Genomic DNA, 53,063 nt, shown 5'->3' on the forward strand with positions numbered 1-53,063 from the left:
CGAAGCCTACATCCTGACCAAGGAAGAAGGCGGCCGTCACACCCCGTTCTTCACCAACTACCGCCCGCAGTTCTACTTCCGCACCACGGACGTGACCGGGATCATCAAGCTGCGCGAAGGCGTGGAAATGATCATGCCGGGCGACAACGCCGAGCTGGACGTCGAGCTGATCACCCCGATCGCCATGGAAGAGAAGCTGCGCTTCGCCATCCGTGAAGGCGGCCGCACCGTCGGCGCCGGCGTCGTGGCCAAGATCGTCGAGTAATCGATCCGATCTCAGCGACTAGCTGACTAAGCGAAGGCCCCGGAGAGCGATCTCCGGGGCCTTTTGCTTTGGTGGCTCACTGACTTGCCCCCACCTGACCGCTTCGCGGTCTGTCCGCCCCATAGGGGGCGGAGGCGCACGAAAAAGGGCCGGAGGCTTCCCCTCCGGCCCCTCGTCTGTCGGTGATCAGGCGCCTAGAACCGCGCCTTCACCCCCACATAGAACCGCCGTCCCAACACGTCGTAGGTCGACGGGTCGGTGTTGGCCTGGACGTACGAGCTGAAGTACGGCGGGGCCTTGTCGGTGACGTTGGTCACCCCGCCCCGGAACTCGTAGGTCTGGTTCACCCGCCAGGTCCCGCTGAGGTCGAAATAGTCGATGTTCGGCGTGGCGCTGTCCTCGTCGGCATAGTCCTGCATGCCGTCGATGTGGCGCCAGGCCACGCCCAGGTCGACCGGACCCAGGGTGTAGGTCAGCGAGGTGTTGACCTTCCACTCGGGGTGGGCGACGGCCGTGTTGCTGACCTGGTCGTTGCCGATGGTGCCCTTCAGCTCGACGAAGTCCTCGCCCGGCAGGCTCTGGATCTGGAAGCTGTCGAGCCAGCTGCCGATCACGTTGACGCGCAGCGAGCCGTACTTGTCGTCCAGCCCGACGGCGCCCAGACCGAACGCCCAGTCGACCTGGAAGTCGACGCCCCGGGTCTTGTACTCCGAGAGGTTCAGGTTGATCAGGCTCATCGACGACACCTCGCCGGTGGCGGCGCTGCGCGTGAACAGGCTGCAGTAGTAGTTGCTGGTGCTGGCGGTCGGGTTGGCCGTGGCCGAGTAGCAGTTCTGCAGGGCGTCCTCGGCCGAGATGGTGCCGATCGCGTCCTTGATGTCGATCGAGTAGTAGTCGGCCGACAGCGACAGGCGCCGGAACAGCGGATTTTCGAACACGGGCGTCCAGACGAAGCCCACGCTGTAGGTGTCGGCGGTCTCCTCGTGCAGGTCGCTGTTGCCCCCGACCGTCGCGTCGACCTGGGTGTTGGCGTAGGTGTAGGTGTCGATGATCGCCGCCGGCACGCCCTGGGCCAGGCAGAGGGCGCGGGCCGCCGTGGCGTTGGAGCCGGTGCGGACCGAGCTGTCGATCGCGCAGGGGTCCTCGGTGATCGTCTCGTAGCTCTGGTTCTGCGGCGAATAGAGCTCGCCCAGGCTGGGGGCCCGAACGGCGCGCTGATAGCCGCCGCGCAGGCGGAAGCCCTCGACGATCTCCCAGTCGCCGTCGACCTTGTAGGCCGAGACGCCGCCGATCGTCTGGTAGTCGGAATAGCGGTAGCCGAGGTCGAGGTTCAACGCCTTGACGAAGGGCAGGTCCTTCAGGACCGGGACCAGCAGCTCGCCGTAGATCTCCTTGACGTCGGTGGAGGCGTCGATGGCGTCGGCGGCGTTGAAGCCGACCACGTCGCCGGTCGAGAGCAGGCTGTCGGGCACGTACTTGAAGCTGTCGTACTTGTAGTCGGCTCCGAAGGCGCCGCGGACCTCGCCGGCCGGCAGGTCGAACAGGCCGCCCTGCAGGTTGGCCTCGACCACCCGCTGCTCGGCGGCCGTCCAGTTCTTGGTCGTGCGCGAGATGTAGCTGCGGCAGGCCGAGGACAGCGCGTTCAGGCCGAACGGGTCGTAGCCGCCGCTGCAGAGGCTGTCGCCGCCGTCGGCCGCGTTCAGCAGGGTCTGGACGGCCGAGTGGCTGATGTTGCCCGACTGGATCTCGTTCTGCTCGGACCGGCCGAACGAGCCGTAGAGGTCGTAGGTCCAGTCCTTGAAGCCGGTTTCGCCGCGCACGCCGGTGGCCAGTTGGAAGACGTTGAAGGTGGTGTCCGACACCCGCGGGCCGACGTCGGTGAAGCGCTTGCGCAGCAGGAAGTCGGCCGTGGGATCGGCGCGGCTGGCCAGCAGGGTGGACAGGTCGTCCGGGATGAACGGGTTGGTCACCGGCACGGTGAAGCCCGTGGTGCTGGCGGCCGGGGCGGGGGCCAGGACGGTGCGGGAGTCGTAGTGGGTGAAGTTGAACGAGCCGTAGGCCTCGGCGTGCGAATTGATCTCGTACTGGGCCTCGCCATAGGCCGAGTAGCGGGTCAGGGGCAGCTGCAGCAGGTTCAGGGCGCCGGTGTTGTAGGTGCCGTTCACCGGGATGGTGGCGTAGTCGATGGCCGTCGAGCCGCCGTAGTTGACGCCGTTGTAGAACAGCGTGCCGTCGTCGTTGAAGCCGAGGTTGGCGCCGGCCTTCACCGTGCTGGCCGCGATCCCGTACTTGGCGAAGACGGCGTCCATGGCCGCCTGGGTCGGCAGGTTGGTGCCCGTGGCGTCATAGCGGCCGTAGGGCGTGGTCGACGAGGCGCCGGAGACGGCGGCGAAGTCGCGGGCCGAGTTGAACACCTCGCCGCGCTGGGAATAGGCCAGCGAAACGGCGGCGTGGCCGCGATCGTCGGCGAACTTGCCGCCGGCGGTGACGCTGACCGCGGTCTCCTTGCCGTCGCCGTGCTGGCTGATGCCGTACTGGGCGTCGACCGCGAGGCCGGTGAAGTTGTGGTCCAGCTTGAAATTGACGACCCCGGCGACGGCGTCGGACCCGTAGGTGGCCGAGGCGCCGCCGCTGATGACCTCGATGTTCTGGATCAGGGCGGTGGGCAGGATGTTGATGTCGACGCTGCCGTCGGAGTTGGAGGCGACCACGCGGTGGCCGTCCAGCAACACCAGGGTGCGGGCGGTCCCCAGGCCGCGCAGCTCGATATTGGCCTGGCCCCCGTTCGACGGGTTGTTCGAGGTCGACGACACCGACGGCACGAACTGCGGCATCTGGTTCAGCAGGGTGTCGACCGTGACCGAGCCGGTCTTCTGGATGGCGTCCTGGCCCACGGTGACGATCGGGCTGTTGGAGACGTAGTCGCGGCGGGCGATGCGCGAACCGGTGACGACGATCTCCTCGACGGCGCTGACCGAGGTGTCGGCCGAAGCGGTCTGGGCGTGGGCCGCCAGAGGCGCGCCCGCGATCAGGCAGGCGAGCGCGGACGCGCCCGCGAGGTAGTGCGTTCTCGACATGAAGTATCCCCAAATGGTCCATCGTGAGAGCGACGATGGCCGGTACCGGCGAAAGGAAATTCGCTTGGGGCCTTGGGTATGGGGCGGCTTTTTCTCGAATGTGTGCGGCCGTACGCGCTGGAGTCCCGATGTTTCAGACTCGCAGGGACGATTGTGCCCCATCTGTGGATTGTCGCCGAAACGTCATATAGGCGCGCGGCGGCCCGAAACGGATCACGGGGCAAGACATAGCGGCGGGCGGGACGCGGTTTGTTGCGGAGCCGACGCGAAGACGGCCGTGGCCGGCCCGCCACAGTGCGTCATGGTTCTGTCTTCAGGGCAGGCGTCAGGCCGTGGTGACGGGCTCGGCCAGATAGGCGTGGATCGCCGCCACCACCTGGGCGCCTTCGCCGACGGCCGCCGCCACGCGCTTGACCGAGCCCGCCCGCACGTCGCCGATCGCGAACACGCCGTGGCGGCTGGTCTGCAGCGACGGGTGGCCGGGGGCCAGGTCCTGGCCGGTGCGCACGAAGCCGTGGTTGTCCAGCTCGACCCGGCACTCGGTCAGCCAGGCGGTGTTGGGCGCGGCGCCGATGAACAGGAACAGGTGGCTGATCTCGCAGCGGTCTTCCTCGCCGGTGTCGAGGTCGCGATGGCGGATGGCGCGCAGCTGGCCGTCCTCGCCCTCCAGCTCGACGATCTCGTTGCGGGTGACGACCTCGATATTGGGCAGGCTCTCGATGCGCTCGATCAGGTAGCGCGACATGCTGGCGTCCAGGCTCTTGCCGCGGATCACCAGCCACACCTTCTTGACGTGGGCCGCCAGATAGACCGCCGCCTGGCCCGCCGAATTTCCGGCCCCGACCAGGGCCACTTCCTGGCCGGCGCACAGCTTGGCCTCCAGCGGCGAGGCCCAGTAGTGGACGCTGCTGCCTTCGAAGGCGTCCAGGTTGGAGACGTCCAGCCGCCGGTAGCGGGCGCCGCTGGCGATCACCACGGTCTTGGCCTGGGTGGTCTCGCCGCTGACCAGTTTCAGGTGATAGCCGTCCAGGGCGCTGTCGCCGGTGGCGTCAGCGGTGCATTCCAGGCTGGCGACCTCGTCGGGGATGGCCAGGTTGGCGCCGAACTTCTGGGCCTGGTTGTAGGCGCGGGCCATCAGGGCCATGCCCGAGACACCGGTGGGAAAGCCCAGATAGTTCTCGATCCGGGCCGAGGCGCCGGCCTGGCCGCCGAACGCCCGGGTGTCGAGCACCAGCACGGACAGGCCCTCGGAGGCGGCGTAGACGGCGGTGGCCAGGCCCGCGGGACCGGCCCCGACCACGGCGACGTCGTAGATGTGGGTCGGGTCCAGGTCGCCGACCATGCCGATGCAGCGCGCCAGCTCGGCGTTGGACGGATGGCGCAGGATCTGGCCGCCGGGGCAGAGCACGATCGGCAGCTCGGCCTCGTCCAGCGAGAAGCGCTCGATCAGCACCTTGGCGCAGTCGACCGTGTCCGGGTCCAGCTGCTTGTAGGGGTGGCCGTTGCGGGCCAGGAAGCCGGACAGGCGGATGACGTCGCCGTCGTTCGCCCGGCCCAGGATGATCGGACCGGCGCCCAGCTCCAGCAGGCCGACGCGGCGCAGGATCAGGGCCCGCATGATCCGCTCGCCCAGCTCGGCCTCGGCGATCAGCACCGCGCGCAGGCGATCGGGCTTGATGCGCAGCACCTCCACGTCGGTGATGGCCTGCACGTCGACCAGGGACGGGCGGTTCGACAGCTGGGCCAGTTCGCCGATGAAATGGCCGGGCTCGTGCTCGACGATCACGTGGCTCTCGTCGTGGGCGTCGCGCCGGCTGACGCGGGCGCGCCCCTCGAGCACGACCATGAGCCCGGGCGAGACCTCGCCGGCCTGGGCCAGCATAGCGCCGGCCTTGGCGTGGGCGATGTCGCCGAACCGGCGGATGCGATCGATCTCCTCCGGCAGGAGGAGGGGGAACATTTGATCGCGGCGGGTATCCATGATGGCCATGACGCTAGAGTGCGTCAGGATCGCCGTTCGGTCATCTACATCCGCATCGGATTTGAACGTTCGCGCCGTGAAGAGCGGCCTTGGACGCGGAGGCGGCCAGGCGGTAGAGTCCGCCCATGTCGAAAGCCGCCGCTAAACGCCGTTCCGCCACCCAGTGGCGGGTCGGGGCCGGGTCCGAGACCATCGCCCGTGACACCCCCCAGGAAGTCGCCGTGGGCCTGTCGTTCGACGGCCGGCCGCACACCGTGTTGATGGCCACGCCCGACGACGTCGAGGACCTGGCCCTGGGCTTCACCGTCACCGAGGCCGTGGCCAAGGCGGCTGACGTGCTGGCCGTCGAGGTCACGCGGACCGACCTGGGCCTCCTGGCCGACGTGAAGCTCCAGCCCGGCGCAATCCAGCGCAAGGCCCGGCCGCGCACCCTGGAGGGGCGCTCCAGCTGCGGGCTGTGCGGGGTGCAGCGCCTGGCCGACGCCGTGCGGCCGCTGCCGCGCCTGGAAGACGGGGCCAGCGTCTCGCACCAGGCCGTCCAGCGCGCCGTCGACGCCCTGGGCGACGCCCAGGCCCTGGGCCGGCTGACCCGGGCCACCCACGCCGCGGCGTTCGCGGACGGGGAGGGGGCGCTGGTCGTGGTCCGCGAGGACGTCGGCCGCCACAACGCCCTGGACAAGCTGGCCGGGGCGATGGCCCGCGAAGGTCGCGACGCCTCGACGGGCTTCGTGGTGGTCACCAGCCGCTGCTCGTTCGAGATGGTCGAGAAGACCGTGCGGATGGGCTGCTCGATCCTGGTGGCGGTCTCGGCGCCGACCGACCTGGCGATCCGCCGGGCCGAGGAGTCCGGCCTGACCCTGGTCGCCCTGGCCCGCGCCGACGGGCACACCGTGTTCACCTATGCCGAGCGCCTGCTCGACGCCGTACCGGAGTATGCGTGATGGCCCACGACAAACCCAATGCGGGCGTCCGCGGCATCCATCGCTACGACAACGCCGCCGGCGGCTGGGGCGCGCTCAAGGCGGTGGCCGGGGCCCTGACCGACCAGGAGACGGTGATCGAGGGCGGCAAGACCCTGCTGCGCGCCAACCAGCCCGAGGGCTTCGACTGTCCCGGCTGCGCCTGGCCCGATCCCAAGCACACCAGCTCGTTCGAGTTCTGCGAGAACGGGGCCAAGGCCGTGGCCTGGGAGGCGACGACCAAGCGCGCCACGCCCGAGACGTTCGCGGCCCATACCGTGACCGAGCTCCTGACCTGGAGCGACCACGCCCTGGAGGACCTGGGCCGGCTGACCCATCCGATGGCCTATGACAAGGCGACGGATCGCTATCTGCCGATCAGCTGGGAGGACGCCTTCGCGCGCACCGCCGACGCCCTGAGGGCGCTGGACCATCCGAACCAGGCCGAGTTCTACGCCTCGGGCCGGGCCTCGAACGAGGCGGCGTTCCTGTTCCAGCTGCTGGGCCGGCGGGTGGGGACCAACAATTTCCCCGACTGCTCGAACATGTGCCACGAGCCGACCAGCGTGGGCCTGCCGGACTCCATCGGCATGGGCAAGGGCTCGGTGACGCTGGAGGACTTCGACCACGCCGACCTGATCCTCAGCTTCGGCCACAATCCCGGCACCAACCATCCCAGGATGATGACCACCCTGCGCGACGCGTCGAAGCGTGGCGCGACAATCCTGGCCTTCAATCCGCTGAAGGAGCGGGCGCTGGAGCGGTTCGCCGCGCCGCAGGACCCGGTCGAGATGGCGACCCTGACCTCGACTCCCATCGCCTCGGCCTACTACCAGGTCGCCATCGGCGGCGACGCCCTGGCGGTGCAGGGGATCATGAAGGCGGTGCTGCAGCTGGACGCCGAGAGCCAGGGTACGGTGCTGGATCGCGGCTTTATCGCCGAGCACACCGAGGGCTTCGAGACGGTGAAGGCCGTCGTCGAGGACCTGGGCTGGGACGAGATCGAGGCGGGCTCGGGCCTGACCCGCGGCCAGATCGAGGAGGCGGCTCGGGCCTACGCGAACGCCAAGGCGACGATCCTCTGTTACGGCATGGGCCTGACCCAGCATCGGTCGTCGTCCAGCACCGTGCAGCAGCTGGTCAACCTGCTGCTGCTGAAGGGCAATATCGGCCGGCCGGGGGCGGGGATCTGTCCGCTGCGGGGCCATTCCAACGTCCAGGGCGACCGGACGGTGGGGATCTGGGAGAAGCCCTCGGCGGCGTTCCTGGACTCGATGGACCGGGTGTTCGCCTTCAAGTCGCCGCGCGAGCACGGCCACACCGTGGTCGAGACCATCGCGGCCATGGAGGCGGGGCAGACCAGGGTGTTCGTCGGTCTGGGCGGCAATTTCGCCGTCGCCGCGCCCGATCCGACCCGCACCCACGCGGCGATCAGGAAGGCGGGGTTGACGGTCCACGTCGCCACCAAGCTGAACCGCACCCACCTGCTGCACGGCGATGAAAGCCTGCTGCTGCCCTGCCTGGGCCGCACCGAGATCGACCTGCAGGCCGGCGGCCGCCAGGCGGTGACGGTCGAGGACTCGATGTCGATGGTCCACGCCTCGCGCGGGTTGAACCCACCGGCCTCGGACCAGCTGAAGTCCGAGCCGGCGATCGTCGCCGGGATCGGGGCGGCGCTGTTCGGGCCGGACGACATCGTCGACTGGCAAGGCCTGGCCGGCGACTACGACAAGATCCGCGACCTGATCGAAGCGGTCTTCCCCGAGGCCTTCGCCAATTATAATGAGCGCGTCCGTCAGCCGGGCGGCTTCCGCCTGCCGGTGCCGCCGTCCGACCGCGTCTGGAAGACCCCCAGCGGCAAGGCCCAGTTCCTGGCCCATCGTCATGACGGCCAAGACGCCCGGCGGGGCGACGCCGACGTCCTGCTGCTGACCACCCTGCGCAGCCACGACCAGTACAACACCACCATCTACGGCCAGAACGACCGCTATCGCGGCGTGTTCGGCCGTCGCGACGTGGTCTTCGCCCATCCGGACGATATCGCCGCGCGCGGACTGAAGGCCGGCGACCGCATCGACCTGACCGCCGCCTTCGACGACACGGGTCGACGGGCGGTGCGCGGCTTCACCCTGGTGGAGCGCGACATCCCGCGCGGCTGCCTGGCCGCCTACTATCCGGAGACCAACATGCTGGTGGCGCTGGAGGATCACGATCGCCGCAGCGGCACGCCGGCCTACAAGTCGGTTCCCGTGCGGCTGGCCGCCAGCGCCAATTGAGGCCCAATCATGACAAGGGGGTCATGACCTCGAATTAAGTCGTCTCCCGGCAGGGGCGCGGCTAGCCTTCCCTCAACAACGCTTTTGTTTCGAGGGAACAACCGATGCGCGCTCTTCTTCTCCTGGCCACCGCCGCCACGGCCCTGGGCTTCGCCGGGGCCGCCGCCGCCGATCCGTCGGTGAAGATCAAGGACGCCGTGGCCCGGGTCGAGGTGATCCCGGAAGCCCGCGGCGACGTGAAGGTCGAATTCCTGACCACCAACCAGAGCCTGCCGCTGAAGATCCATCAGAACGGCTCGGACGTGACGGTCGACGGCGGCCTGCGGATGAACCGGATCAACGGCTGCAACACGGTGATGGGCAAGCGCGTGATCCACGTGCGCGGCGTCGGCGACGTGAAGTGGGAGGACATCCCGCAGATCGTGATCCGCGTGCCGATGAAGGCCGAGGTCGCCGCCGGCGGCGCGGTGTTCGGCAACGTCGGCCGCACCGAGCACCTGGAGCTGTCCAACGCCGGCTGCGGCGATTGGACGGTCGCCAACGTGCGCGGCAAGCTGGACCTGAACCAGGCCGGTTCGGGCGACACCCGGGTCGGCAGCGTCGGTTCGGCCGAAATCAACATCGCCGGCTCCGGCGACGTGAAGATGCAGGACGTCGGCAGTGATCTGGAGATCAGCATCGCCGGCTCGGGCGGGGTGGTCGCCGCCAGCGTCAACGGCGGCCTGGAGGCCAATATCGCGGGTTCGGGCGGCGTGACCGTCAACGGCGGCCGCGCGCGCTCGGTCGAGGTCAACATCATGGGCTCCGGCGACGTCGACTTCGGCGGCGAGGCCGGTAACGTCGAGGCCTCCATCGCCGGTTCGGGCGACGTGCGCATCGCCAGGGCCACGGGGCCCGTGAGCAAGCACGTGGCGGGCTCGGGCAATGTGATCATCGGCCAGTAGCCGGCGGCACTTTATATATAGATCGCTGTCATCCCGGCCCCGCGCTCCGCGGTGGTCGGGATTTCATTATGCGGGACTATGTCCCACTTTGTGATTTCTCCTGAACCGGCTACGCTGGCGCGGTTCATGGGAGGAAACGGCATGAAGCTGCGGACGCTGATCCTGGCCCTGTCGTCTGTCTGGGCGCTGGCCTTGCCGGGCGTCTGCGGCGCGGCGGCGCCCAAGCCGCTGTATCGCGATCCGATCACCGACGGGGCGGCCGACGTGTCGATCGTGTTCGACAAGGCTCATCGCCAATGGGTGATGTTCTACACCAACCGTCGCGCCACCCTGAAGGACCCCGACCCCAAGGACGTCGCCTGGGTCCACGCCACGCCGATCGGCATGGCGACCTCCAAGGACGGCTTGGCCTGGACCTACAAGGGCGTGGCCGCCATCCCGGCCCAATGCACGGGCCCCACCCTGTGGGCGCCCGAGCTCTACGCCGAGGGCGGCGTCTATCACATGTGGCTGACGGTGGTGCCCGGCGTCTTCCACCGCTGGGGCGACAAGGCGGCGACGGCGCGGATCGTCCACCTGACCAGCGAGGACCTGGCGACCTGGACCTGCGGCGACACGCCGGACCTGGGTTCGGACCGGGTGATCGACGCCAGCGTGGCCAAGATCGGCGACCGTTATCGCCTCTGGTACAAGGACGAGCGCAAGGGCAGCCGGATTCTGGCGGTGGAGAGCACCAACCTGGTCCACTGGACGCCGACGGGCGACGGGCCGGTGGTCGACATGGCCGCCGAGGGCCCCAAGGTGTTCCGCTTCAAGGGCGCCTGGTGGATGATCGCCGACGCCTGGAAGGGGCTGATCGTCCTGCGTTCGGACGACGCCCGGACCTGGAGCCTGCAGCCGCGGCGTCTCCTGGAGCAGCCGGGGCTTCAGCCGACCGACACCGCCAAGGGCCAGCATCCGGACGTGGTGGTCAGCGGGGGCAGGGCGTTCCTCTACTACTTCGTCCACCAGTCAAACGAACCAGAGGCCAAGGCCGACCCCTATTACGGCCAGCGCACGGTGGTGCAGGTGGCCGAGTTGAAGGAGGAGGGCGGGGCGCTGACGGTCGACCGGGAGGCGCCGGTCGAAGGCGGGCTGGTCCCGCCGAGGTGACGGCGGTTCGCGGAACCGTGCTTACGCGACACATATATATAAAGTGAAACGCCCCGGAGCCTGAGCTCCGGGGCGTTCCTTTAGTCCGCTGATCGCGAATGGCGCCCGGAGCCTGCCGAGGCAGGCTCCTTCTTGACGCGACGCGCGATGGCCGCCGAAACCGGCGACCACTTTCGGCTATCGCGCGTGTTAGCGAACGCCGAAGCCGAACAGGGTGTCGGCGTCGATCAGGTCGGCGCCCGAACGGTCGCGGGTCTTCAGGCTGCCGCCGAAGGTGTAGCGGAAGCCGACCTTCACGGCCTCGGCGTTCAGGTCCGCCAGGTCCTTGGCTTCGGTGTGGGTGTACTTGCCGAAGGTCGACCAGCCGCTGTTGGCGAACTTGTATTCGCCGCCGACGTTGAAGTCCCAGAGGTCAGCGCTCTGGAAGCCCTTCGGGTCGATGTTCGAGTAGCCGACGCCGGCGTCCAGACGGAAGTCGTCCGAGACGAAGTAGCGGGCGTCAGCGCGGACGGCCACCAGGTCGGCGTCCAGGTCGTTCGACTGGCCGTAGGCGACCAGGCCGGTGACGGTGGCCTTGTCGAAGTACTTGCTGGCTTCGGCGCCGACGGCCCACAGGGTGTCGTTCGACGGACGCGACAGGGCGGCGAAGCCGCCGACGCGCACGGTGTCGCCGGCGACCAGGGTCGTGGCGTGGGCGGCGGTCGAGGCGACGGTCTCGTCGCTCAGGTCGTTGTCGTTGACCGAGACGTTGCCGTTCACGGTGACGGTCCAGGCGCCCGTCGGGATGGCGACGTTGCCGTCGACCTTGAACGAGGTGCCGTCGGCGTCGATGCCGGTGGCCTTGACGTCGGTGTAGTTCACGGCGGCGCCGACCGAGCCGACGTTCTGGGCGAAGGCGGGAGCCGAGACGGCCACGGCCAGGACGGCGGCGGCGGCAAAGAGTTGGGTCTTCATAGTGGGTAATCCCCTTACTGTGTGGCCTCGATCGGCCGGCGGTCGTTTGGGGAGGGCCGCCGGTCCGTCGAGGAGCGGCGGATTTATGGAGCTTCGCCCTGGGCGGCAAGGCCGGCGGAAGCGGTCGGCGGCGAATTGATGCAGTTTTATGACACTTGCAGCGACGGGTTAACGTCCCTATCACGTGCGCCTGCACGTTCATGCTCATCTGCGGCTTGATTTGAGCATGTTTCGTGCGACGAGGTTCTTTATCGGAGGAGGGCTTGGTCGTTTGCGCCCTCCGCAGGGCGTCACGGTCGGGATCGGAAGACCCTCGATACGCTCAAGCTTCATTTCGGAGCTTGGCCGGGCCCGCGGATCGGGGAGGGGAGGATCGTCCTGTCCGGCCTTCGAAAACGGTCCCGGGAACCGCTTGACGAAACCGATTCACACACGTAAAAGCCCCCCTCTGTTGGACCGGCTGTGAGCTTTCGAGCTCAGACGCGGTTCGCGAACGACTGCTGATCGCGCCTTCTGGGGCGCAGTTTTCAGTCACAGGCCCTCTCGGGAGACCGGGCGGGCCAATTTGTTTTGCGGACGCTGCGTTCGGATGTCTCGAAAGAGGGGTCCGGGTTGGTCTTTGAAATGGTTCGAGACGCGGGCGCAGCCCACTAGGAAACCGAGCGATATGGATCGTCAGAACATCCGCATCCGGCTCAAGGCCTTCGATCACCGCGTGTTGGATCATTCCACGCGCGAGATCGTGAACACGGCCAAGCGCACGGGTGCGACGGTACGGGGCCCGATCCCCCTGCCCACGCTTATCGAGAAATTCACCGTCAACCGCTCGCCGCACGTCGACAAGAAGTCGCGCGAGCAGTTCGAGATCCGTACGCACAAGCGCGTCCTCGACATCGTTGATCCGACTCCGCAGACCGTGGACGCGCTGATGAAGCTCGACCTGTCGGCCGGCGTCGACGTCGAAATCAAGCTGTAAGGAGGGCCGAACAGATGACTCTCCCCGCTAATCGTACTGGCGTGATCGCCAAGAAGCTGGGCATGACCCGCTTCTTCGATGAAACCGGACAGCACGTGCCGGTCACCGTCCTGTCGCTGGACGGTTGCCAGGTCACCGGCCACCGCACCGTGGAAAAGGACGGTTACACCGCCCTGCAACTCGGCGCCGGCGCCAAGAAGCCCAAGAACACCTCCAAGGCCCTGCGCGGTCACTTCGCCAAGAACTCGGTCGAGCCCAAGCGCATCGTCGCCGAATTCCGCGTCGATGAAGCCGCTCTGATCGATGTGGGCGCGGAATTCACCGCCGACCACTACGTTCCCGGCCAGAAGGTGGACATCCAAGGCATCACCGTCGGTAAGGGTTTCGCCGGCGCCATGAAGCGCTGGAACTTCGGCGGTCTGCGCGCCACCCACGGCGTCTCGGTCTCGCACCGTTCGCACGGCTCGACCGGTAACCGCCAGGACCCGGGCCGTACGTTCCCGGGCAAGAAGATGGCTGGTCACCTGGGTCAGGAAACCGTCACCACCCTGAACGTCACGGTCTGGAAGGTCGACGTCGAACGCGGCCTGATCCTGGTCAAGGGCGCTGTCCCCGGCCACGAAGGCTCGTACGTCAAGGTTCGCGACGCGATCAAGAAGGCCGCTCCGGCCGACGTGAAGCGTCCGGGCGCCTTCCGCAAGGCTGGCGAGGCTCCGGCCGCCGCTGCTGAAACCCCCGCTGAGGAAGCCCCCGCGGCGACGACCGAAGAGGGCGAAGGCTAATGAAACTCGACGTCATCAAACTGGACGGCGGCAAGGCCGGCTCCGTTGATCTCGACGACGCCATCTTTGGCATCGCCGACATCCGCGGCGACATCCTGCAGCGCGTCGTGACCTGGCAGCTGGCCAAGCGCCGCTCGGGCAACCACAAGATTCAAGTCCGCAACGAGGTCTCTCGTACGGGCAAGAAGATGTACAAGCAAAAGGGCACCGGCTCGGCCCGTCACGGTTCGCGCCGTGCGGCCCAGTTCGTCGGCGGCGCCAAGGCCCACGGCCCTGTCGTCCGCAGCCACGCTTTCGACCTGCCGAAGAAGATCCGGGCCATGGCTCTGCGCCACGCCCTGTCCTCGAAGGCCAAGGCCGGCGCGCTGGTCGTGCTGGACAGCGCCGTTCTGACCGACCCGAAGACGGCCGCCCTGCGCGCCAACTTCGACAAGATCGGCCTGAAGAACGCCCTGGTCATCGCCGGTCCGGAAGTGGACGCGAACTTCAAGCTCGCCGCCCGCAACATTCCGAACGTGGACGTGCTGCCGAACGCCGGCCTGAACGTCTACGACGTGCTGCGTCGCCAAACGCTCGTCCTGACCAAGGACGCGATTGAGGCGATCTCGGCGCGTTTCGCTGAGAAGGAAGCCGCGTAATGGCCGCTACCGCCCGCCACTACGACACGATCCTGTCGCCGGTGATCACCGAGAAGGCCACCCTGCTCAGCGAGCAGAACAAGGTCGTCTTCCGCGTGGCCGCCGATGCGTCGAAGGACGAAATCGCCGCCGCAGTCGAAGAGCTGTTCAAGGTCAAGGTCACCAAGGTCAACACCCTGGTCACCAAGGGCAAGACCAAGCGCTTCCGTGGCATCGTCGGACGCCGTTCCGACGTCAAAAAAGCCATCGTGACCCTGGCCGACGGCCAGTCGATCGACATCACGACGGGGCTCTAAGACATGGCCTTGAAGCACTTTAACCCGACCAGCCCCGGCCAGCGCGGCCTGGTGCTGATCGACCGCAGCGAGCTCCACAAGGGCCGCCCGGAAAAGAAGCTGGTCGAAGGTCTGACCAAGTCGGGCGGTCGCGGCGGCAACGGCCGTATCGCGGTCCGTTTCCGCGGCGGCGGCGCCAAGCGCCTGTACCGTCTGGTCGACTTCAAGCGTCGTAAGCAAGGCACGGCCACGGTCGTCCGCCTCGAGTACGACCCGAACCGCACCGCCTTCATCGCCCTGATCAAGTATCAGGACGGCGAGCTGGCCTACATCCTGGCCCCGCAACGCCTGAAGGCCGGCGACGAAGTCGTCACCGCCGACAAGGTCGACGTGAAGCCCGGCAACGCCTCGCCGCTGCGCACCCTGCCGATCGGTACGATCATCCACAACGTCGAGCTGAAGCCCGCCAAGGGCGGTCAGATCGCGCGTTCGGCTGGCGCTTACGCCCAGCTGGTGGGTCGTGACGCCGGCTACGCCCAGATCCGCCTGAACTCGGGCGAACTGCGCATGGTGCTGGACACCTGCATGGCCACCGTCGGCGCCGTGTCGAACCCGGACCACATGAACGAAAACCTCGGCAAGGCCGGGCGCGTTCGTCACATGGGCCGTCGTCCGCACGTCCGCGGCGTCGCCATGAACCCGGTCGACCACCCCCACGGCGGTGGTGAAGGCCGCACCTCGGGCGGTCGCCACCCGGTGACCCCGGCTGGTAAGCCGACCAAGGGCGCCAAGACCCGTGTCAACAAGGCCACGGACAAGTTCATCATCCGTTCGCGCCACAAAGCGAAGAAGGGCCGCTAAGCCATGACCCGCTCCGTCTGGAAAGGCCCGTTCGTCGACGGGTATCTCCTGAAGAAGGCCGACGCCGCTCTGTCGTCGGGCCGCAAGGACGTCATCAAGACCTGGTCGCGCCGTTCGACCATCATGCCGCAATTCGTCGGCCTGACCTTCGGCGTGCACAACGGCCAGAAGCACGTTCCCGTCTCCGTGTCGGAAGACATGGTCGGCATGAAGTTCGGTGAGTTCGCTCCCACCCGCAACTTCCCCGGCCACGCCGCCGACAAGAAGGCGAAGAGGAAGTAGGCCATGAGCCAAGCTAAACAACCTCGCCGCCTGCCGGCCAATGAAGCGATGTGCAAGGTTCGCACCCTGCGCACCAGCGCCCGCAAGCTGAACCTGGTCGCTCAGTCCATCCGTGGCCTGAACGTCCAGCGCGCTCTGAACGAGCTCGAGTTCAGCCACAAGCGTATCGCTCAGGACGTCCGCAAGGCGCTGTATTCGGCGATCTCCAACGCCGAAAACAACCACAACCTCGACATCGACTCGCTGGTCGTCGCCGAGGCCTATGTGGGCAAGAACCTGGTGATGAAGCGCTTCTCGCCGCGTGCTCGCGGTCGGGCCACGCGCGTTGAAAAGCCGTTCTCCGAGATCACCATCGTGGTCCGCGAACTGGGTGAGGCCGCCTGATGGGTCAGAAAGTCAATCCGGTCGGGCTGCGGCTCGGCGTCAACCGTACCTGGGACAGCCGCTGGTTCGCCGACGGCGAGCAGTACGGCAAGCTCCTGCACCAAGACCTCGCGGTCCGTGCGATGCTCAAGAAGCGCCTGTATCAAGCCGGCGTCTCGCGCATCATCATCGAGCGTCCCCACAAGAAGTGCCGCGTGACCATCTACGCGGCGCGTCCGGGCGTGATCATCGGCAAGAAGGGCGCCGACATCGACAAGCTCCGCAAGGACCTGTCGGTGATGACCGAAGGCGAAGTTCACCTGAACATCGTCGAGATCCGCAAGCCGGAAACCGACGCCCAGCTGGTGGCCGAGTCCATCGCCCAGCAGCTCGAGCGCCGGATCGCCTTCCGTCGCGCCATGAAGCGGTCGATCCAATCGGCCGTCCGTCTCGGCGCCAAGGGCATCCGCATCAACGTGTCGGGCCGCCTCGGCGGCGCGGAAATCGCTCGTATGGAATGGTACCGCGAAGGTCGCGTGCCGCTCCACACGCTGCGCGCCGACATCGACTACGGCTTCGCGGAAGCCAAGACCACCTACGGCATCATCGGCGTGAAGACCTGGATCTTCAAAGGCGAAGTGCTGGAGCATGACCCGATGGCGCTCGACAAGCGTCTCGCCACTGAATCCGGCCCGGCCGGCGAAGGTGGTGGACGCGAGCGCGGCGATCGTCCCGACCGGGGCGACCGCGGCCGTCGCGATCGGGGCTAAGGATAGAGCGCTATGCTGTCACCGAAAAAAACCAAGTATCGCAAGCAGTTCAAGGGCCGCATCCACGGCACCTCGAAGGGCGGCACCCTGCTGAACTTCGGTTCGTACGGCCTGAAGGCCGTCGAGCCGGAGCGCATCACGGCTCGCCAGATCGAAGCTGCTCGTCGCGCCATCACCCGCCAGATGAAGCGTCAAGGCCGCGTCTGGATCCGTATCTTCCCGGACGTGCCGGTCACCGGCAAGCCGGCTGAAGTCCGGATGGGTAAGGGCAAGGGCGCCGTGGACCACTGGGCCGCTCGCGTGGCTCCGGGCCGCATCATGTTCGAAATCGACGGCGTGCCGGACGATATCGCGCGCGAAGCCCTGCGCCTCGGCGCGGCCAAGCTGCCGATCCGCACCCGCGTCGTCACCCGCATCGACGCCGGTGCGGCTCTGGAGGCCGAAGCGGCATGACCAAGATTGCTGACATCCGGGGCATGACCCCCGACCAGCTCGCCGAGCAGCTGCTCAACCTGAAGAAAGAGCAGTTCAACCTGCGCTTCCAGGCGGCGACCGGTCAGGTGGAAAAGACCCACCGCGTTGGCGAGATCCGCAAGGAAATCGCCCGCATCAAGACCGTGCTGCGCGCCAAGGCCGCGGCTTAAGGAGAACGATATGCCCAAGCGTATCCTCGAAGGGGTTGTCGTCTCCGATAAGGGCGACAAGACCGTGGTGGTTAAGGTCGAACGGACCATCGTTCACCCGCTGCTGAAGAAGATTGTGCGTCAGTCGAAGAAGTATCACGCGCACGATGAGAGCAATGCGTACAAGGCGGGCGAAATCGCCCGCATCATCGAGTGCGCTCCGAAGTCCAAGCTGAAGACCTGGGAAGTCCTTCCCAAGGCTTCTGCTTAATCTGGAAGGTTTGAACCATGATCCAGATGCAAACTAACCTGGAAGTCGCCGATAACTCCGGCGCCCGCCGGGTCATGTGCATCAAGGTGCTGGGTGGCGCGGGTCGTCGCTACGCCAGCGTCGGTGACGTGATCGTCGTGTCCGTGAAGGAAGCCATTCCGCGCGGCCGCGTGAAGAAGGGCGACGTGCTCCGCGCCGTCGTCGTTCGCGTGAACCAAGGCATGAAGCGTAAGGACGGGTCGCTGATCCGTTTCGACAAGAACGCCGCGGTCATCGTCAACAAGCAGAGCGAGCCGGTCGGCACGCGGATCTTCGGCCCGGTTCCCCGCGAACTGCGCGCCAAGAACCACATGAAGATCATCTCCCTCGCCCCCGAGGTGCTGTAATGGCTGCCAAGATTAAGAAGGGCGACCGCGTCGTCGTCCTGGCCGGCAAGGACAAGGGCAAGCAAGGCGCTGTGACCCAGGTTCTCCCCAAGGAAAACCGTGTCCTGGTGCAAGGCGTGAACCTGGTTCAACGCCACACCAAGCCGACCCAAGCCGAACCGCAAGGCGGCATCAAGACCAAGGAAGCCGCGCTGCACGTCTCGAACGTCGCGCTGGTCGACTCCAAGGGCAAGCCCACCCGCGTCGGCTTCAAGATCGAAGGCGACAAGAAGGTGCGCGTGGCCAAGACCACGGGCGAGGTGATCAATGGCTGATCAAGCTTACGAACCCCGGCTGAAGACCGTTTATCGCGAGCGCATCCGCGCCGCGATGAAGGAGCAGTTCAGCTACACGAACGAAATGCAGATCCCCAAGCTGGACAAGATCGTCCTGAACATGGGTATCGGCGAGGCCGTGGCCGACTCCAAGAAGGCCCAGACCGCGCTGAAGGATCTGATGGCTATCGCCGGCCAGAAGCCGGTCGCCACGAAGGCCCGCAAGTCCATCGCCGGCTTCAAGCTGCGCGAAGGCATGGTGGTCGGCGCCAAGGTGACCCTCCGCAAGGACCGGATGTACGAATTCCTGGACCGCCTGGTCACGATCGCGCTGCCGCGCGTGAAGGACTTCCGCGGCCTGAACGGCAAGAGCTTCGACGGCCGTGGCAACTACGCCATGGGCCTGAAGGAGCACCTGGTGTTCCCGGAAATCAACTATGACCAGATCGAACAGATCTGGGGCATGGACATCATCGTCTGCACCACTGCGAAGACCGATCAGGAAGCCAAGGCTCTCCTGAAGGAATTCCAGTTCCCGTTCACCAATTAAGAGCGGGCAGGGAAACACACCATGGCCAAGAAAAGCGCCGTTAACCGTAATCTCGCGGTCAAGGCCCTCGTCAAGCAATACGCCGAAAAGCGCGCCGCGCTGAAGGCGATCGCCAACGACGAAAGCCTGCCGCTGGAAGAACGCTTCGAAGCCCGCCTGAAGCTCGCGAAGCTTCCGCGCAGCTCGTCGGCTGTTCGCATTCGCAACCGCTGCGAAGTGACCGGCCGCCCGCGCGCTTACTATCGCAAGCTGAAGATGAGCCGGGTTGCTCTCCGCGAACTGGGTTCGCAGGGGCAGATCCCCGGCCTCGTCAAGTCGAGCTGGTGAGGACGATCAGATGTCGATGAACGATCCCCTGAGCGATATGATCGCTCGCATCAAGAACGCCGCCACGCGCAAGCGCGCCAAGGTCGCGACGCCGGCTTCCAAGCTGCGCGCCCGCGTCCTGGACGTGCTGGCCGACGAAGGCTACATCCGCGGCTACTCGCTGGTCGAGAAGCCCGGCGCGTTCCCCGAATTCGAGATCGAGCTCAAGTATTTTGACGGTGAGCCCGTGATCGCCGAGATCAGCCGCGTGTCCAAGCCTGGCCGTCGCGTCTATTCGTCGATCAAGGACCTGAAGCCGATCAAGAACGGCCTGGGCATCTCGATCCTTTCGACGCCGAAGGGCGTCATGTCGGACTCTGCCGCGCGCGACGCTAACGTCGGCGGCGAAGTCCTCTGCCGCGTCTACTAGGCGCGGGAGGGAAAGAGCATGTCACGTATCGGTAAGAAGGCCGTCTCGATCCCCAAGGGCGTCACCACGACGCTCGAAGGCCAGACGGTGTCGGTGAAGGGGCCCAAGGGCCAACTCTCCTGGACGGTTCCCGAAGAGATCGAAGTCAAGCAGGAAGGCGAAGAGCTGACCCTGACTCCGCGTTCGGAAACCACGCGCGCCAAGGCGATGTGGGGCCTGTCCCGCACGCTGGTGGCCAACATGGTGCACGGCGTCAGCACGGGCTTCGAGGAAACCCTCGAGCTGGTGGGCGTCGGTTACCGGGCCGCGATGAAGGGCACCGCCCTGTCGCTGCAGCTCGGTTTCTCCCACGAAGTCGACGTCGCGGCTCCGGCCGGCGTCACCTTCGCGGTGCCCAAGCAGACCGAAATCAAGATCGCCGGCGCTGACAAGCAGGCGGTCGGCGAGATTGCCGCGAAGATCCGCCGCATTCGTCCGCCGGAGCCCTACAAGGGCAAGGGCGTGCGCTATGCTGGCGAAAAGGTTCGCCGCAAGGAAGGCAAGAAGAAGTAAGCCATGGCGCTCACACCTCGCGAATCCGCCGTGCGTCGTGCTCAACGCACCCGCACCCGCCTCAAGTCGCTGGCCAACGGCCGTCCGCGTCTGTCGGTCTTCCGTTCGTCCAAGAACATCTACGCCCAGATCATCGATGATGAACGCGGCGTGACCCTGGCCTCGGCCTCTACCCTCGAGGGTGAAGGCAAGACCAAGGGCGCGGACAAGGACGCGGCCGCTCTGGTCGGCAAGCTCGTCGCCGAACGCGCCATCGAAAAGGGCGTCAAGGACGTCGTCTTCGATCGCGGCGGCTACATCTTCCACGGACGGGTGAAAGCCCTGGCCGACGCCGCGCGCGAAGCCGGCCTGAACTTCTAAGGGAAACATCATGGCTCGTGGTGACCAACAGCGCGGTGAAGGCGGCCAACGCCGGGACCGTCGCGACCGCAACGCCCCCGAGGAGCGGGTCGACAGCGACATCGTCGAAAAGCTCGTCCACATCAACCGCGTCGCCGCCACCGTTAAGGGCGGCCGTCGCTTCAGCTTCGCCGCTCTGATGGTCGTCGGCGACCAAAAGGGCCGCGTCGGCTACGGTCATGGCAAGGCGCGTGAAGTGCCGGAAGCCATCCGCAAGGCGACCGAAGAAGCCAAGAAGACCATGGTCCGCGTCCCGCTCCGCGAGTCGCGCACCCTGCACCACGACGGCTACGGCCGTTGGGGCGCTGGCAAGGTCATGATGCGCGCTGCCCCTCCCGGCACGGGCGTCATCGCCGGCGGTCCGATGCGCGCGGTTCTCGAAACCCTGGGCGTCCAGGACGTCGTGGCCAAGTCGACGGGTTCCTCGAACCCGTACAACATGGTCCGCGCCACGTTCGAGGCCCTGAAGGTCCAATCGTCGCCCCGCCAGATCGCCGCCAAGCGCGGCAAGAAGGTTGGCGACATTCTCGGCCGCCGCGCCGACGGAGCCTCGGCTCCGGACGCCATCGAGGGCTAAGACATGGCTACTGCAAAGACCGTCAAGGTGCGCCAAACCGGCAGCCCGATCCGTCGCGAAAAGGACCAGCGCGCCACGCTCGCCGGTCTGGGTCTCAACAAGCTGGGCCGCGTGTCCGAGCTGGAAGACACCCCTTCGGTTCGCGGCATGATCCGCAAGGTCCAGCACCTGCTGGAAATCGTCGAGTAGTTCTGCTACGAGACGTCGAAATCGCCACCCCGGTGAAAACCGGGGTGGTTTTCGTTTTGAGTTTCTTTGTTTCCAAAAGCCGAGTCCGGCCGTCGGCCGGGCGCAGATCTCCAAGGAGAGGCACATATGACCAAGCTTAACGAACTGGCTCCGGCTCCCGGCTCCACCAAGGGCCGTATGCGCATCGGCCGCGGCCCGGGCTCGGGCAAGGGCAAGACCGGTGGTCGCGGCGTGAAGGGCCAGAAGGCGCGCTCGGGCGTCGCCATCGCCGGCTTCGAAGGCGGCCAGATGCCGCTGCACATGCGCATGCCCAAGCGCGGCTTCAACAACCCGTTCCGTCTGCAGTTCGCTGAAGTGAACCTGTGGCGCCTGGAGCAGGCCGTCGCCGCCGGCAAGTTCAAGAAGGGCGCCGAGCTGGACGCCGCCGCCCTGGTGGCCGCCGGCGTCATCCGTCGCGAACTGGACGGCGTGAAGCTGCTGGGCAAGGGCGAGATCAAGACCGCCCTGAAGCTGACCGTCTACTCGGCCACGGAAGCCGCCATCAAGGCCGTCGAGGCCGCCGGTGGTTCGGTCACCGTGACCAAGAAGGCCAAGGCGCAAGCCGAAGCCTAAGACCATAATGTCATCCCGGAGGCGCTGATCGGCGCCGTCGCCGGGATCGCGGAGAGGGCAGGGGAGACCCCGCCGGACCCGCCGTTTCCCACCGGGATGACAGAATAACGAGGCTCGCCGTGACATCGCGGCGAGCCTCACCTATGTACGGCTCCGTACTCGGGCTTTGTCCGGCCCCGGCGATTCATCGCCGACCGGACCTGGCCCTGCATAATGCTAGGAGCGCGACCTGGCCGCGGAAGCGGCGCGCGCTCTCGACGTGGGGATTTGAATGGCCTCGGCCGCCGAACAACTCGCAGCCAACATGAACTTCGGGTCCTTCCAAAAGGCCACCGAACTTCACAAGCGCATCTGGTTCACGCTCATCGCCCTGATCGTCTACCGGCTCGGCACCTATGTGCCGATCCCGGGGATCAATCCGGAAGCCTTCGCCGCCGCGTTCTCGCAGCAGTCGAAGGGCATCCTGGGCATGTTCAACATGTTCTCGGGCGGCGCCGTGCAGCGCATGGCGATCTTCTCGCTGAACGTGATGCCCTATATCAGCGCCTCGATCATCGTGCAGCTGATGGGCTCGGTGTATCCGCCGTGGGAAAAGCTGAAGAAGGAAGGCGGCGAAGCCGGCCGTAAGACCCTGAACCAGTACACCCGCTACCTGGCGGTCGTGCTGGCCGTGGTGCAGTCGTTCTCGATCGCCGTGGGCCTCAGCAGCCAGGCCAACATGGTGGTCGGCGGCATCGCGCCGGGCTTCTTCATCGCCTCCACGGTCGTGGCCCTGACCGGCGGCACCCTGTTCCTGATGTGGCTGGGCGAGCAGATCACCAGCCGCGGCGTCGGCAACGGCGTGTCCCTGATCATCTTCACCGGCATCGTCTCGGCCCTGCCGCTGGGCGTGGTGCAGATGTTCACCCAGGTCCAGACCGGCGCGATGTCGGGCTTCGCCCTGTTCGCCGTGGCCGTGCTGGCCGTGGCCGTGATCTTCTTCATCGTCTTCGTCGAGCGTTCGCAGCGCCGTCTGCTGGTCCACTATCCCAAGCGCCAGCAGGGCAACCGGATGATCGGCGGCGACACCTCGTTCATCCCGCTGAAGCTGAACACCGCCGGCGTCATCCCGCCGATCTTCGCCTCCAGCCTGCTGCTGCTGCCGACGACCGCCATGGGCTTCCTGGCCACGGCCAACCTGCCCAACTGGCTGCAATGGCTGCCGACCGTGGTCGGCGCCCTGCAGCACGGCCAGCCGCTGTTCATGGTGCTGTACGCGGCCCTGATCATCTTCTTCTCGTTCTTCTACACCTCGGTCGTGTTCAATCCCGACGAGACGGCGGAGAACCTGCGCAAGTACGGCGGCTTCATGCCGGGCATCCGTCCGGGCAAGCGGACGGCGGAATATCTGGACTACGTCCTGACCCGTCTGACCGTGATCGGCGCGGCCTACATCACCGCGGTCTGCATCCTGCCGGAACTGCTGATGAACAGCATGGGCCCGACCAAGTTCACCCTGGGCGGCACCTCGATCCTGATCGTCGTGACCGTGACCATGGACACGGTCGCCCAGATCCAGTCCCACCTGCTGGCCCACCAGTACGAAGGGCTGATCAAGAAGTCGAAGCTGCGGGGCGGCAAGGGGCGCTAGGCGCTTCTGGACCCTACGGAAGGCCAGAACGCGGAAGCCGGTTTGTGACAAACCGGCTTCCGTTTTTATCGAACCCACTCTAGGTCTGGGCGGGACGCGGGCGGCAGACCCGCGGAAACGCAGGAAGCGCATTGATGAACTTGATCCTGTTCGGGCCGCCGGCGGCGGGCAAGGGCACCCAGGCCAAGCGCCTGGTCGAGCAGCGTGGCATGGTCCAGCTGTCGACCGGCGACATGCTGCGCGCCGCGATCGCCTCGGGCTCCGAGCTGGGCCAGAAGGTCAAGGGCGTGCTGGACCGCGGCGAGCTGGTCACCGACGAGATCGTCATCGCCCTGATCGAGGAGCGGCTGCCCGAGGCGGAAGCCGCCGGCGGGGCCATCTTCGACGGCTTCCCGCGCACCGTGCCCCAGGCGCAGGCCCTGGACGCCATCCTGGCCAAGCGGGGGCAGAAGATCGACTCGGTTCTCCGACTCAAGGTAGACGAGCCCGCTCTGATCGAACGGATCTCCAAGCGATTCGCCGAGCAGGGCCGCCCCGACGACAATCCGGAAGTGTTCGTGACGCGCCTGGCCGCCTACAACGCCCAGACCGCGCCGCTGCTCCCGTACTACCGCGAGCAAGGCAAGCTCACGGAGCTGGACGGCATGGCCTCGGTGGAAACCGTGGCCGCTTCCATCGACGCCGCGCTTTCGGTCGTGGCTTAAGACTTCGTTGGAATCCTCTCGATTGAGCGGATTCCGCCATTGACGGACGCGCAACTATCCCTATAACGGGGCGCTTCCGCGAAAGGGCGCGATCTGTGCGCGCCGGACTGGGTCGCAAGACCGGGCCGGGCGCGCCGTTCGCGTCTTTAGTGCGTGACTAGGAGAACATTAGACGTGGCCCGTATTGCAGGCGTCAACATCCCGACGAACAAGCGCGTTTTGATCGCGCTTCAGTACATTCATGGCATTGGCCAGAAGTCCGCTCGTGACATCATCACGAAGGTGGGCATCGACGACGCTCGCCGGGTCAACCAGCTGACCGACGCCGAAGTCCTCGCGATCCGCGAAACGATCGACAAGGACTTCACCGTCGAGGGCGACCTGCGCCGCGAAAACTCGATGAACATCAAGCGTCTGATGGACCTGGCCTGCTATCGCGGCCTGCGTCACCGCAAGGGCCTGCCGGTCCGCGGTCAGCGCACCCACACCAACGCTCGTACCCGCAAGGGTCCGGCCAAGCCGATCGCCGGCAAGAAGAAGTAAGGCAGCCTGACCGATGGCCAAGGAACCGGCTCGCGTTAAACGTCGCGAACGCAAGAACATCACCTCGGGCGTGGCGCACGTGAACGCCTCGTTCAACAACACCATGATCACCATCACCGACGCCCAGGGGAACACCATCTCCTGGTCGAGCGCCGGCATGATGGGCTTCAAGGGCTCGCGAAAGTCGACGCCGTACGCCGCTCAGATGGCTGCGGAAGACGCGGGCAAGAAGGCCGCCGAGCACGGTGTGAAGACCCTCGAGGTCAACGTGTCGGGTCCGGGTTCGGGCCGTGAATCGGCCCTGCGCGCCCTCCAGGCCGCCGGCATGACCATCACGACCATCCGCGACGTGACGCCGATCCCGCACAACGGTTGCCGTCCGCCCAAGCGTCGTCGCGTCTAGTACTTTTAAGACCCAATTCTCCTTCGCCGGCTGCGCAAAACGCGGCCGGCGAGTCGCGTTCAAGGGATCGACCACGTGATCGAAAGAAACTGGAACGAGCTGATCCGTCCTGAGAAGCCGCAAATCGAGACTGGCGCCGACGCGACCCGCAAGGCTCGCATCGTGGCTGAACCGCTCGAGCGCGGCTTTGGTGTGACGCTCGGCAACGCTCTCCGCCGCGTCCTGCTCTCCTCGCTGCAAGGCGCCGCCGTCACCGCCATCCAGATCGATGGCGTGGTGCACGAATTCTCCTCTCTCGAGGGCGTCCGCGAAGACGTCGTCGACATCGTTCTGAACATCAAGCAGCTGGCCGTGCGCATGCACGCCGAAGGCCCGAAGCGCATGACCCTGCGCGCCACGGGCCCCGGCCCGGTGACCGCGGGTCAGATCGAAACCCCGGCCGACATCGAGATTCTGAACCCCGACCACGTGCTCTGCACGCTGGACGACGGCGCCTCGGTGCGCATGGAGTTCACGGTCAACACCGGCAAGGGCTATGTCCCGGCCGACCGTAACCGTCCGGAAGACGCGCCGATCGGCCTGATCGCCGTCGACGCCCTGTACTCGCCGGTCAAGCGCGTCGCCTATCGCGTCGAGCCGACCCGTCAGGGCCAGTCGCTGGACTACGACAAGCTGATCCTGGAAGTGGAAACCAACGGCGCCGTGACGCCGGTGGACGCGGTGGCCTACGCCGCCCGCATCCTGCAAGACCAGCTGCAGATCTTCATCACCTTCGAAGAGCCCAAGGCGAAGACCGCCGACGAGGCCAAGCCGGAACTGCCGTTCAACCCGGCCCTGCTGAAGAAGGTGGACGAACTGGAACTGTCGGTCCGCTCGGCCAACTGCCTGAAGAACGACAACATCGTCTACATCGGCGACCTGATCCAGAAGACCGAAGCCGAAATGCTCCGCACGCCGAACTTCGGCCGCAAGTCCTTGAACGAGATCAAGGAAGTGCTGGCCGGCATGGGCCTGCACCTGGGCATGGACGTGCCGAACTGGCCGCCGGAAAACATCGAAGACCTGGCCAAGAAGTTCGAAGACCAGATCTAAGAGCGTATAACAGTACCGCGCTTAATCCGGACCGCCTCTTTCGGGAGGCGGCCTGGGCCTTTTGAAGCCGCAACAGCGGTGGAGGGCCCCGGCGCTTCGTTCTGAACCCGGCAGGGACGCCGCTGGGATTGGTGACAATCAGCGCTTCTTCATCGCGCTACAGCGGGCCAAGGCCCAGGAGAGACCACAATGCGTCACGGTAAAGCTCACCGTAAACTGGGCCGTACGTCCGCTCACCGCACCGCCATGTTCGCCAACATGTCGGCCTCGCTGATCAAGCACGAGCAGATCGTCACCACCCTGCCGAAGGCCAAGGAACTGCGTCCGTTCGTCGAAAAGCTGGTCACCCTGGCCAAGCGCGGCGACCTGCACGCTCGTCGTCAGGCCATCTCGACCGTCCGCGACGTCGAGCAAGTCGGCAAGCTGTTCGCCACCATCGGTCCCCGCTACAAGGACCGCCAGGGCGGCTACATCCGCGTCCTGAAGGCCGGCTTCCGCTACGGCGACAACGCCCCGCTGGCCGTCATCGAGTTCGTCGACCGCGACGTCTCGGCCAAGGGCAAGGACTCCGGCCCGGTGTTCACCGCCGACTCGGAAGACTAAGATTTTCAGCCTCTGCTGGCGGAGAAGGCCCCGGAGCGATCCGGGGCCTTTTTTGCGTTCAGGCGCGTGCGACAGGTTGCATCAGCCCCCGTCGCCGCTTCGGTAGAGTTTTGTTCACCTCGTCGCCCCATCCTTCGCCGCTAAGAACTCGGGGGAGGGGATGGGGATGAAGATCTCCGGCGTCATGCGCGGCTTCGGCGGCGCGCTCGCGGCGGGGGTGATCCTGGCCGGCGGGCTGGCTCTGTTCGCGATCGAGGGCCTGCGGGTCGGCGGTCCGCTGTTCCGCCAGATCGTCGACAACAAGGACATCGTCGCCGACATCCTGCCGCCGCCGCTCTACGTGGTCGAGGCCGACCTGGTGGCGACCAAGCTGGTGGCCCATCCCGAGACCGTGGACGCCGCCGCCGACAAGCTGGCGGCGCTGCGCAAGGACTACGACACCCGTAACGCCTACTGGAAAACCGCGCCGATCGATCCCGCTATGCGCGCGATGCTGGTCGACGAGTCGTCCGCGCCGGCCATGGTGTTCTGGCGCGAGATCGACCAGGAAATCCTGCCCGCCGTCCGTTCGGGCGACATGGACCGCGCCCGCCAGGGCCTGGCCCGGGCCGACGCGGCCTACGAGGCGCACCGCGCCGTCATCGACAAGGTGGTGGTCATGGCCAATCACGACGCCGCCGCCGTCGAGGCGCGCGCCGTCGAACAGACCCGCCTGACCTTCATCCTGCTGGCCGGGGCGGGAGCCGTGCTGCTACTGGTCGTCGGCGGCGGGATCGCCCTGATGAGCCGGCGGATCGTCAAGCCGATCCAGGCCATGACGGGCTTCATGGGCCGGCTGGCGGCCGGCGACTACGACCGGGCCGTGCCCTTCGCCGGCCGTGGCGACGAGATCGGCGAGATGGCCAATTCCGTGGCCGTGTTCCGCGAGGCCATCGTCGCGCGGCAGGCGGCCGAGGACCGCATCGCCGCCGAGCGCGACGAGACCGAGTCCGCCAAGGCCCGTCACGACGCCGAACGGCGCACCGAGGAGGCCGGCCGCCTGCAGGTGGTCGAGGCCCTGGTCGCGGCCGTGGCCCGGCTGAAGGCCGGCGACCTGACGGCGCGGCTGGAGACGGCCTTCCCCGGCGCCTACGAAGGCCTGCGCGGCGACTTCAACCGGGCGATCGCCGGGCTCGAGGCGGCCATGAGCGAGGTGGTCGAGGGCGCGGGCGGCCTGCGGGTCGGCGCCGGCGAGATCAGCGGCGCGATCGAGGACCTGTCGGCCCGCACCGAGCGGCAGGCCGCCAGCCTGGCCGAGACGGCCTCGGCCCTGGGCGAGGTCAGCGCCAGCGTCAAACGCACCGCCGAGGGGGCCAGCGAGGCCAACGCCGCCGTGATCGACAGTCGGGCGGTCGCCGATCGCTCCAGCCAGGTGGTCGGCCGCGCGGCCGAGGCCATGAGCCAGATCGAGAGCTCGTCCGCCAAGGTCTCGCAGATCCTGGGCGTGATCGACGAGATCGCCTTCCAGACCAACCTGCTGGCCCTGAACGCGGGCGTGGAAGCGGCTCGCGCCGGCGACGCCGGTCGCGGCTTCGCCGTCGTCGCCCAGGAAGTGCGGGCCCTGGCCCAGCGCTCGGCCGAAGCGGCCAAGGAGATCAAGGGGCTGATCGCGGAGTCATCGGACCACGTCCGCTCGGGCGTGACCCTGGTCGGCGAGGCCGGCGCGGCCCTGGGCGACATCGTCGAGCGGGTGGGGGTGATCGGCGGGCTGATGGAGGAGATCGCCCAGTCCAGCCGCGAGCAGGCCGCGGGCCTGGCCGAGGTCGACCTGGCGGTCGGCCAGATGGACCAGGTCATCCAGCAGAACGCCGCCATGGCCGAGCAGGCCACCGCCGCCAGCCGCGGCCTGGCCGACGACGCCGTGCGCCTGGAGGCCCAGGTCGAGCACTTCCAGGTCGGGGTCGACCAGAGGACCTGGGCGGCGGCCTAGGTCCCGCTGGAGGCGGCTACTCCTTGGTCAGGTCCTGACGACGGAACAGGGCCACCGCGCCGCCGGCCAGCACCACCAGCCAGGCCAGCAGGAACACCAGGGCCAGCCCGGCCTGACCCGCGTCGGTCCGGGCTTCCGGCGGCGAGATGACGAAGGTCTTGAGCACCCGTCCGGCGAAGGCGGGGATCAGCAGGCTCTTCCAGGTCGCCGCCTGCATGGTGGCGGCCAGGGTCGACTGCACGAAGACGACCACCAGGCCGGCGATCACCGCGCCCATGGTCGAGCGGGTCACGACGCCGATCAGGGCCCCCAGGGCGCCGACCAGCAGCACCTCCAGCCAGGTCACCAGCGCCACGCCGGCGTACTGGCTGATGAAGGCCGGGCCGGCCGGCGGTCCGACCAGGCGGGCGTGGTTGGCCATCGCGCCGAACAGCCCCGCCACCACGGCGGTGAGGGCGGTCAGCAGCAGGCTCCAGGCCGCGACCTCGGCGAAGACGATCAGCTTGGCCGCCAGCAGGTTGACCCGGCTGTTGCGGGGCGTGATCAGCCGCCAGGTCTCCCAGCGATAGTCGCCGGCGAAGATCGCCGCCGCGCCGATCAGCAGGAACAGGGCGGTGAAGGGGCCCGAGGCGCCGGCCACCGCGCCCATGGCCCGGTTGGCCAGGTCGGTCGTCTCGCCGGGGATGGTCCGGTGGAGGACCGCCCGGGCGAACATGTCCATCGCGATGCTGAACGCCATGGTGATCAGCGGCGCGAAGGCGAAGCCCCAGAACAGCGAGGCGCGGTCGCGGGACAGGCGGAAACGCTCGGCGGCGATGGCGTCAGCGAGCATCGACCAGATCCTTGGGTTCGAGCGCGCCCAGATAGGCGCTTTCCAGGTCGGCCTCGCGCCAGCGGGCCTCGGTGATCTCCACGCCGGCCTCGACCAGGGCGCGGATCAGGGCGGGGGTCTCGGCGCGCAGCACGTCGGCCAGCACGGCGTTCGCGCCGTCCGCCTGGCCCTTGTCGCCCAGCACCGCCAGGGCCTTGTCGATCGGCGAGACGGTGAGGCGCAGGCGCGGCTTGCCGCCGGTCAGGGCCTCGACGTCGCCCTCGGCGGCCAGCTTGCCCTTGGACAGGATCGCCACCCGGTCGCAGACCCGGCGCACCTCGTCCAGCTGGTGGCTGGCCAGGATGATGGTCACCCCCTCCTTGTCGGCCAGGTCGCGGATCAGGGCGCGGATCTCCTGGATGCCGGCCGGGTCCATGCCGCTGGTCGGTTCGTCCAGGATCACCAGCTCGGGGCGGGTGAAGAAGGCCGCGGCCAGGCCCAGGCGCTGCTTCATGCCCACCGAGAAGGTGCCGGCCTTGCGGTCGGCCGCGCCGCCCAGGCCCACGCGCTCCAGCCAGTAGTCGATGTCGGCCGATCCGCCGGCGCCGCTTTCCAGCGCCAGCATCCGCAGCACTTCGCGGGCGGTCAGATAGGGCGGGTAGCGCGGGGTCTCGATCATCGCCCCGGCCCGGCGCAGGGACGAGGACTGGCCGGCCGGGGCGCCGAACAGCCGGGCCGTTCCGCCGGTGGGCCGCACCAGGCCCAGGGCGATGCGGAACAGGGTGCTCTTGCCCGCGCCGTTGGGACCCAGCACGCCGAACACGCCGCCGGCGGGAATGCTCAGCGAAAGCCCGTCCAGGGCGCGCACCGCGCCGTAGGTCTTGACCAGGCCCTCGGCCTCCAGGGCGAAGCTCATGTGGAGCGGTTTCCGGTGGCGGTCATGCGGGGCGACTCCCTGAAAGGCCAAGTGACCTAGGCCGGGCGACTATGGCCGGGCGGCCGAGTCCCGCCAAGTTAAGTCGCGGTCATGCGTGGCGGGCCGTCACAAGACTGGGCTATAGCCAGGGTTCCCAAGTTCGAGGTGCGTGATGGTCGTCGTCTTCCGCTGGATGGTTCTGGTCCTGGTCCTGACCCTGGGAGTCGGCGCGGGCGCCGGCGCCGAGGCGGCGGCCAAGTCGGCCCCGCCGCCGGCCCTGACCATCCTGATCTCGCTGGACGGCTTCCGGGCCGACTACCTGGACCGGGGCAACACGCCGGCCCTGAACGCCCTGGCCGCCGACGGCGCGCGCGGCGCCATGCGGCCGTCGTTCCCGTCCCTGACCTATCCGAACCACTACACCCTGGTCACCGGCAAGCGGCCCGACCACCACGGCATGGTCAACAACACGCTCGAGGCCGACGAGGTCCCGGGCGTCAGCTTCAGCATGTCCAACCACGAGGCCGTGGGCGACGCCCGCTGGTGGGATCAGGCCAAGCCGATCTGGGTCAGCGCGGAAGAGCAGGGCGTCCACGCCGGCGTCCTGTTCTGGCCGGGTTCCGAGGCGGCGATCGACGGCGTTCGGCCCACCTACTGGAAGGTCTATGACGAGAAGCTGGCCTATGACGACCGGGTCGACATGGTGCTGTCGTGGATCGACGCCAAGGCTCCGCCGCTGGGCCTTGCCACCCTCTATTTCGACGCCACCGACACCGAAGGCCACCACTACGGTCCGGACTCGCCGGAGGTGAACGCCGCCGCCCGCCGGGTGGACGCCGCGATCGCCCGGCTGGTCGCGGGACTGAAGGCGAGGGGCCTCTACGAGACCACCAACATCGTCGTCGTCGCCGACCACGGCATGGCGCCCCAGCCGTTGAGCGGCCTGGTCGACGTGTCCACCCTGGTCGATCCCGCCAAGGTCAAGTTCGTCAGCACCGGCTCGATCGTCGGCGTGCGCGCCTTGCCCGGCTTCGAGGCCGAGGTGAAGGCGGCGATGCTGAAGCCGCACGCCCACCTGACCTGCTGGGAAAAGGGCAAGATCCCGGCCCGCTACGCCTACGGGACCAATCCCCGTGTGCCGCCGATCGTCTGCCTGGCCGAGCGCGGCTGGTACTTCGCCACCGCCAGTACGATCGCCAAGCGCTGGAAGAACCATCCGCGCGACGGCGGGGCCCACGGCTACGACCCGTACGATCCGGTCATGCGGGCCGTGTTCGTGGCCCACGGTCCGGCGTTCCGCTCGGGCGTGACGCTGCCGGTGTTCGACAATGTCGACGTCTATCCGCTGCTGACCCGCCTGATCGGCGTGAAGGGCGACAAGGGTGACGGCGCGCTGAAGCCGCTGAAGCCGGCGCTGCGGTAGCCTAGGGAGCCGTCAGGGCGGCGGCGATCGTCGCGCAGACCGGCTTCTTGTACAGCGTACGCTGATTGACGACCTTCGCGTCGTGCGCCTCCACGGCATAGGTCAGGACCTGGATGCTGTATCCCCGCCCGCCGCGCTCGTAGGCGACCACATAGCGTTGGCCCAGATGCGCCGCCGCGATGAAGCGGTTGCGGAGGCCTTCGCCCACGTCCGTCGCGAGGAAAGGTCCGTTAAAGGGCGAAAGGTCAGGGGCGCGGATCCACAGATCGCTGGCGACCGCCGGCGGTAGCTGCTCCTGAAGCACGATTTCGCCGGACGGGTAGAAGCACGCGCCATTCGACGAGGACAGCAGCTGAGCGGCGGCGAAGGCCAGCAACATCGTCGATCTCCATCGTGGCGCTTCAGCCTTGGGTTGATGCGCGGCGAATTTGTGGCGGCGCCGCTTGCGCAGATAGTTTCTATATGCGTTAAATATTGCGGATATTGGAAACGGAGCTTCGCCATGCAACGCGCCGCCCTGACCTCGGCCCTCTGCTATCGCGACCCCAAGGCCGCGCTGAAATTCCTGGAAGCGGCCTTCGGCTTCGAGCTGACCATGTTGATCGAGGACAACGAGGGGAACCTAGCCCATTCGGAGATGGGCTTCGGCGACAGCCTGATCATGATCGGCAACGAGTGGACCGACCGCCACAAGAGCCCGGCCTCGATCGAGGGCTTCAACACCCAGAGCGTCCACATCCATCTGGAAGGCGACATCGACGCCCATTGCGCGCGGGCGCGGGCGGCGGGGGCCGAGATCCTGATGGAGCCGGCGGACCAGTTCTACGGCGACCGCACCTATCGCTGCCGCGATCCGGAGGGGCACTTCTGGACCGTGGGCGCGCCGATCCGCGCCGTCGGCGTCGAAGAGGCCGAGGCGGCGTCGGGCCTGAAGGTCGTGAAGGGTTGGGCGTGACGCCAGACGATTTCCGCCGCCTGGCCCTGGCTCTGCCGGACGCCGTCGAGAGCTCGCACATGGGCACGGTCGACTTCCGCGTGGGGCGGATCTTCGCCACCCTGGGCTATCCCAACGCCAATTTCGGCATGGTGCAGCTGACCCGCGAGCACCAGGACGTCATCGTGGGCGTCGAGCCCAAGGTGTTCCGGCCGGTGCCGGGGAACTGGGGCCTGAAGGGCGCGACCCTGGTCGTGCTGGCCGAGGCCGACGAACCCACCCTGCGCGGGGCGCTGGAGGCGGCCTGGCGACTGAAGGCCAACAAGCGGCAGCTGGCCCTGCTGGAGGCGGCGCGGGTGTCCACGGCGTCGACGACCTCGCCATGAGCGCCTCGCTCGACGCCACCCTGGCGGCCCTGGCCGACCCGCACCGGCGGGCGACCATCGACCTGCTGCGCCAAGGGCCGCGCCGGGCGGGCGAGCTGGCCCAGGCCGCCGGCCTGTCGCCCCCGGCCATGAGCCGTCACCTGCGCGCCCTGCGCCACGCCGGCCTGGTGGAGGAGACTCATCCGCCGTTCGACGCCCGGGTGCGGGTCTACGCCCTGCGTCCCGCGCCGATGGCCGAGTTGAAGGCCTGGGCCGAGGCGGCCGAGGGGCTGTGGAGCGATCAGCTGCTGGCCCTGAAGGCGCATATCGAAGGGGAGACGGCGTGACCGACCCAGCAGGCTCCAAGGTCCTGGTCGCCCTGCGCATCAAGGCCGCGCCCCTGCGGGTGTTCGAGGTGTTCACCGCCGACATCGGGGCCTGGTGGCGGCCCAACGCCCTGTTCTCGTTCACGCCGCGCTCGCCCGGCGTGCTGGCCTTTGAAGGCGCGGGGGAGGGGGCGCGCCTGGTCGAGCGCCTGCCGACGGGCAAGGTGTTCGAGATCGGTCCCGTCCACATCTGGGACCCCGGCAGGCTCCTGGTGTTCGGCTGGCGCCAAGCCAGCTTCGCGCCGGGCATGGACACCCAGGTGGAGGTCCGCTTCGACCCCGTCGGCGACGAGACCCGCGTAACCGTCGAGCATTGTGGCTGGGACACCGTGCCGATCGAGCACGTCGCCCGTCACCGGTTCCCGGACGCGGTGTTCCTGCAGCGCCATGCCGAGTGGTGGCGCGCGCTGCTGACAAGTCTCGCCAGCCGGGCGGCTATGGACGTACAAGACCACGCCAGGGAGGGCGACGCATGACCAAGGGCATCAGCCGCAACCATCGACAGGCCGCGCTCGGCTTCATCTTCGTCACCGCCTGCCTGGACGTGCTGTCGCTGGGGGTGATGATCCCCGTCCTGCCCGAGCTGATGAAGCGCTTCAACGGCGGCGACACCGCCTCGACGGCCCTGTGGGTGATGCTGTTCGCCACCACCTGGGGCGTGATGCAGTTCTTCTGCGCGCCGATCCTGGGCCTGATGTCGGACCGCTGGGGCCGCCGGCCGGTGATCCTGACCTCGATCTTCGGCCTGGGCGTGGACTTCCTGTTCATGGCCTTCGCCCCGACCATCTGGTGGCTGTTCGTCGGCCGGGTGTTCAACGGCATGACGGCCGCCAGCTTCTCGACCGCCGGGGCCTATGTGGCCGACGTCACCAAGCCCGAGGACCGGGCCAAGGGCTTCGGCCTGATGGGGGCGGCGTTCGGGGTGGGCTTCACCTTCGGCCCGGCCCTGGGCGGGTGGCTCTGGCAGTTCGACCACCGGCTGCCGTTCCTGGTCTGCGCGGGCTTGGCCCTGTGCAACTGGCTGTACGGCTTCTTCGTGCTGCCGGAATCCCTGCCGCCCGAGAAGCGGGTCCATCGCTTCGACTGGAGCAAGGCCAATCCGCTGGGCTCGCTGAACCTGCTCAGGAGCAAGCCCGACCTGCTGGGGCTGGCGGGCGTCGGCTTCCTGTTCCAGATGGCGCACAACGTGCTGCCCAGCGTCTTCGTGCTGTACATGGGCTTCCGCTACCACTGGTCGACGGCGGTGATCGGCCTGACCCTGATGGGCAGCGGCGTCGCCGGCATCCTGCTGCAGAGCTTCCTGGTGGGGCCGATCGTCAAGAAGGTGGGCGAGCGCGGGGCGCTGCTGATCGGCCTGTTCTCGGGCTGCGTCGGCTTCATGATCTACGGCCTGGCGCCGACGGGGTGGCTGTACCTGTGCGGCCTGCCGATCTTCGCCTTCTCGGGCCTGATCCAGCCCGGCCTGCAGGGCCTGATGACCCGCCGGGTCCAGGCCTGGGAGCAGGGGCAGCTGCAGGGGGCGAACTCGGCCATGATGGGCATCACCGCCATCGTCGGACCAGCGCTGTACCTGCTGCCGTTCTCGTGGGCCGTGCGCCACGACGCCACCCTGCACATGCCCGGCCTGCCGGTCCTGATCGCCGCGGCCCTGCTGCTGGCGGCCACGGCCCTGGCGATCCGCGTGGCCCATCCGGCGGCGGTGGAACCGAGCGTCGCCTGATCATCTTTGATCAGCGGGCCCAATCCCGGACCTTGGCCGCCATCAATGCGCCCGAAAGCTCGGCTGATCTTCCGGGCCGAATTCCACGGAGTCGCCTAACAATCATGCGATCCTATCGCGCCGTGCTTCCCGTCCTGGCCCTGCTGGCCGCCTGCTCGCCGCAAGGGCCCTCGAAGGCCCAGTCGATCCCGGACCTGGCCCAGCCGACCCGGCGCGCGCCCTCCGACCCGATGTCGATGAAGGCCTCGTTCGCGCCGGTGGTGAAGAAGGCCGCCCCGGCCATCGTCAACGTGGCCAGCAAGCGCGTGGTGCGTCAGCGGGTCGATCCGTTCTGGGACTTCTTCATGGGCGGCGGCGGCGGGGCCACCCGCGACCAGGTGCAAGGTTCTCTGGGGTCCGGCGCCATCGTCCGCGCCGACGGGGTGATCATCACCAATCACCACAACATCGAGAACATGAGCGACATCACCGTCCAACTGGCCGACCGCCGGGAGTTCCCGGCCACCGTGCTGCTGGACGACCCGCGCTCGGACCTGGCGGTGCTGAAGATCGACACCAAGGGCGAGCGCCTGCCGGTGATCGCCATCGACGACCAGGAGCAGCTGGAGGTCGGCGACCTGGTCCTGGCCCTGGGCAACCCGTTCGGCGTGGGCCAGACCGTGACCAACGGCATCGTCTCGGCCCTGGCCCGCACCGACGTCGGCGCCGCCGAGTTCGGCAGCTACATCCAGACCGACGCCTCGATCAATCCGGGCAATTCCGGCGGTCCGCTGGTCGACATGGACGGCGACCTGATCGGCATCAACACCTTCATCATTTCGCGCTCGGGCTCCTCGGCCGGCGTCGGCTTCGCGATCCCTGCCTCGGTGGTCCGCCAGGTGGTCAACGCGGCCCTGGGCGGCGGCCACAGCGTGGTGCGGCCCTGGCTGGGCGTGAAGGGCCAGCCGGTGACCGGCGACATCGCCCGGAGCCTCGGCCTGTCGGCCCCGCGCGGCGTGGTGATCTCGGACGTCTATCCCGGCGGCTCGGCCGAGCGGGCCGGCATCCGCGACGGCGACGTGATCCTGTCGATCGACGGCCAGGCGGTGAACGACGAGGGCGGCGGCGCCTTCGCCATCGGCACCCACAAGGTCGGCGACCGGGTCTCGGTGCTGATCAACCGCAACGGCAAGGAACAGACCCTGACCCTGCGGGCCGAGGCGGCTCCCGAGACCCCGGCCAAGGACGAGCGCGTGCTGAAGGGCCGCAACCCGTTCGACGGCGCCACGGTGGTCAACCTGTCGCCCGCCGTGGCCCAGGACCTGGGCGTCGATCCGTTCGCGGGACGCGGCGTGCTGGTCACCAAGATCGGCCAGGGCTTCGCCCTGAACGCCGGCCTGCGCCCCGGCGACTTCGTCCGCGAGGTCAACGGCAAGACGATCAACACCACCGCCGACCTGGCGGCCGTGTCCAACACCGCCGCGGCGAGCTGGACGGTGACGATCGAGCGCAACGGCCAGCGGATCACGGCGCGGCTGCGGGCCTAGGCCTTGATCCTCGAGGCGATGGACCAGGTGTGGCCGAACGGGTCGCGGAGCTGGCCGTAGCGGTCGCCCCAGAACTGGTCGGCCAGCGGGAAGACGACGGTCGCGCCGGCCTCGACGGCCCGGCTCCACCAGGCGTCGGCGTCGTCGACCTGCAGGTGCAGGGTCACGGCGGCCGGCGGCCTGTAGTCGCCGTGGGCCATTTCGCTGAAATGGTCCGACAGCATCACCCAGTCGCCGTTGATGATCATCCGGGAATGCAGCAGCCGCTCGCCGTCGTCGGCGATGTTGCGGAAGGTCTCCTCGGCGCCGAAGGCCCGCTTGTAGAAGTCCACGGCCGCCTTGCCGCCGACCACGGAAATGTAGGGGATGACGCCGGACTCCGGGGCCCGTGTGGGATCGCCTTCGTTGGTCATGGTGGTTCCCTCCGCGATTAAGTAAACCTAGCCCATGTCCGATCTTTTCCAAGCCGCCGGCCTGACGCCCCATGCGCCGTCGCCGCTGGCCGACCGCCTGCGTCCCCAGACCCTCGAGGAGGTGGTGGGCCAGGAGCATCTGCTGGGTCCCGAGGGGCCCATCGGCCGCATGGCCGCGGCCAAGCGCCTGGCCTCGATGATCCTGTGGGGCCCGCCCGGCACCGGCAAGACCACTATCGCCCGCCTGCTGGCCAAGGCCGGCGGCTACGAATTCATGCAAATCTCGGCGGTGTTCTCGGGCGTGGCCGACCTGAAGAAGGCCTTCGAGCAGGCGCGCATGCGCCGCCAGGCCGGCCAGTCGACCCTGCTGTTCGTCGACGAGATCCACCGCTTCAACCGCGCCCAGCAGGACGGCTTCCTGCCGTTCGTGGAGGAGGGGATCGTCACCCTGGTGGGCGCCACGACCGAGAACCCGTCGTTCGAGCTGAACGGAGCCTTGCTGTCGCGCTGCCAGGTCTTCGTGCTCAAGCGGTTGGACGAGGAGGCGCTGGAGGCCCTGCTGGTCAAGGCCGAGACCGCCGAGAACCGCAAGCTGCCGCTGGACGAGGAGGCGCGTTCGACGCTGATCGCCATGGCCGACGGCGACGGCCGCTACCTGCTGACCCTGACCGAGACCCTGCTGGCCATCGGCACGGACACGCCGCTGAACCCCACCCAGCTGACCCAGTTCCTGCAGAAGCGCCGCCCGGCCTACGACAAGAACCGGGAGGAGCACTACAACCTGATCTCGGCCCTGCATAAGTCGGTGCGCGGCAGCGATCCGGACGCGGCGCTGTACTGGCTGGCGCGGATGCTGGAGGGCGGCGAGGACCCGCTGTTCATCGCCCGCCGCCTGGTGCGCATGGCCGCCGAGGACATCGGCGCGGCCGATCCCCTGAGCCTGCTGCTAACCACGGCCGCCAAGGACGCCTACGACTTCCTGGGCAGTCCCGAGGGCGAGCTGGCCCTGGCCCAGTGCGTGGTCCACATGGCCAGCGCCCCCAAGTCCAACGCGGTCTACAACGCCTACAAGGCCGCCCGGCGCCTGGCCAAGGAGACCGGCAGCCTGTCGCCGCCGGCCCACATCCTCAACGCCCCGACCAAGCTGATGAAGACCCTTGGCTATGGCGACGGCTACGCTTACGACCACGACGTCGAGGGCGGGGTCTCGGGCCAGAACTACTGGCCCGACGGCATGGAGCGGCAGACGCTGTACGAGCCCAAGCCGATCGGCGCCGAGGCCAAGGTCAAGGAACGGCTCGACGCCTGGAACCGCCTGCGGAGAGACGGCAAGTGAAGCTCACCCCCGCGGTCCGCGTGACCGCCGTCGTCGCCCTGGTCCTGCTGCTGGCGGGAAGCGTCCTGCTGGGACTGGCGGCGGCGACGCCGTGGCACAGCGACTCCAACGCCTATTTCGCCGAGCTGCAACGCCTGCGCGCCACCCTGTATTTCAGCCAGCCCGACGCCGAGACGTTCAAGGCGGCCACCGCCCGGTTCGCCGCCCTGCAGACCCAGTACGCGACGCGTAAATGGCTGTACGCCGACATCGCCTACGCCTGTCTCAGCCTGGGCGTCTGCGCGGCGATCGTCGCGGGCCTGGCCATGCGCTTCGGGGCGCGGCTGCTGCGCGCGCAGAAGAGCGCCCTGGTCGTGATCGGCGTGACCGTGCTGGCCCTGCTGGCCACCCTGGCGGGTCTGGCGGCCGATCCGCTGCACCAGTTCTATCGCGAGCAACTGCCGGAATGGTCGGACGCCCTGGAAATCCCGCTGGCCGGGGCGCTGGTGGCCATGATCCCGATCGCGACGGTGACCTTGCTGCTGGTCCTGCCGCCCCTGGTCTTTCGTCGCCGGGCCAGCGGGCCGCTGCTGGTCTTCACGCGTCCGCCGCACTGGCCCGCGATCCTGGCCAACACCTTCTACGCCCTGCCGCTGGCCTTCGCGGTGTTCCTGATCACCAGCTTCGCCTCGCGCGGAGGCTGGGCCCTGGCCCCGGCCGGGCTGCTGCTGCTGTGGCTGTTCCTGAACGGCCGGGCCCTGTGGATCGCGCCGAAGGGGGAGGGCGTCGCATGAGCAAGCCGCCCGACAGGCCTCCCAGGCGTCCGCCCGGCGTCGCCAAGCCCAAGGCGTCCGACACCCCGATCGCCCTGACGCCGGAGGAGATCGCCTTCACCCGGTCGCTGGTGATCCACGAGGACGACAGCGTGTTCGTGCTCAACAAGCCGGCCGGCCTGTCCAGCCAGGGCGGGCGCATCCAGGCCCATACGCTGGACGACCTGCTGTGGGCCCTGGCGCGGCGGGACCGGCCCCGGCCGCGCCTGATCCATCGGCTGGACCGCGACACCTCGGGCGTGATCCTGACCGCCCGCACCAAGCCGGCGGCGACCTTCCTGGGCAAGGCCCTGATGGGCAAGCGGTTCCGCAAGACCTACCTGGCCATCGTCACGCCGGGCGCGCCCGAGCCGCGCGGCGGCCAGATCGACAGCCCGCTGCGCCGGGAGTCGATCGGGCGTGAGGCCTATATGCGGGTCTGCGCGGCCGCCCATCCCGACGCCGAGACGGCCCGCAGCCGCTATCGCACCCTGGCGGCGGTGGACGGCGCGGCCCTGGTCGAGCTGAGCCCCGACACGGGCCGCATGCACCAGTTGCGGGTCCACATGGCCTCGATCGGCCGCCCGATCGCCGGCGACAGCCGCTATGGCGGGGCGCTGATGCTGGGCGGGACGCCCGTGCCGCGGCTGATGCTGCACGCCGCCAGCCTGGTCTTCCCCCATCCCGAGGGCGGCGAGCGCCGGATCAGCGCGCCGATTCCGGACGACATGCGCGCGGTTCTGGGTAAGCTTGGCCTCGAAGTCCCCAAGGGGGCTGTCCCGGAACAGGGACGCCCGGAGACTCGTTAAGCCTGGCAGGAGATTCCGCCATGAAACGTCTGCTCGCCCTCGCTTTTTCAGCCGCCCTGCTGACCGCCTGCACCACGACGCCGACGGTGTATGCGCCGCAGACCGCCGCGCACGGCGCCGGCTATTCGGAATATCGCCTCGAGAACGGCCGCTACCGGGTCACCTTCCAGGGCAATCCCGGGGCCTCGGTCAACCAGGTCTCGGACTACGTGCTGCTGCGCTCGGCCGAACTGGCCCTGCGCGACGGCTATGACTGGTTCCGGGTGGCCGACCGCATGACCCAGCAGAACGGGTCGAACAGCGGCTCCACCCTGTCGGTCGGCGGCGGCACCAGCAGCTACGACTACGGCCGTCACGGCGGCGGCAGCTCGGTGGGCCTGGGCGTCGGGACGACCTTCAACCTCGGCCCCAAGCCGTCGATCACGAGTTCGATGGAGGTGGTGTTCGGTCGAGGGCAACCGCCCCGCGACGCCGACGTCTATGACGCCCGCGCCATTGTCCGGACGGTCGGGGAAGGCCGCGCGGCGGTCTAGCCGGGTGGCTTAACCGGCCGCCTTCTTGGTCGCCGTGGCGATGGGGTTCGACGCGCGCAGGGCCGCGTGGGTCAGGCCCGCGGTCTCGGCGGCGGCGAAATAGCCCTCGGCCGGAAGGCCTTGCAGGGTCACCATGGGAGCCAGGCCCCGGGCGTCGCGGCCGAAGGCCATGATGTCGGCGGCGATCTTCTCGGCCGGACCGGCCAGGTCGCTGGCGTCCAGGGTCAGGCCGGCCAGGCGGGCGTCGCGCAGCACGCGCAGCGCTTCCTTTTCGGGCGGCACGCGGGCGATCACGCCGCGCGTCAGGGCCTTGAGCAGGCCCACCACTTCCAGCAGGCGACCGGCGGGCGTGCCGCGGGTGACGTCGACCAGCTCCATCATGATCCCGCCGCGCAGCAGCGCCAGCGACAGGCCCGAGGTGCCGGTCAGCATGTCGCGTCCGCGCTGGGTGCCCAGGGTGCGGAACGAGGCCGGCACGATCAGGTCCGGGCGGTCGTGGCCCTGCGAGGCGCGGGCGAAGACGGCGGCGTACTTGAGGGCCGCCTCGTCGATGAAGGCGGCGTCGCGGTCGGGCAGGCGCGAGACCGCGCGGGCGCTGATCTGCTTGCCTGAACCCAGGTGGGTGACGACCGGCTCGATGCGCACCGCCGTGGCGACGTTGCGCTTGAGATTGATCACGTGCTCCAGCGTGAAGTCGACGCGCAGGGCCGCGCCGCCGGCGGTGGTGAAGGCCACGGGCGTGCGCCGGGTCTCTTCCAGCGGATCGATCTCGAAGCGGATGGGCGAGCGAGTCGAGTCGCGGCGGGCGCGGGCGGCCAGGATCACCGAGGCGTCGACGGGGCGGCAGACGACGCCGCCGGCCTCGACGCCGATCACCGACCGCACGCCCAGGTCGCTCGGCTCGGCCGCGCCCAGCAGGTGGGTCAGCACGTCTTCCAGGATGCGCACGCTGGTCGCCTGGGCCGCCAGGCCCTGGTCGTTGTTCATGGCGATCAGGAAGTCTTCCTCGCCGATCCGGGCGCGCAGGTCGCTGCGGTCCAGGTGTTCGGCCAGCTTGCGCTCGACATAGGTCCAGACGTCGACGCGCTTCTTGTCCCACCAGTCGCCGGCCCAGCGGCGGATCGCCTTGACGCTGATGATGTTGACCGAGCCGCGCGCGATCAGCTCCGACCCCGCCAGCCTTTGGAGCACGGGTCCGCTGAGAGCCAGATGCTCGTTCCGGTCGTCGCTATGGCTCGAATCGAAGGGCATGTTGGCCTTGACGCGGGAGGAGACCATAGGATGCCTTTACAGCCTTAACGGTCGGTGCAGGAACACGGTTTTCAAACGAGGTTACCGTAAGGGGCTTAAACGTTAAATTGCACGTTCCACGGGCTTTCTATCGTTATTCGAGCGTCGTTTCGAGTTGCCAGCCGCGAAAGGGCTTGCGTCCTATCGACGCGACGATTGCGCCGCCGACCGGGCGCGCCGGCGGGACATCGCAGGGTTAAGACGATCGTGCGACGGGGCATGGGTCGTCTCCCTGATGATGAATGATACTACCTTGAGCTGCATATCGTGGCAATCACCGCCGCCGTCCGGGCGCGCGATCGGCGGCCCGGCTTGGCGTTCGCGGTCGCCCGGCGCATAAGGGCGCGATGACCAAGCTCCTCCTCGTCGCCGTCGGGGGCGCCTTCGGCTCCGCGGCCCGCTACCTGGTGGGCGTGCAGGCCTTGCGCCTGTTCGGATCGAACTGGCCCTACGGCACCTTCATCGTCAATCTGACGGGCGGGCTGCTGATGGGGCTCCTGGCCGCCTGGCTGGCCCTCAAGGGCGGCGAGCAACAGGAACACTGGCGCGTCCTGATCGGCGTCGGCGTCATGGGCGGCTTCACCACCTTTTCGGCCTTTTCGCTGGAGACCGCGCTGATGATCGAGAAGCGCGCCTACGGCCAGGCCTTCACCTACACGACCGCCAGCGTGATCCTGTCCGTGGCGGCCCTTTTCGCGGGCCTCTTGATCGCCCGCAGGATCTTTTCCGCATGAAAGAAGTTCGCACGCTTTATGTGGACGCCGGCGAAGACGGCGTCCGCCTGGACCGCTGGTTCAAGCGCCGCTGGCCGCACCTGAACCATATCCAGCTCAACAAGCTGTTCCGCTCCGGCCAGGTGCGGGTCGACGGCTCGCGCGCCAAGGCCGACACCAAGCTGGCGGCCGGCAGCCAGATCCGCGTGCCGCCGCTGCCCGACGCCCCCGATCCGTCCGAGAAGGGCAAGCTGTCGCCGCGCGACATCGCCTTCGCCCGCTCGCTGGTGCTGTACGAGGACGAAGAGGTCCTGGCCCTGAACAAGCCGGCGGGCCTGGCCGTGCAGGGCGGCACCAAGACCACCCACCACATCGACAAGCTGCTCAGCGCCTGGGGCGAGGGCGTCGACCGGCCCAAGCTGGTCCACCGCCTGGACCGCGACACCTCGGGCGTCCTGCTGCTGGGCAAGACCCCGGCGGCGGCCGCGCGTCTGTCGGGAGCGTTCGCCAAGCGCAAGGCGCAGAAGACCTACTGGGCCATCGTCGCGGGCAACCCGCACCCCACCGAGGGTGTGATCGAGCTGCATCTCGCCAAGCGCGGCGTGGGCGATCGCGAACTGGTGGTGCCGGCCGAGCCCAAGGACCCGGACGCCCAGCCGGCCGAGACGGAATTCGTCTCGATCAGCCGCGCCGGTCCGCGCGTCACCTGGATGGCGCTGCGCCCGCACACCGGCCGCACCCACCAGTTGCGCGCCCACATGAAGGCCATCGGCCACCCGATCCTGGGCGACCCCAAGTACAGCGACGACAAGTCCGCGCCGCTGTCGGAGGGGCTGAAGCTGCAATTGCACGCCCGCTCGATCGTGCTGCCGCACCCGACCGTCGGGACCCTGGCCATCGAGGCGCCGCTCAGCCCCGAGATGAAGGCCGGCTTCGCCAAGTTCGGCTTCTCGGAGGACGAGGCCGAGTACGATCCGTTCGCCCGGCGGCAGACAAAGCGCCGCTAGAGCGCTTTCGAGCGAAGTGGACACCGGTTCGCGTGAAGAAAGCGCGTCAAGCCAAGGCGCCTAGAGCGTGCTCTAGACGGCTTGAGTGCGGCTCTGGGCTGTGGAAAGCTGGTCTCTCAACCTTGAGGGATCGACTTTCATGGCCTTCGTCAGCTTCACCCGCCCGGACGACACGCCGGTTTCGATCAATACGGGCGAGGTGCTGAGCTTCGCGCCCGTGCCCGCCGACGGCCCGCTGGCGGGGCCGCTGAAGGTCGGCACGCGCATCGCGTTCAAGAACGGCAAGCACCAGGACGTCAAGGAACTGGTCGAGGCGGTCGAGAAGAAGCTGAACGCGGCGGGGTAGGGGCGCCCGCCTGGATCGCGGCTTCCGCGCCCGCGCCCTTGGGCCAGCCCCGCGCCAGGCCGTAGAGCGCGACGCCATGGGTGATCATCAGCAGGGGCACGTAGAGGATCGGGATCGCATAGGCGGCGCCGAGGGCGCCCGCGTGCTCGGGAAGGCCGCCCTGGATGGCGTGCGCGTAGTCGGCGATGAAGTCGGCGGCGCCCACCAGGTTGAAGCCGACCACGAACGTCCAGAAGAGCGGCCGGATCCTGACCGTCAGCAGGGCCAGGATGGCCAGCAGGCCCGCGGCGAAGTCGCCATAGGCGGCGGCTGCGGCGAAGCCGGCGGGCAGGTCGGGGCCGACCACCCCGGGAAGGATGAAGACCAGTCCGAAGAAGCGGAAGCTGTGCAGGGCCGCGACGGCGCGGTGGGCCTGCACGCGGTCCATCGCCCTCAGCCTGGGCAGGCCATAGGCCGCGAAGCAAAGGCCCCAGGCGACGTAGCCGAGGACGAGCTGGGTCAGGAAGATCAGGTTTGTCGGCATGACGGCCTCCCAGAAGGGTGAGGCGACGTGTCTAGGTCCGGGGCTGTCATCGGACTATTCGATATAATACGAATGGTCCATGAAGCAGAACTACACAGTCCGACAAGGGGCGCTGGAAGGGGTCGAAACCTTCCTCGCGATCGCCAGGAGCCTCAGCTTCCGGCGGGCCGCCGCGGAGCTGGGCGTGACGCCGTCCGCCGTCAGCCAGGCGGTGCGCGGCCTGGAAGCGCGACTGGGCGCGGCGCTCTTCACGCGCACCACCCGCAGCGTGGGCCTGACCGAGGCCGGCCAGAGGTTCCTCGACCGCGCCGGACCCGCCTTCGCGGAACTGGTCGCGGCCGGCGAGGTCGTGCGCGACCTGGGGCGGCGTCCGACGGGGCTGCTGCGCCTTTCGGTGCCCCGGGGCGTCGTGCCGCTGCTCCTCGAGCCGGTGATCGCTTCGTTCGCCAGGGCCTATCCGGAGGTCGAGCTGGAGATCGTCGCCAGCGAGGAGATGGTCGACCTGGCGGCCGGCGGATTCGACGCCGGGATGCGCTTTGGCCAGTTCATCGCGCCCGACATGGTGGCGGTGCGGTTGACGCCGCCGCTGCCCTTCCTGGTCGTCGCCAGCCCTGACTATCTGGCCCGGCATGGGCGGCCGCGGGGCGTGGACGACCTTCGGGGCCATGCCTGCCTGCGCTTGCGCCGCTCGAACGGCGCGATCGCCCACTGGACGTTCGTCGACGGCGGCGAGACGGTCGAGGCGGCCGTTTCGGGGCCGCTGATCGCGCACGACTATCCCACGCTGATCGGCGCGGCGATCCAGGGCGCGGGCCTGGCTCAGGTCCCTGGACCCCTGGCGCGCAAGGCCATCACGGAAGGGAAGCTGGAGTCCGTGCTCGACGACCTCGTGGTCACGACGCCGGGCGTGTTCCTGTACCATCCGGGCAAGCGGCAGATGACGCCCAAGCTCCGGGCCTTCATCGACCATATCAAGTCGGCGCCCTGAGGCGGCGGCCGATGGCGGTCGTCTAGACCAGCCCCGTCACCGTCTTGGCGTCCGCGCTGTCGGGGAAGACCTTGCTTTCCAGGGCCGCGCGGTCGACGCCCATGTGCTCGGCCAGCACGCCCTTGAACAGGCCGCGCATGTCGAGGGTGGGGCGCACGTCGCGGTTCTCGAACAGGGCCTCCTGTTTCAGGGTCGGCCAGTCGCCGATGATGCCGCCCGTCTTGAGGCCGCCGCCTAGCACCAGGGCGGTCGAGCCCGTGCCGTGGTCGGTGCCGCCGGTGCCGTTGACCCGGGCGGTGCGGCCGAACTCGGTGGCGGCCACCACGACGGTGTTGCTCCATTCCGCGCCCAGGCCGGTGTTCAGCCCGTCAAGCACGGCGTCCAGATACGAAAGGCGGGTGTTCAACTGGCCGACCTGGCCGGCGTGGGTGTCCCAGCCGTCCAGCGAGATGGCGGCGATGCGCGGGCCGCCGGGCTGGGTCATGAAGCCGGCCAGGGTCGAACCCAGCTGGCGCGCGGCCTCGCGGCCCTGGCGCTGGGCGGCGATGGCCTGGGGGCCGGAAGCCATGGCCGGCGGGGCCATCCCCTGCGGCGTCGCCGTCGAGGTGTTCACCGCGTTCTGCCACATGGCTTTGGGCGCCATCGAGGCCGCGTCGGCCGAGACCGGCGTCGGCGCGGGGTTGAGCGCGGTCATCGCCTGCTGGGCCATGGCCTCGGTCTCCAGACCGCGCGCGAAGGCCCGGCCCATCATCGGATCGGCCTTGTAGAGGTCCTGAAGCAGGGTGGGCAGGCGGGCGGTCTCGTCCACGCCCTTGCCCGGCGACCAGCTGGCGGCCTGGACCTTGCCGCGCAGGATCAGCGGGGCGGTGGCGCCCACCGACAGGGCCTCGACCTTGGACGGGCCCATGACCTCCAGGGTGCGGTTCAGCCAGCCGGTGTTGACGCCGTAGACCTGGGCCGCGCCGGTCTCCAGCACGTCCTGGGCCTCGAAGTGCGAGCGGGCGCGGTCCGGGCTGGCGATGGCCGGGGCGATGCGGGCCTGGCCCTTCAGCGCCAGGGCGTGCACTGACTCCAGGGCCGGATGCAGGCCGAAGGTCCCGTCCAGCTTCAGCGCCTTGTCCGGCGTCACGGCCACGTCGCCGCGCAGGGCCGCGTAGTCGGGATCGCCGACCGGCGGGCTGACGGTCAGGCCGTCCATGCCGCCCCGGCAGATGATCACCACCATCTTGCGCTTGGCCATCGCCCCGTCGGCGGCGGCGAAGGCCGAGCCGCCCAGGAAGCTGACCGTGACGCCCAGGCCGGCGGCTCGCTGGAGCAGGGAACGCCTGGAGACCTGGGGAGAAAAGGGCGCGTTCATCGGCGTTGGAACTCCGGACTCATCAAGAGCAGGGCCATGGCCTCGCGGCGGGTCTCGGCCCGGGCCACGGCCTTGGCGACCGGCGGCGTCAGGCGCGCCCCGAGGGCGGACTGGGCGAAGGCGTTCGGGTCGAGGCGGTCGGCGACGACGGCCGCGAAGCCCTCGCTGAAGCGCAGGCGCTTGATCAGGGCGTCCGGCGCGCACCAGGTCTGGGCCTGGTCGTCCCAGCCCTTGGGGGAGGGCGGCGAGAACGGCTTCTGGCCCAGGCCCGTCAGCACCGGCGCCAGCTTGCCGATCGCCGACGGCTCGGCGCCCACGGCCCGCCAGGTCGAGATCGCGAACTCGTAGGGCGTCTTGAACTTGGCGGGGGCGGGGTCCCAGGCTTCGGGCGCGGCCACCAGGGCGCGGGCCATCTCGTCCAGGCGGCCGCCGGTGTCCAGGTAGGTCTTCTCCAGCCGGGCCACCAGCGCGGGCGGGGGCGTGTCGCTGACGAAGTGGGCCGCCAGCTTGGTCGAGACGTGACGGGCGGTGTGGGGACTGGCCGCCAGGTCGCGCATCACCGCCAGGGCCTGGGCCTGGCCCTCCTGCGGATAGCGCTTGCCCATCACCGTGCGCGCGCCCGGCTCGTGGGCGTTGGCGCGGAACAGGAACTGGTGCGGGCTGGGATCCTGGGCGCGGCCGACGCTGAAGCCGGTCATGGCCCGGGCGAACTCGGTGACGTCGGCCTGGCTGTAGCCCGCCCCGACGCCGACCGTGTGCAGCTCCATGATCTCGCGGGCCAGGTTCTCGTTCAGTCCGCCGGCCTTGTTGGCGGTCTTGCGCCGGTACTGCGCCGTCTTGCTGTCGGGACCGACCGACTGGGCCTGGTCCAGGTACATCAGCATGGCCGGATGGGTGGACGAGGCCACCAGCAGGTCCTCGAACCGGCCGAACACGTGCGGGCGGATCGCCTCCCGCTCGAACGGGTCCGCGACCGAGGCGACGCCCAGGCTGGTGGACGAGACGGTGAAGTGGTTGGCCCAGAACAGCGCCCAGCGCTCGCGGAAGCCGGCGTCGGTGTTGGCGCCCAGTCGCGCCCGGGCCAGGAAGTCGTCGCCGACCTGGTCGCGCAGGGCCTTGTCGGCGTCCTTGACCGCGGGGGTCTTGGGATCGCCCGCCGTCTTGGCGTCGCGCTTCTGCATCTGGTAGTCGCTGACCTCGGCCAGCCGCTGGGCCGAGCCTTCGCCGCCCAGCGGCTGGTCGGCGCCCTCGGGGCGGATCTGTGCGGTCAGGAAGCCGCGCGGGTCGCTCTTGGCCGCGTCGATCTCGCCGGGGCGGGCGCCCAGGCCGAAACGGGTCGCGGCCAGCGCCGCCATCACGTCGTTGGAAGGCAGGCTCACGCCGTTTTCTCTCCCTCGTCTCCGCCCGGTCCCGTCTGCTCGGCCTTGCCACGGGCGTGTTGTTTGATCATTCAACAGGCCGAAACCGATGTTTTGATGTCCGGATTGAAAAGAAGTTCCGCCTTGGCCGACAAGCCCGACCTGCAGCAACGTCCCCGCCGCTTCTACAAGGCCGCCGAGGCCGGACCCGCCAAGGACGGCGAGGGCGGCTTCGCCGTGCTGCTGGACGGCCGCACGCCCAAGTCGCCGGCTAAGTCGCCGCTGGTCCTGCCGACCCTGGCCCTGGCGCAGCTGGTCGCCGTCGAGTGGGACGCCCAGGTCGAGGTCATCGACAGCACGGTCATGCCCGCCACGCGCCTGGCCTTCACCGCCATCGACCGCATCCGCGAGACCCGGGCCGAGGTGGCGCGGGAGGTCGCGGCCTACGCCGGCTCGGACCTGCTCTGCTACTGGGCCGAGCATCCCACGCCGCTGGTCGAGCGCCAGAAGCGCGACTGGGGCGCCATGCTGGACTGGGCCAAGGCCGAGCTGGACCTGCACCTGAAGCCCGCCGCCGGCGTGATCCACGCGCCGCAGCCGCCGGCCGCCCTGGCCAGCGTCGAGGCCCTGGCCCTGACCATGGACGACTTCACCCTGGCGGGCGTGGCCTACGCCGCGGGCCTGTTCGGCTCGACCGTCCTGGCCCTGGCGTTGCGCGCCGGCAAGGTCACCGGCCGCAAGGCCCTGGACCTGTCGCGCCTGGAGGAGATCTTCCAGGCCGAGACCTGGGGGCAGGACGCCGAGGCGGTCGCCCGCGCCGAGGCCCTGGCGGTCGAGGCCCAGGTGCTGGAGCGCTGGTTCGCGGCCCTGCGCCGCTAGGCCCGTCCAAGGCGTTCAAGCACTTAGCCGCTCCACAAGCGTTGCTGCGGCGCCGTAACGGACGGCTTGCCATGGAGGGCTCGCGCCATTACGGCTCGGCCCATAAGGTGGCCGTGAAGGTCCAGTGAGAGAGCAGGGGAGCGTCCGCGTGCAGCACATTCTCGAGGAACTCGATCGTCGTCGCGACCAGGCCCGGGCCGGCGGCGGCGAGAAGCGCGTGGCCGCCCAGCACGCCAAGGGCAAGCTGACCGCGCGCGAGCGGATCGACCTGCTGCTGGACGAAGGCTCGTTCGAGGAGTTCGACATGTTCGTCGAGCACCGCGCCACCGAGTTCGGCATGGCCGATCAGAAGGTGCCCGGCGACGGCGTCGTCACCGGCTGGGGTACGATCAACGGTAAGGTCGTCTACCTTTTCTCCAAGGATTTCACGGTGTTCGGCGGTTCGCTTTCGAACACCCACGCCCAGAAGATCGTCAAGGTCCAGCGCCAGGCCATGAAGGTGGGCGCGCCGATCATCGGCCTGTTCGACGCGGGCGGCGCGCGCATCCAGGAGGGCGTCGACAGCCTGGCCGGCTACGCCGACATCTTCCTCGAGAACGTCATGGCCTCGGGCGTGGTGCCGCAGATCAGCGTGATCATGGGCCCCTGCGCCGGCGGCGACGTCTACAGCCCCGCCATGACCGACTTCATCTTCATGGTGAAGGACACGAGCTACATGTTCGTCACCGGTCCGGACGTGGTGAAGACCGTCACCAACGAGGTGGTCACCGCCGAGGAGCTGGGCGGGGCGCGGGTGCACGCGTCCAAGTCGGGCGTGGCCGAGGGCGCGTTCGAGAACGACCTGGAGGCCCTGACCCAGGTGCGCCGCCTGATCGACTTCCTACCCTCGTCGAACCGCGAACCGGCCCCCGAGCGCGAGAGCTTCGACGAGGCCTATCGCGCCGAGCCCAGCCTGGACACCCTGATCCCCAGCGATCCGGGCAAGCCCTACGACATGAAGGAACTGATCCTGAAGATCGTCGACGAGGCCGACTTCTTCGAGATCAGCAGCGAGTGGGCCAAGAACATCGTCTGCGGCTTCGCCCGCATGGACGGCGAGAGCGTCGGCATCGTCGCCAACCAGCCCCAGGTGCTGGCGGGCGTGCTGGACATCGACAGCAGCCGCAAGGCCGCCCGCTTCGTGCGGTTCTGCGACGCCTTCAACATCCCGATCATCACCCTGGTCGACGTCCCGGGCTTCATGCCGGGCACCAAGCAGGAGTACGGCGGCCTGATCAAGCACGGCGCCAAGCTGCTGTTCGCCTACGCCGAGGCCACCGTGCCGAAGATCACCCTGATCACCCGCAAGGCCTATGGCGGGGCCTATGACGTGATGAGCTCCAAGCACCTGCGCGGCGACTTCAACTACGCCTGGCCCACCGCCGAGATCGCGGTCATGGGCGCCAAGGGCGCGGTCGAGATCATCTTCCGCCAGGAGGCCAAGGACCCCGAGGCCCTGGCCGCCCGCGAGGCCGAGTACAAGGACCGCTTCGCCAACCCGTTCGTCGCCGCCAGCCGCGGCTATATCGACGACGTGATCATGCCCCACGGCACCCGCAAGCGGATCGTCCGGGCGCTGAAGAGCCTGAAGGGGAAGGAACTGTCCAACCCCTGGAAAAAGCACGACAACATCCCGCTGTAGGGCGCTCCTCGCCCTACTTCACCACGTCCATCGTTACGCTGAGCGTCCCGTCGGGATTGCCCGGCGACTTCGGCGCGCCGCCGAACGCGCCGGCGTAGGCGGGCGCCAGCAGGCCCTGGAAGGCCGCGGCCGGCACGGTGACCTCGTAGTCGCCCTCCGAATAGGGGCCGACCACGTAGGGGTCGATCAGGGCCGTCAGCCCGCCCACCTTGCCGGGCTCGGTCGAGGGGGCGAGGACCAGCACGGTCTGGCTCCACTTGGGGCAGCTGAACATGTCGTTCAGCGGCACGGCGCCCTCGCGATGGGTCTTGGCCGTGGCCACGGCGTCGCAGATGGCCCGGTCGAGCACGCCCATGTCGGCGCCGGGGCGAAACAGGGCCTTGGCCTGGATCTCCCGGTTCGCCGTCGTGTCCCAGATCAGGGTCGAGGCGCCGTGGTTGGGATGGGCCCCGCCGGTGTCCTCGAACCACAGGGCGCGCAGGCCCACCAGGGGCGCGGCGTCGGCGGCCAGGAACCACTGGGCCTGGCGGTTGTAGGGCCGCCACGGAAACTTGCCGTCCGAGGCCTTCTGGTCGGTCTGGGCCTTGGCGGCGAAGGTCCGCAGCCCAGCCACCTCGCGGTCGTAGAGCAGGGCGTGCAGGGCGGGATAGTTGGCGATCTCGGCGGGCAGGCGCAGGACGACCTTGGCCGCCGGGTCCGTCTGGTCGAAGGCCAGGGGCCGCGCCATCGGGGCCGGTGCGGCGGCGACGGGGGGGGACGATCCGGCCGGGGCCTCGGCGGGCGGCGGCGCGGGCTTGCGATCGCAGGCGACCAGGGCGGTGGTCAGGGCGGCGACGAGGGCGAGGCCGGCGGGAAGGGCTTTGAAGGACATCGCGAACATCACTCCTGAACGCCGCGGCTCGCCGGCTGGCTCCACCCTGCCTTGCAGGGCCGGACCCGTCCATGGGGCGGTTCCCGGGGCGGCGCGGATCGCCATCCGGCGCGAAACAGGCTAGATCGGCGACGGGCCGATACGGGGACAGGGCATGAAACGTAAGGGGTTGTGGCTGTTGCTGGTCGCCAGCGCGGCGGTGCTGGGCGCGTGCTCGACGACCGCGCCGCCCTTGGCGATGAAGCCCGCCGCCGCCCCCGACGGGATGAAGTGGAACGCCTTCACCACGCCCTACAACGAGAAGCGCCTGGCCTACGGCCTGCCCGACAGCGACGTGGTCGGGGTGATCTTCTCGTGCCGCAGGAAGACCTCGGCAGTCGGCTTCCACACCACCCTGAGCAGCGGCAAGGCCGGCCCTGGGACGGTGCGGTTCCGGTCCGGCAAGGCGCAGGGCCGCTTCGCCGCCCAGCTGACCCCGTCCGAGATCGCGGGCGGCCTGGACGCGGTGGGGCAGATCCCGCTGGCCGATGCGGTGCTGGCGGCTTTCGAGAAGACCGGCCTGATCAGCCAGGTCGAGGACAAGGCCTATCCGCAGGACGCGCGCACGGCGGCCGAGCGAGCCGACATCAAGCGCTTCTTCGGCTTCAGCCGGGGCTGACCGTCGCCTCGCCCCGCCCCTCGTTTTTGGGGCGGAGACCTTTAGGTTGACGGCCCTCGCGGGCGCCCCTCAAATGCCCTCCGCCCGCGTCGGGGTGGACAAACGGTCGCGACCCGCGAGATGGACGACCACGCCGCCTTTCTCCAGAGAGTCGAGGCCCTGCGCGCCGGGGTCGACCGGCGGCTGGCCGAACTGGCGCCGCCCCTGGGCTCCGCGCCCGACCGGCTGGTCGAGGCGGTGCGCTACAGCCTCCTGGCTCCCGGCAAACGCTTCCGCCCGATCGTGACCCTGCTGGCCGCCGCCGAATTCGGCGCGGCGGAGGGCGCGGCGCTGGACCTGGGCTGCGCGCTGGAGATGATCCACGCCGCCTCGCTGATCCTGGATGACCTGCCGTCGATGGACGACGCCGGGCTGCGGCGCGGCCTGCCGACCATCCACCGGGCCTTCGACGAGGCCACCGCGATCCTGGCCGGCGTGGGCCTGCTGAACCACGCCTATGCGGTGATCGCCGCCGACCAGGGCCTGCCGGCTCCGCTGCGCGCCGAACTGGCCGGCCGCGCGGCCCAGGCGGTAGGCTTTTCGGGCCTGATCGCCGGCCAGGCGCGCGACCTGTTCGACCGCGACCAGCTGCGCGACCCGTCCGTCCTGGAGCGCCTCAATCACGAGAAGACCGGCGTGCTGATCGTCGCCGCGGCCCAGGGCGGGGGGATCGTCGCCGGCG

General features: G+C 68.6%; 63 protein-coding genes and 1 pseudogene (1 of these 64 running past the window's edge). 52 read left to right on the forward strand and 12 right to left on the reverse strand.

Features of this window, described 5'->3' with window-relative positions; all coding sequences use genetic code 11:
• A pseudogene (gene tuf / locus BR39_RS0112680) lies at positions 1–265 on the forward strand (elongation factor Tu); the annotation flags it as partial.
• Positions 266–459: 194 nt separating this feature from the next.
• Here tuf and BR39_RS0112685 read toward each other — a convergent pair.
• A complete protein-coding gene (locus BR39_RS0112685) occupies positions 460–3,342 on the reverse strand; it encodes a TonB-dependent receptor domain-containing protein (protein ID WP_029912273.1) in 2,883 nt (960 codons plus the stop codon).
• Between the two features lie 325 nt (positions 3,343–3,667).
• Positions 3,668–5,302, reverse strand: a complete 1,635-nt coding sequence (locus tag BR39_RS0112690; RefSeq protein WP_231499456.1) for a cyclic nucleotide-binding domain-containing thioredoxin-disulfide reductase — start codon at positions 5,300–5,302, stop codon at positions 3,668–3,670.
• 146 nt (positions 5,303–5,448) lie between these two features.
• Between BR39_RS0112690 and fdhD the strand changes: the two genes are divergently transcribed.
• The 4 genes from fdhD (at position 5,449) to BR39_RS0112710 (ending at position 10,654) form a co-directional block, all read left to right on the forward strand.
• Positions 5,449–6,264 carry a formate dehydrogenase accessory sulfurtransferase FdhD gene (gene fdhD / locus BR39_RS0112695; RefSeq protein ID WP_029912278.1) on the forward strand — a complete coding sequence of 272 codons (816 nt, stop codon included), beginning with the start codon at positions 5,449–5,451 and terminating at the stop codon, positions 6,262–6,264.
• Positions 6,264–8,558 carry an FdhF/YdeP family oxidoreductase gene (locus BR39_RS0112700; protein ID WP_029912279.1) on the forward strand — a complete coding sequence of 765 codons (2,295 nt, stop codon included), beginning with the start codon at positions 6,264–6,266 and terminating at the stop codon, positions 8,556–8,558. The genes fdhD and BR39_RS0112700 overlap by 1 nt, the downstream gene beginning before the upstream one ends.
• Positions 8,559–8,662: 104 nt before the next feature.
• The gene (locus tag BR39_RS0112705; RefSeq protein ID WP_029912280.1) at positions 8,663–9,502 is read left to right on the forward strand and encodes a GIN domain-containing protein; all 840 of its coding nucleotides are present in this window, start codon (positions 8,663–8,665) and stop codon (positions 9,500–9,502) included.
• Positions 9,503–9,643: 141 nt separating this feature from the next.
• Positions 9,644–10,654: a glycoside hydrolase family 43 gene (locus BR39_RS0112710; protein ID WP_029912281.1), complete on the forward strand. Its 1,011-nt coding sequence runs from the start codon at positions 9,644–9,646 to the stop codon at positions 10,652–10,654.
• A gap of 189 nt (positions 10,655–10,843) precedes the next feature.
• Here BR39_RS0112710 and BR39_RS0112715 read toward each other — a convergent pair whose 3' ends face one another.
• The gene (locus tag BR39_RS0112715) at positions 10,844–11,608 is read right to left on the reverse strand and encodes an outer membrane beta-barrel protein (RefSeq protein WP_029912282.1); all 765 of its coding nucleotides are present in this window, start codon (positions 11,606–11,608) and stop codon (positions 10,844–10,846) included.
• 667 nt (positions 11,609–12,275) lie between these two features.
• Here BR39_RS0112715 and rpsJ point away from each other — a divergent pair.
• From rpsJ to BR39_RS0112855, 28 genes are all read left to right on the forward strand, one after another.
• On the forward strand, positions 12,276–12,584 hold the full coding sequence (gene rpsJ / locus BR39_RS0112720; RefSeq protein ID WP_004616952.1) for a 30S ribosomal protein S10: 309 nt from the start codon (positions 12,276–12,278) through the stop codon (positions 12,582–12,584).
• A gap of 14 nt (positions 12,585–12,598) precedes the next feature.
• Positions 12,599–13,366 carry a 50S ribosomal protein L3 gene (gene rplC / locus BR39_RS0112725; RefSeq protein WP_029912284.1) on the forward strand — a complete coding sequence of 256 codons (768 nt, stop codon included), beginning with the start codon at positions 12,599–12,601 and terminating at the stop codon, positions 13,364–13,366.
• A complete protein-coding gene (gene rplD / locus BR39_RS0112730) occupies positions 13,366–14,004 on the forward strand; it encodes a 50S ribosomal protein L4 (protein WP_029912287.1) in 639 nt (212 codons plus the stop codon). Before rplC ends, rplD begins: the two co-directional genes overlap by 1 nt.
• Positions 14,004–14,300, forward strand: coding sequence for a 50S ribosomal protein L23 (locus BR39_RS0112735; protein WP_029912290.1), 297 nt, complete (start codon positions 14,004–14,006; stop codon positions 14,298–14,300). Before rplD ends, BR39_RS0112735 begins: the two co-directional genes overlap by 1 nt.
• A 3-nt stretch (positions 14,301–14,303) precedes the next feature.
• Positions 14,304–15,140, forward strand: a complete 837-nt coding sequence (gene rplB / locus BR39_RS0112740; RefSeq protein ID WP_029912291.1) for a 50S ribosomal protein L2 — start codon at positions 14,304–14,306, stop codon at positions 15,138–15,140.
• 3 nt (positions 15,141–15,143) lie between these two features.
• A complete protein-coding gene (rpsS, locus tag BR39_RS0112745) occupies positions 15,144–15,422 on the forward strand; it encodes a 30S ribosomal protein S19 (protein WP_029912294.1) in 279 nt (92 codons plus the stop codon).
• Between the two features lie 3 nt (positions 15,423–15,425).
• Positions 15,426–15,806, forward strand: a complete 381-nt coding sequence (rplV, locus tag BR39_RS0112750; RefSeq protein WP_012285670.1) for a 50S ribosomal protein L22 — start codon at positions 15,426–15,428, stop codon at positions 15,804–15,806.
• The gene (gene rpsC, locus BR39_RS0112755; RefSeq protein WP_028041108.1) at positions 15,806–16,555 is read left to right on the forward strand and encodes a 30S ribosomal protein S3; all 750 of its coding nucleotides are present in this window, start codon (positions 15,806–15,808) and stop codon (positions 16,553–16,555) included. The genes rplV and rpsC overlap by 1 nt, the downstream gene beginning before the upstream one ends.
• 12 nt (positions 16,556–16,567) lie before the next feature.
• On the forward strand, positions 16,568–17,008 hold the full coding sequence (gene rplP / locus BR39_RS0112760) for a 50S ribosomal protein L16 (RefSeq protein WP_012285672.1): 441 nt from the start codon (positions 16,568–16,570) through the stop codon (positions 17,006–17,008).
• Positions 17,005–17,199: a 50S ribosomal protein L29 gene (gene rpmC / locus BR39_RS0112765; RefSeq protein WP_029912302.1), complete on the forward strand. Its 195-nt coding sequence runs from the start codon at positions 17,005–17,007 to the stop codon at positions 17,197–17,199. The genes rplP and rpmC overlap by 4 nt, the downstream gene beginning before the upstream one ends.
• Before the next feature lie 10 nt (positions 17,200–17,209).
• Complete coding sequence (gene rpsQ, locus BR39_RS0112770; RefSeq protein ID WP_029912307.1) at positions 17,210–17,449, forward strand: 30S ribosomal protein S17; 240 nt, start codon at positions 17,210–17,212, stop codon at positions 17,447–17,449.
• Positions 17,450–17,466: 17 nt separating this feature from the next.
• Positions 17,467–17,835: a 50S ribosomal protein L14 gene (gene rplN / locus BR39_RS0112775; RefSeq protein WP_007662742.1), complete on the forward strand. Its 369-nt coding sequence runs from the start codon at positions 17,467–17,469 to the stop codon at positions 17,833–17,835.
• Positions 17,835–18,149, forward strand: a complete 315-nt coding sequence (gene rplX, locus BR39_RS0112780) for a 50S ribosomal protein L24 (protein WP_029912315.1) — start codon at positions 17,835–17,837, stop codon at positions 18,147–18,149. Before rplN ends, rplX begins: the two co-directional genes overlap by 1 nt.
• Positions 18,142–18,699, forward strand: coding sequence for a 50S ribosomal protein L5 (gene rplE / locus BR39_RS0112785; protein WP_029912318.1), 558 nt, complete (start codon positions 18,142–18,144; stop codon positions 18,697–18,699). The genes rplX and rplE overlap by 8 nt, the downstream gene beginning before the upstream one ends.
• Before the next feature lie 21 nt (positions 18,700–18,720).
• Positions 18,721–19,026 (forward strand): 30S ribosomal protein S14, encoded by a 306-nt coding sequence (gene rpsN, locus BR39_RS0112790; RefSeq protein ID WP_029912321.1) that lies wholly within the window; start codon positions 18,721–18,723, stop codon positions 19,024–19,026.
• A gap of 10 nt (positions 19,027–19,036) precedes the next feature.
• The gene (rpsH, locus tag BR39_RS0112795; RefSeq protein ID WP_007662733.1) at positions 19,037–19,435 is read left to right on the forward strand and encodes a 30S ribosomal protein S8; all 399 of its coding nucleotides are present in this window, start codon (positions 19,037–19,039) and stop codon (positions 19,433–19,435) included.
• An 18-nt stretch (positions 19,436–19,453) separates the two neighbouring features.
• The gene (gene rplF / locus BR39_RS0112800) at positions 19,454–19,987 is read left to right on the forward strand and encodes a 50S ribosomal protein L6 (RefSeq protein WP_029912324.1); all 534 of its coding nucleotides are present in this window, start codon (positions 19,454–19,456) and stop codon (positions 19,985–19,987) included.
• Positions 19,988–19,990: 3 nt separating this feature from the next.
• On the forward strand, positions 19,991–20,347 hold the full coding sequence (rplR, locus tag BR39_RS0112805; protein WP_029912325.1) for a 50S ribosomal protein L18: 357 nt from the start codon (positions 19,991–19,993) through the stop codon (positions 20,345–20,347).
• Positions 20,348–20,357: 10 nt separating this feature from the next.
• Complete coding sequence (rpsE, locus tag BR39_RS0112810) at positions 20,358–20,963, forward strand: 30S ribosomal protein S5 (RefSeq protein ID WP_018113050.1); 606 nt, start codon at positions 20,358–20,360, stop codon at positions 20,961–20,963.
• A 3-nt stretch (positions 20,964–20,966) separates the two neighbouring features.
• Positions 20,967–21,152 carry a 50S ribosomal protein L30 gene (gene rpmD / locus BR39_RS0112815; RefSeq protein WP_029912327.1) on the forward strand — a complete coding sequence of 62 codons (186 nt, stop codon included), beginning with the start codon at positions 20,967–20,969 and terminating at the stop codon, positions 21,150–21,152.
• Positions 21,153–21,278: 126 nt separating this feature from the next.
• Positions 21,279–21,764: a 50S ribosomal protein L15 gene (gene rplO, locus BR39_RS0112820; protein WP_029912329.1), complete on the forward strand. Its 486-nt coding sequence runs from the start codon at positions 21,279–21,281 to the stop codon at positions 21,762–21,764.
• Between the two features lie 271 nt (positions 21,765–22,035).
• Positions 22,036–23,394, forward strand: coding sequence for a preprotein translocase subunit SecY (secY, locus tag BR39_RS0112825; protein ID WP_029912331.1), 1,359 nt, complete (start codon positions 22,036–22,038; stop codon positions 23,392–23,394).
• 134 nt (positions 23,395–23,528) lie between these two features.
• Positions 23,529–24,098, forward strand: coding sequence for an adenylate kinase (locus BR39_RS0112830; RefSeq protein ID WP_029912333.1), 570 nt, complete (start codon positions 23,529–23,531; stop codon positions 24,096–24,098).
• 174 nt (positions 24,099–24,272) lie between these two features.
• Positions 24,273–24,641 carry a 30S ribosomal protein S13 gene (rpsM, locus tag BR39_RS0112835; RefSeq protein ID WP_029912335.1) on the forward strand — a complete coding sequence of 123 codons (369 nt, stop codon included), beginning with the start codon at positions 24,273–24,275 and terminating at the stop codon, positions 24,639–24,641.
• Positions 24,642–24,654: 13 nt separating this feature from the next.
• Positions 24,655–25,044: a 30S ribosomal protein S11 gene (gene rpsK / locus BR39_RS0112840; protein WP_010919150.1), complete on the forward strand. Its 390-nt coding sequence runs from the start codon at positions 24,655–24,657 to the stop codon at positions 25,042–25,044.
• Positions 25,045–25,119: 75 nt separating this feature from the next.
• The gene (locus BR39_RS0112845) at positions 25,120–26,136 is read left to right on the forward strand and encodes a DNA-directed RNA polymerase subunit alpha (protein WP_018061159.1); all 1,017 of its coding nucleotides are present in this window, start codon (positions 25,120–25,122) and stop codon (positions 26,134–26,136) included.
• A 189-nt stretch (positions 26,137–26,325) separates the two neighbouring features.
• Entirely contained in the window at positions 26,326–26,739 is a 414-nt protein-coding gene (rplQ, locus tag BR39_RS0112850) for a 50S ribosomal protein L17 (RefSeq protein WP_026176397.1), read from the forward strand.
• A gap of 166 nt (positions 26,740–26,905) precedes the next feature.
• Entirely contained in the window at positions 26,906–28,708 is a 1,803-nt protein-coding gene (locus tag BR39_RS0112855) for a HAMP domain-containing methyl-accepting chemotaxis protein (RefSeq protein ID WP_051695614.1), read from the forward strand.
• Between the two features lie 16 nt (positions 28,709–28,724).
• Here BR39_RS0112855 and BR39_RS0112860 read toward each other — a convergent pair whose 3' ends face one another.
• Together BR39_RS0112860 and BR39_RS0112865 are read right to left on the reverse strand one after the other, a co-directional pair.
• Positions 28,725–29,540: an ABC transporter permease gene (locus tag BR39_RS0112860; protein WP_029912346.1), complete on the reverse strand. Its 816-nt coding sequence runs from the start codon at positions 29,538–29,540 to the stop codon at positions 28,725–28,727.
• The gene (locus tag BR39_RS0112865; RefSeq protein ID WP_029912349.1) at positions 29,530–30,435 is read right to left on the reverse strand and encodes an ABC transporter ATP-binding protein; all 906 of its coding nucleotides are present in this window, start codon (positions 30,433–30,435) and stop codon (positions 29,530–29,532) included. The genes BR39_RS0112860 and BR39_RS0112865 overlap by 11 nt, the downstream gene beginning before the upstream one ends.
• 172 nt (positions 30,436–30,607) lie before the next feature.
• Between BR39_RS0112865 and BR39_RS0112870 the strand changes: the two genes are divergently transcribed.
• Positions 30,608–31,858 carry an ectonucleotide pyrophosphatase/phosphodiesterase gene (locus BR39_RS0112870; protein WP_029912353.1) on the forward strand — a complete coding sequence of 417 codons (1,251 nt, stop codon included), beginning with the start codon at positions 30,608–30,610 and terminating at the stop codon, positions 31,856–31,858.
• 1 nt (position 31,859) lies between these two features.
• On the opposite strand, the gene BR39_RS0112875 is transcribed toward BR39_RS0112870, so the two are convergent.
• Positions 31,860–32,237, reverse strand: a complete 378-nt coding sequence (locus BR39_RS0112875; protein ID WP_029912358.1) for a hypothetical protein — start codon at positions 32,235–32,237, stop codon at positions 31,860–31,862.
• 123 nt (positions 32,238–32,360) lie between these two features.
• Between BR39_RS0112875 and BR39_RS0112880 the strand changes: the two genes are divergently transcribed.
• From BR39_RS0112880 to BR39_RS0112905, 6 genes are all read left to right on the forward strand, one after another.
• A complete protein-coding gene (locus BR39_RS0112880; protein WP_029912362.1) occupies positions 32,361–32,813 on the forward strand; it encodes a VOC family protein in 453 nt (150 codons plus the stop codon).
• A complete protein-coding gene (locus BR39_RS0112885; protein ID WP_029912363.1) occupies positions 32,810–33,178 on the forward strand; it encodes an MmcQ/YjbR family DNA-binding protein in 369 nt (122 codons plus the stop codon). The genes BR39_RS0112880 and BR39_RS0112885 overlap by 4 nt, the downstream gene beginning before the upstream one ends.
• The gene (locus BR39_RS0112890) at positions 33,175–33,504 is read left to right on the forward strand and encodes a helix-turn-helix transcriptional regulator (protein ID WP_029912365.1); all 330 of its coding nucleotides are present in this window, start codon (positions 33,175–33,177) and stop codon (positions 33,502–33,504) included. Before BR39_RS0112885 ends, BR39_RS0112890 begins: the two co-directional genes overlap by 4 nt.
• A complete protein-coding gene (locus BR39_RS0112895) occupies positions 33,501–34,019 on the forward strand; it encodes an SRPBCC domain-containing protein (RefSeq protein ID WP_029912367.1) in 519 nt (172 codons plus the stop codon). The genes BR39_RS0112890 and BR39_RS0112895 overlap by 4 nt, the downstream gene beginning before the upstream one ends.
• Positions 34,016–35,263: a tetracycline resistance MFS efflux pump gene (locus tag BR39_RS0112900; protein WP_029912371.1), complete on the forward strand. Its 1,248-nt coding sequence runs from the start codon at positions 34,016–34,018 to the stop codon at positions 35,261–35,263. The genes BR39_RS0112895 and BR39_RS0112900 overlap by 4 nt, the downstream gene beginning before the upstream one ends.
• Positions 35,264–35,367: 104 nt before the next feature.
• On the forward strand, positions 35,368–36,789 hold the full coding sequence (locus tag BR39_RS0112905) for a DegQ family serine endoprotease (RefSeq protein ID WP_029912374.1): 1,422 nt from the start codon (positions 35,368–35,370) through the stop codon (positions 36,787–36,789).
• Here BR39_RS0112905 and BR39_RS0112910 read toward each other — a convergent pair.
• Complete coding sequence (locus BR39_RS0112910) at positions 36,786–37,202, reverse strand: VOC family protein (RefSeq protein WP_029912376.1); 417 nt, start codon at positions 37,200–37,202, stop codon at positions 36,786–36,788. The two genes, BR39_RS0112905 and BR39_RS0112910, sit on opposite strands and share 4 nt — an antisense overlap.
• 34 nt (positions 37,203–37,236) lie before the next feature.
• Here BR39_RS0112910 and BR39_RS0112915 point away from each other — a divergent pair, with 34 nt between their 5' ends.
• Genes BR39_RS0112915 through BR39_RS0112930 form a run of 4 tightly spaced genes read left to right on the forward strand, consistent with a single transcriptional unit; the run spans position 37,237 to position 40,671 of the window.
• Positions 37,237–38,538 carry a replication-associated recombination protein A gene (locus tag BR39_RS0112915; RefSeq protein ID WP_029912379.1) on the forward strand — a complete coding sequence of 434 codons (1,302 nt, stop codon included), beginning with the start codon at positions 37,237–37,239 and terminating at the stop codon, positions 38,536–38,538.
• Positions 38,535–39,311, forward strand: a complete 777-nt coding sequence (locus BR39_RS0112920; protein ID WP_029912382.1) for a hypothetical protein — start codon at positions 38,535–38,537, stop codon at positions 39,309–39,311. Before BR39_RS0112915 ends, BR39_RS0112920 begins: the two co-directional genes overlap by 4 nt.
• Positions 39,308–40,138: an RluA family pseudouridine synthase gene (locus tag BR39_RS0112925; RefSeq protein WP_051695617.1), complete on the forward strand. Its 831-nt coding sequence runs from the start codon at positions 39,308–39,310 to the stop codon at positions 40,136–40,138. The genes BR39_RS0112920 and BR39_RS0112925 overlap by 4 nt, the downstream gene beginning before the upstream one ends.
• A gap of 20 nt (positions 40,139–40,158) precedes the next feature.
• A complete protein-coding gene (locus BR39_RS0112930) occupies positions 40,159–40,671 on the forward strand; it encodes a hypothetical protein (RefSeq protein WP_029912386.1) in 513 nt (170 codons plus the stop codon).
• Positions 40,672–40,680: 9 nt separating this feature from the next.
• Here BR39_RS0112930 and BR39_RS0112935 read toward each other — a convergent pair whose 3' ends face one another.
• Positions 40,681–41,922 (reverse strand): hypothetical protein, encoded by a 1,242-nt coding sequence (locus BR39_RS0112935; protein ID WP_029912388.1) that lies wholly within the window; start codon positions 41,920–41,922, stop codon positions 40,681–40,683.
• 386 nt (positions 41,923–42,308) lie between these two features.
• On the opposite strand from BR39_RS0112935, the gene crcB reads away from it, so the two are divergent.
• The 3 genes from crcB to BR39_RS0112950 all read left to right on the forward strand — a co-directional run bounded on the left by crcB (position 42,309) and on the right by BR39_RS0112950 (position 44,027).
• Positions 42,309–42,695 carry a fluoride efflux transporter CrcB gene (gene crcB, locus BR39_RS0112940; protein ID WP_029912391.1) on the forward strand — a complete coding sequence of 129 codons (387 nt, stop codon included), beginning with the start codon at positions 42,309–42,311 and terminating at the stop codon, positions 42,693–42,695.
• Complete coding sequence (locus BR39_RS0112945; protein WP_029912394.1) at positions 42,692–43,681, forward strand: RluA family pseudouridine synthase; 990 nt, start codon at positions 42,692–42,694, stop codon at positions 43,679–43,681. Before crcB ends, BR39_RS0112945 begins: the two co-directional genes overlap by 4 nt.
• Positions 43,682–43,820: 139 nt before the next feature.
• Positions 43,821–44,027, forward strand: coding sequence for a hypothetical protein (locus tag BR39_RS0112950; protein WP_029912397.1), 207 nt, complete (start codon positions 43,821–43,823; stop codon positions 44,025–44,027).
• Here BR39_RS0112950 and BR39_RS0112955 read toward each other — a convergent pair.
• Entirely contained in the window at positions 43,978–44,550 is a 573-nt protein-coding gene (locus BR39_RS0112955; RefSeq protein WP_051695619.1) for a hypothetical protein, read from the reverse strand. The genes BR39_RS0112950 and BR39_RS0112955 overlap by 50 nt on opposite strands.
• A gap of 79 nt (positions 44,551–44,629) precedes the next feature.
• On the opposite strand from BR39_RS0112955, the gene BR39_RS0112960 reads away from it, so the two are divergent.
• Entirely contained in the window at positions 44,630–45,538 is a 909-nt protein-coding gene (locus BR39_RS0112960; protein ID WP_029912405.1) for a LysR family transcriptional regulator, read from the forward strand.
• Positions 45,539–45,560: 22 nt separating this feature from the next.
• On the opposite strand, the gene BR39_RS0112965 is transcribed toward BR39_RS0112960, so the two are convergent.
• Complete coding sequence (locus tag BR39_RS0112965; RefSeq protein ID WP_029912408.1) at positions 45,561–46,895, reverse strand: DUF1501 domain-containing protein; 1,335 nt, start codon at positions 46,893–46,895, stop codon at positions 45,561–45,563.
• On the reverse strand, positions 46,892–48,250 hold the full coding sequence (locus tag BR39_RS0112970) for a DUF1800 family protein (RefSeq protein WP_029912411.1): 1,359 nt from the start codon (positions 48,248–48,250) through the stop codon (positions 46,892–46,894). Before BR39_RS0112970 ends, BR39_RS0112965 begins: the two co-directional genes overlap by 4 nt.
• Positions 48,251–48,397: 147 nt before the next feature.
• Between BR39_RS0112970 and BR39_RS0112975 the strand changes: the two genes are divergently transcribed.
• Both BR39_RS0112975 and BR39_RS0112980 read left to right on the forward strand, forming a co-directional pair.
• Entirely contained in the window at positions 48,398–49,132 is a 735-nt protein-coding gene (locus BR39_RS0112975) for an ATP12 family chaperone protein (RefSeq protein ID WP_029912415.1), read from the forward strand.
• A 148-nt stretch (positions 49,133–49,280) separates the two neighbouring features.
• Complete coding sequence (locus tag BR39_RS0112980) at positions 49,281–50,813, forward strand: acyl-CoA carboxylase subunit beta (RefSeq protein WP_029912417.1); 1,533 nt, start codon at positions 49,281–49,283, stop codon at positions 50,811–50,813.
• Positions 50,814–50,826: 13 nt separating this feature from the next.
• Here the strand turns inward: BR39_RS0112980 and BR39_RS0112985 are convergent, their stop codons facing one another.
• Positions 50,827–51,684 (reverse strand): RsiV family protein, encoded by an 858-nt coding sequence (locus BR39_RS0112985; RefSeq protein ID WP_029912420.1) that lies wholly within the window; start codon positions 51,682–51,684, stop codon positions 50,827–50,829.
• Positions 51,685–51,838: 154 nt separating this feature from the next.
• Here BR39_RS0112985 and BR39_RS0112990 point away from each other — a divergent pair, with 154 nt between their 5' ends.
• Positions 51,839–52,342, forward strand: coding sequence for a hypothetical protein (locus tag BR39_RS0112990; RefSeq protein ID WP_156035764.1), 504 nt, complete (start codon positions 51,839–51,841; stop codon positions 52,340–52,342).
• A 120-nt stretch (positions 52,343–52,462) separates the two neighbouring features.
• Positions 52,463–53,063, forward strand: the 5' portion of a protein-coding gene (locus BR39_RS0112995; protein WP_029912426.1) for a polyprenyl synthetase family protein. 293 nt of this gene lie beyond the right edge of the window; the window shows 601 of its 894 coding nt (coding positions 1–601); the start codon lies at positions 52,463–52,465; the stop codon falls past the right edge of the window.

It is taken from the genome of Caulobacter sp. UNC358MFTsu5.1 (genome assembly GCF_000712075.1).
GTDB lineage: Bacteria > Pseudomonadota > Alphaproteobacteria > Caulobacterales > Caulobacteraceae > Caulobacter.

Bases quoted from the DNA above. Each gene is read 5' to 3' on its own strand.
- rpmD (WP_029912327.1), top strand. From the start codon at position 20,967: ATGGCTACTGCAAAGACCGTCAAGGTGCGCCAAACCGGCAGCCCGATC.
- BR39_RS0112870 (WP_029912353.1), top strand. From the start codon at position 30,608: ATGGTCGTCGTCTTCCGCTGGATGGTTCTGGTCCTGGTCCTGACCCTG.
- BR39_RS0112925 (WP_051695617.1), top strand. From the start codon at position 39,308: ATGAGCAAGCCGCCCGACAGGCCTCCCAGGCGTCCGCCCGGCGTCGCC.
- BR39_RS0112860 (WP_029912346.1), bottom strand. From the start codon at position 29,540: ATGCTCGCTGACGCCATCGCCGCCGAGCGTTTCCGCCTGTCCCGCGAC.
- BR39_RS0112985 (WP_029912420.1), bottom strand. From the start codon at position 51,684: ATGTCCTTCAAAGCCCTTCCCGCCGGCCTCGCCCTCGTCGCCGCCCTG.
- rplC (WP_029912284.1), top strand. From the start codon at position 12,599: ATGACTCTCCCCGCTAATCGTACTGGCGTGATCGCCAAGAAGCTGGGC.
- BR39_RS0112890 (WP_029912365.1), top strand. From the start codon at position 33,175: ATGAGCGCCTCGCTCGACGCCACCCTGGCGGCCCTGGCCGACCCGCAC.
- rplP (WP_012285672.1), top strand. From the start codon at position 16,568: ATGCTGTCACCGAAAAAAACCAAGTATCGCAAGCAGTTCAAGGGCCGC.
- rplX (WP_029912315.1), top strand. From the start codon at position 17,835: ATGGCTGCCAAGATTAAGAAGGGCGACCGCGTCGTCGTCCTGGCCGGC.
- BR39_RS0112830 (WP_029912333.1), top strand. From the start codon at position 23,529: ATGAACTTGATCCTGTTCGGGCCGCCGGCGGCGGGCAAGGGCACCCAG.
- fdhD (WP_029912278.1), top strand. From the start codon at position 5,449: ATGTCGAAAGCCGCCGCTAAACGCCGTTCCGCCACCCAGTGGCGGGTC.
- BR39_RS0112705 (WP_029912280.1), top strand. From the start codon at position 8,663: ATGCGCGCTCTTCTTCTCCTGGCCACCGCCGCCACGGCCCTGGGCTTC.
- rpmC (WP_029912302.1), top strand. From the start codon at position 17,005: ATGACCAAGATTGCTGACATCCGGGGCATGACCCCCGACCAGCTCGCC.
- rplF (WP_029912324.1), top strand. From the start codon at position 19,454: ATGTCACGTATCGGTAAGAAGGCCGTCTCGATCCCCAAGGGCGTCACC.
- rplE (WP_029912318.1), top strand. From the start codon at position 18,142: ATGGCTGATCAAGCTTACGAACCCCGGCTGAAGACCGTTTATCGCGAG.
- BR39_RS0112900 (WP_029912371.1), top strand. From the start codon at position 34,016: ATGACCAAGGGCATCAGCCGCAACCATCGACAGGCCGCGCTCGGCTTC.
- BR39_RS0112955 (WP_051695619.1), bottom strand. From the start codon at position 44,550: ATGCCGACAAACCTGATCTTCCTGACCCAGCTCGTCCTCGGCTACGTC.
- BR39_RS0112685 (WP_029912273.1), bottom strand. From the start codon at position 3,342: ATGTCGAGAACGCACTACCTCGCGGGCGCGTCCGCGCTCGCCTGCCTG.
- BR39_RS0112875 (WP_029912358.1), bottom strand. From the start codon at position 32,237: ATGTTGCTGGCCTTCGCCGCCGCTCAGCTGCTGTCCTCGTCGAATGGC.
- BR39_RS0112945 (WP_029912394.1), top strand. From the start codon at position 42,692: ATGAAAGAAGTTCGCACGCTTTATGTGGACGCCGGCGAAGACGGCGTC.
- rplO (WP_029912329.1), top strand. From the start codon at position 21,279: ATGACCAAGCTTAACGAACTGGCTCCGGCTCCCGGCTCCACCAAGGGC.
- rpsJ (WP_004616952.1), top strand. From the start codon at position 12,276: ATGGATCGTCAGAACATCCGCATCCGGCTCAAGGCCTTCGATCACCGC.
- rplN (WP_007662742.1), top strand. From the start codon at position 17,467: ATGATCCAGATGCAAACTAACCTGGAAGTCGCCGATAACTCCGGCGCC.
- rpsN (WP_029912321.1), top strand. From the start codon at position 18,721: ATGGCCAAGAAAAGCGCCGTTAACCGTAATCTCGCGGTCAAGGCCCTC.
- rplQ (WP_026176397.1), top strand. From the start codon at position 26,326: ATGCGTCACGGTAAAGCTCACCGTAAACTGGGCCGTACGTCCGCTCAC.
- BR39_RS0112930 (WP_029912386.1), top strand. From the start codon at position 40,159: ATGAAACGTCTGCTCGCCCTCGCTTTTTCAGCCGCCCTGCTGACCGCC.
- BR39_RS0112710 (WP_029912281.1), top strand. From the start codon at position 9,644: ATGAAGCTGCGGACGCTGATCCTGGCCCTGTCGTCTGTCTGGGCGCTG.
- BR39_RS0112735 (WP_029912290.1), top strand. From the start codon at position 14,004: ATGGCCGCTACCGCCCGCCACTACGACACGATCCTGTCGCCGGTGATC.
- BR39_RS0112970 (WP_029912411.1), bottom strand. From the start codon at position 48,250: ATGGCGGCGCTGGCCGCGACCCGTTTCGGCCTGGGCGCCCGCCCCGGC.
- BR39_RS0112965 (WP_029912408.1), bottom strand. From the start codon at position 46,895: ATGAACGCGCCCTTTTCTCCCCAGGTCTCCAGGCGTTCCCTGCTCCAG.
- rpsE (WP_018113050.1), top strand. From the start codon at position 20,358: ATGGCTCGTGGTGACCAACAGCGCGGTGAAGGCGGCCAACGCCGGGAC.
- BR39_RS0112715 (WP_029912282.1), bottom strand. From the start codon at position 11,608: ATGAAGACCCAACTCTTTGCCGCCGCCGCCGTCCTGGCCGTGGCCGTC.
- BR39_RS0112855 (WP_051695614.1), top strand. From the start codon at position 26,906: ATGAAGATCTCCGGCGTCATGCGCGGCTTCGGCGGCGCGCTCGCGGCG.
- BR39_RS0112865 (WP_029912349.1), bottom strand. From the start codon at position 30,435: ATGAGCTTCGCCCTGGAGGCCGAGGGCCTGGTCAAGACCTACGGCGCG.
- BR39_RS0112700 (WP_029912279.1), top strand. From the start codon at position 6,264: ATGGCCCACGACAAACCCAATGCGGGCGTCCGCGGCATCCATCGCTAC.
- secY (WP_029912331.1), top strand. From the start codon at position 22,036: ATGGCCTCGGCCGCCGAACAACTCGCAGCCAACATGAACTTCGGGTCC.
- rplR (WP_029912325.1), top strand. From the start codon at position 19,991: ATGGCGCTCACACCTCGCGAATCCGCCGTGCGTCGTGCTCAACGCACC.
- rpsQ (WP_029912307.1), top strand. From the start codon at position 17,210: ATGCCCAAGCGTATCCTCGAAGGGGTTGTCGTCTCCGATAAGGGCGAC.
- BR39_RS0112905 (WP_029912374.1), top strand. From the start codon at position 35,368: ATGCGATCCTATCGCGCCGTGCTTCCCGTCCTGGCCCTGCTGGCCGCC.
- rpsH (WP_007662733.1), top strand. From the start codon at position 19,037: ATGTCGATGAACGATCCCCTGAGCGATATGATCGCTCGCATCAAGAAC.
- BR39_RS0112990 (WP_156035764.1), top strand. From the start codon at position 51,839: ATGAAACGTAAGGGGTTGTGGCTGTTGCTGGTCGCCAGCGCGGCGGTG.
- rplV (WP_012285670.1), top strand. From the start codon at position 15,426: ATGAGCCAAGCTAAACAACCTCGCCGCCTGCCGGCCAATGAAGCGATG.
- BR39_RS0112910 (WP_029912376.1), bottom strand. From the start codon at position 37,202: ATGACCAACGAAGGCGATCCCACACGGGCCCCGGAGTCCGGCGTCATC.
- rpsK (WP_010919150.1), top strand. From the start codon at position 24,655: ATGGCCAAGGAACCGGCTCGCGTTAAACGTCGCGAACGCAAGAACATC.
- BR39_RS0112960 (WP_029912405.1), top strand. From the start codon at position 44,630: ATGAAGCAGAACTACACAGTCCGACAAGGGGCGCTGGAAGGGGTCGAA.
- BR39_RS0112880 (WP_029912362.1), top strand. From the start codon at position 32,361: ATGCAACGCGCCGCCCTGACCTCGGCCCTCTGCTATCGCGACCCCAAG.
- rpsC (WP_028041108.1), top strand. From the start codon at position 15,806: ATGGGTCAGAAAGTCAATCCGGTCGGGCTGCGGCTCGGCGTCAACCGT.
- rplD (WP_029912287.1), top strand. From the start codon at position 13,366: ATGAAACTCGACGTCATCAAACTGGACGGCGGCAAGGCCGGCTCCGTT.
- BR39_RS0112915 (WP_029912379.1), top strand. From the start codon at position 37,237: ATGTCCGATCTTTTCCAAGCCGCCGGCCTGACGCCCCATGCGCCGTCG.
- BR39_RS0112935 (WP_029912388.1), bottom strand. From the start codon at position 41,922: ATGCCCTTCGATTCGAGCCATAGCGACGACCGGAACGAGCATCTGGCT.
- crcB (WP_029912391.1), top strand. From the start codon at position 42,309: ATGACCAAGCTCCTCCTCGTCGCCGTCGGGGGCGCCTTCGGCTCCGCG.
- BR39_RS0112690 (WP_231499456.1), bottom strand. From the start codon at position 5,302: ATGTTCCCCCTCCTCCTGCCGGAGGAGATCGATCGCATCCGCCGGTTC.
- rplB (WP_029912291.1), top strand. From the start codon at position 14,304: ATGGCCTTGAAGCACTTTAACCCGACCAGCCCCGGCCAGCGCGGCCTG.
- BR39_RS0112950 (WP_029912397.1), top strand. From the start codon at position 43,821: ATGGCCTTCGTCAGCTTCACCCGCCCGGACGACACGCCGGTTTCGATC.
- rpsS (WP_029912294.1), top strand. From the start codon at position 15,144: ATGACCCGCTCCGTCTGGAAAGGCCCGTTCGTCGACGGGTATCTCCTG.